Genomic DNA, 54,782 nt, shown 5'->3' on the forward strand with positions numbered 1-54,782 from the left:
TCTACAACCACCACTTGCCCCAATCAGCCCTGCAGAGCAAGACGCCTATGCAGGCTATACGTGGGTGGTACGATTCACACCCTCATTTGTTCCATCGGCGGCCTTATGATCGTCCGGGACTCGACACGTAAGCAAACGACCGGTCGTGGCCGATAGCAGACGTCTATATTTGGCATAGATAGCACAACTTATTTCCCTCACAGGCACCCGCGACCATGTCACAAAAATGACATCAACGATGTCATCAGGGTGTCATATCACGACATTACCATCGCTGCAATTCAGATTCGTAATCAGTTCATCATTTTTGATTACGAATTCAAATCTGCCGGAGGTGTCATGATCGAACTACAGAATGTCTCAGTCAGTTATGGTGATGCGATTGCACTGTATCCCACCACTCTCAAACTCCATCAGGGACAGTTCACCGTATTGCTCGGATCTTCCGGCGCTGGAAAATCCACGCTACTTCGCTGTATTAATTCGCTGCATGCGTCGCAGCGCGGCGCCACCATTGTCGCCGGCTTAGGAAATTTGGCGAACTCGCGTGCATTGCGCATGCATCGCCGACAGACTGGCATGGTGTTTCAACAGCATCAATTGATTGGCCGACTGACGGCTTTGCAAAACGTTTCGATGGGCCGAATGGGCTACCACACGGCATTACGCAGTCTATTCCCCCTCCCGGCGAAGGATCAATCCATATGCCTGCAAAGTCTGGACCGAGTCGGCTTATTGCACAAAGCCTTAAGCCGTGTCGACGCATTGAGCGGCGGCCAGCAGCAACGCATCGGTATTGCCCGGGCTCTGGCTCAGCAACCTAAACTGGTGTTGGCTGATGAACCGGTAGCCAGCCTCGATCCTGCTACTGCAGAGCGAGTGCTAAGTCTGCTGCACCGCATTTGTAAAGAGGACGGGATTTCGGCGGTCGTCAGCCTGCATCAGGTAGACCTCGCTCAACGTTATGCCGACCGTATTATTGGCCTGTCCCATGGCCGAGTCATTTTTGATGCCGCCCCGCAGACTTTGGATCAAGCCAGTTACGACACGCTGTATGAACAAGTACCCCGTTCTTCTTTGAGCGTTCCACAAGACGCTCGAGAGGAACGGCTTATCGATACTTCATTTCCCATGTAACTTGCTACCGTAAAGGATTGATTATGAAAAAACTCGCATCCGCATTAATGTCTGTCTTGCTTGCCGCCGTCTGCAGCATTGGCCATGCATCATCCAATCCCGATCCAGAAACGCTCAAAGTTGCGCTGCTGCCGGACGAAAACGCATCGACCGTAATTAAATACAACAAGCCGCTCGAAATCTATCTGGAAAAAGAGCTGGGAAAGAAAATTGAGCTGGTGGTTACCACTGATTACTCGTCAATGATCGAAGCCATGCGTCACGGCCGTATCGACATGGCATATTTTGGCCCCTTGTCGTATGTGCTGGCTAAGCAAAAGAGCGACATCGAGCCATTCGCAGCGATGAAGCAAAAGGGTAGCACTACCTACCAGTCCGTATTGATCGCCAATACTGGCGCCGGCATCGCCAAAATCAGTGATATCGTCAACAAGAATGTCGCTTACGGTGATAAGGCATCCACCTCCAGCCATTTGATTCCGAAGTCGATATTGGCGGAAAACGGTTTGAAAGCCGGCGAAAACTATCGCGAACACTTTGCCGGTGCGCATGACGCGGTGGCCATGGCCGTGCAAAACGGTCACGCGCAGGCTGGCGGCTTGAGTAAGCCGATTTTTGAATCCCTGGTTCAGCGCGGACTGGTCGATCCCAACAAAGTAAAAGTTCTTGCCGAATCGAAGCCATATCCGCAATACCCGTGGACCATGCGCAGCAATCTGAAGCCGGAACTGAAGGAAAAGATCCGTGCAGCCTTCTTGAATCTCAAAGATCCGGAAGTCCTGAAACCTTTCAAAGCCGATGGTTTCGGCCCGATCAGCGACAAAGACTATGACGTGGTGCGCAGCCTTGGCACACTGCTCAAGCTCGATCTGTCGAAGTTCTAAGTGAGCGACAGCATGCAAGCTGATTTTGGTTTGATTCTGGCCGAGCGCCAGCGCGTATGGAACCGCACGATACTGCAGTTTGCCGTTGTGCTGGCGATTGTGATCGGTTGCTGGTATTACGTCGGCCTATTTGATGCCGAGCGATTGAAGGATGGCATGCCAAGCCTGGTAAAAATTGCCGGCGAGATGTTCCCACCGAACTTCTCGCAGGCTGGCACCTGGGTCAAACCGGTACTGGATACCTTGGCCATGAGTATCGCCGGCACGGCAATCGCGGTATTGCTATCCATTCCCTTAGGAGTGCTCGCCGCGCGGAATACTAGCCCTCATCCACTCGTGTATCAAGCCACACGCGGCCTGTTAAACGCTTTGCGATCGATACCCGAACTGATCATGGGTATCCTGTTCGTGGCAGCCGTTGGCTTCGGCGCATTGCCGGGTGTTTTAGCCCTAGGCTTACATTCGGTTGGCATGATCGCCAAATTTTTTTCGGAATCGATCGAACATGCCGATCCGGCACCGGTAGAAGCCGCGCATGCAGCGGGCTGCACGCCATTGCAGGTGATTTTTCATGGGATCTTTCCCCAAGTGCTTCCGCAAATGGCCGATACCGCGATCTATCGATGGGAATACAACTTCCGTGCTTCGACCGTGATGGGCATGGTCGGCGCCGGTGGAATCGGGTTCGAGCTGATGGGCTCTCTGCGCATCATGCAATACCAGGATGTCTCGGCTATTTTGCTGGTTATTTTAGGCATGGTTACCCTCGTCGACGCCTTCAGCTCCTTCCTGCGTCGCAAGTTCAAATAACTCCCAAAGCTTACAAAGGTTTTTATGAAGCCCAAAGTCGTCCTCACCCACTGGGTGCACCCGGAAATCATCGAATTGTTGTCCGCTAGCGCCGATGTTATCCCCAACACCACACGGGAAACCTTGCCGCGTTCTGAGGTAATTGCGCGAGCCAAAGATGCGGATGCACTCATGGCTTTCATGCCGGACAGCATCGACAGCGCGTTTCTCGAGGAATGTCCAAAGCTGCGTGTCATCGGCGCCGCGCTTAAAGGCTATGATAACTTCGATGTCAACGCCTGCACACGCCACGGTGTATGGCTTACGATTGTGCCGGATTTGCTTACGATCCCGACCGCTGAACTGACTATCGGCCTTCTTCTCGGTTTGACAAGGCATATGCTGGAAGGCGATAGGCAAATCCGTAGCGGACACTTCCAAGGCTGGCGGCCGACACTATATGGCTCTGGTTTGACAGGAAAAACGCTTGGCATCATTGGTATGGGGGCGGTCGGCCGTGCAATCGCCCAGCGCTTGGCTGGCTTTGAAATGAATCTCTTGTATTGCGATCCGATTCCGCTCAATGCCGAACAAGAAAAGGCTTGGCACGTACAGCGCGTCACGCTCGATGAACTGCTCGAAAAATGTGATTATGTCGTGCCGATGGTTCCGATGGCCGCAGAGACACTGCATCTGATCGATGCCACCGCGTTGGCCAAGATGAAAACCGGTAGCTACCTGATCAATGCATGTCGCGGCTCGGTCGTGGATGAGAATGCGGTGATAGCAGCACTGGCGTCTGGAAAACTAGCTGGATATGCAGCCGATGTCTTCGAGATGGAAGAATGGATACGCGCTGATCGCCCGCAGGCTATCCCCAAGGCGCTGCTCGACAATACGGCACAAACGTTTTTTACGCCGCATTTGGGATCGGCGGTCAAGGAAGTTCGGCTTGAAATCGAGCGGCAGGCAGCGATGAACATCATCCAGGCACTCGCTGGTGAAAAACCGATGGGCGCGATTAATCAGCCGTATCCGGGAGTAAAGGCGGCGTGATAGATCTGGAGCGTGTGGCGACGTTCATTGCCGTCGTCAAATGCGGGGGCTTTCGCGAAGCGGCGAAGCAAACTGGATTGTCCCAGCCAACAGTAACGCACCATATCAAGCGGCTGGAGCAGTCTTTGCAGGCCCGGCTGATTGACCGCGCAACAATGCCGCAAAGCCTGACATTGGAGGGAAAGATTTTTTTCCCCTATGCGGAACAATTGCTCCGTACTAGCCATAAGGCTACGGCAGCCCTCCACAATAAAAGCCTGGTCGTTGGTGCAAGCTCCAATATCGGCATTTATCTTTTACAACCCTATATCAAGGCGCTCCAAGATAAATTAGCAAACAAGATCGATGTGAGGATCGGCAAAAATATCGAGATTGCCGCTTTGCTGGAAACGCTTGAAGTGGATGTAGCGGTAATGGAGTGGTGGGACTCACGTCCTGGGTTCGTCTCAACAGTATGGCGGCGCGAGAGGATGGTTGTCATTGTTCGCCCCGGCCATCCTTGGGCTGCCGAGTCGACCATTCCACTTAAGTGGTTAAAATCCCAGAACTTGCTTGGAGGCGAAGCGGCTACCGGAACTGGGCGCCTACTACAACAATATGCCGGTGCCGACTCGGCAGAGTTCACAGTGGGTATGCAGTTAGGTAGCACCGAGGCGGTCAAACACGCGGTCCACGCAGGGCTAGGAATCTCGCTTGTGATGGAAAGCGCGGTCAAGCATGAACAGGCAAGCGGATGGTTACATGCAATTCCGATTGAAGAAGATGTTTACAAAGATCTTTATCTCGTACATCGCTCAGAAACTTCGTTAAGCGGTCCGGTGGCAAGCCTTGCAGATTTGATTCTCCATTCTCCGGATTTAGGCTCAATAGAATATAAATAGCAAAACGAATGCCTGCTTCTGGCCGGGAGTAGCCTACCGCGTAGCGGTGCATATCGTCACCCTCAGTCGCCACCCCTACAGGAGTTGCCGACTACAACCGACCGCATCTAAACCCGCGCCAGCAAAGGAAATGACCTCGAGAACGCTCGCGTGGCCACCAGAGAAAACGGAGAACAGAGATGCGTCGGCGGGGGCGGAAAGGCCGCCTTTGCAGAGGTGGCGCTCGTGAGACCAGGCCTGGAAACCACGCCAACACTGGGGGGAACAGACGAAAAAAAACCAACCGAGAACGGTTGGTTTTTCAAATAGTGGGGCTGGCGTCTACTGAATGAACGCCGCAAGTAATTGATTTTCAATGAATTGGCTAATGCAGTTTTAAGATTTGTTCCCCGATTTGTTCCCCGGTGCCGGTCGTGATACCCCGATTTCTGGGGCCAAACTGTGCCATCAAAACCTGCTCATCCTTCGTTGCATATTTTCTCCTCTCTGTTGCATTTTCCCGACTCTGTGCCCCCCAGCCCCGCGCCATGTTTTTGATCCTCGCGCGCGCGAAGCGTCCGGCAAATTCAGGGTTTTTCAGGTTCTGGAACGGCTCGTCGCCTGCAATGCAGCCCCTGGGCAATCGGGGTCGGCTTCCAGCGCCAGCAACAAAAAAGCCCCACGGCGGGGGCTTGGGGTGGTGTGGGTTTTTTTGAAACCCGCACCTCATGCGTTTCGAATACCCGGAAACAGGGGGATTTGAGCGACTGACTCACGATGCTTCATCGCGTGCAGCGCCAGGGTGTAACCATCGCCGTAACCATGCCTCAGTCCTGTCGGTTCAGCAGCAACTCAAGCTGCGCAGTTGGGTCGGGCGGTTGCGGTACGTGCTGGGCATCATCCAGCCCCGGCCCCTTTGGCCTTCGCCTGGGTCTGGTGGGTCGCGGCGCTGCCTCGCCACCTCCAGCAGCAGGGCACGGGCGTGCATGGACAGGCGTAGATAGGCGGGCGAGTCCAGCACCGACCACGGCAGGGCCACGAACCCGCCAGCGTCCCGGCCCGCATCGCCCCGGCGTAGCTTGTTGCGTCCGTTCGCCATGGCTCAGGCGTTCGCAGGCAGCACCACGCGGCGGGCAGCGGCGCTGTGTGCATCGGCCCGGCCATCCATCGCAGCTCGGGCCTCGGCCATCGCTTCGCGGTTTGTCGGGTGCAGGCCCAGCAGCATTTCATTGACGCCAGCGTTACCAGATAGCGGGTCTTGGGTGTAAACGACTGCCTGCCACATCACTACCTTGTCCATCATGCGCCCCCGTGGTGTGTTGCTCTCGTTGGTCAGGGCGTCATGGGCCAGGGCGCAAATGCCGCCAAAAGTCCGGGTGTCGCCGTCAATGGTCATCCGGTCGTGCGTCTCGATGGCGCAGCCGTCATCAAGGGCCTTCTCCAGCGCGGCCAGTGCCAGGCGCAGGGCCTCGCGCAATGCGGCGGCCTCGCCCTGGGGGTGGACGGTGTGGTGGGTGCTGCTCATGGTCAGCCCCCCGCTTGCAGTTGGCCGATGGACGCCAGCGCCTGCACCAGCTTGCGGCGGGCAGCGGCGAAGTTGCCGCGCTCGATGTAGTTGGATGCCAGGTTTGCCGCGTTGAAGGCGGCCAGAACGGCGGTCAGGTTGGCGGTGGGGATGGTGTCCGGTGTGGACGTGCTGGGCGCGGGTTTGCGCTCAGTGATTGCGATCATGGTCTTGGCTCCTGCTGGAGAAACAAGGAATCCACCGTTTGCGTTTTCAAGCGCAGCGGGTGGGCGGGATGTTGAAAACACGCCAGCAGACGTGCGGCCATCCTTGCGGGTAGGCCCATCCCGCCCGAAACCTTGGGGGCGTGCTCGCGCACTGCTCCCGGAATTTGGGCGTGACAAAACCCCGCTTGTCGGTGGGGGCTGCAACCGCTGCTGGATGTGGTGTTTTCAAGCACCGGGCCTTTCGGCTTGAGCGAACTGTAGCACGGCAAGTTGTGTCGGCCAATATCGAACCTCGTAAACTGCTGGCCGTGCCGAACCGGCGAGTTGTGTCACCCGGTTCACATACTTGGCGGTGTTCATCGTCGCGCCAGGGGCACACCACATTGCTTTGCCGGTCAGGCGAATCCTGTCCATATACCGAGTGGTGCCAGTCGTCGCACTAGGGGCAAATTAACCAGCCTCACGCACGCTTCCAACGAAACACATCTCTCAGTCGGGCCAGGAGGCCACGCTTTCGCGGCTTCTGCTTGTACCAATCCGGGTCGTACCGGGTGTCGTTTGGCGGAACGTCAGACTTGCGACTCGCAGGGCCGTAATTCCAGTGAGTCACTGCCTCTGCGGGCTGAGGGAAACGGCCTTCGCTGGTTGGTTCGAGTGGCATAAAAGCTAAGGAAAACTGAGCGTCACAGGCACTGTAACGCAGCACCCGCAAGCATCGCGCTTTTCAGTGGTAACCGGCCTGGTAACCAACACTGCGATGCAAATACCGATTTCATGGATACCTGCTCGAATACCAGCCTCGCGCGCGTGCGCGTACTGTTCGGAAAACTCGCCCGCCCGCGATTAGCCCCGCGCCATGTTGTTGATCCTGCGCATTTCGGCCAGCTCGGCATTCAGCGTCTTGGTCAGCTCTCTCAGTTGCGCACGGTGCCCGCCCTGCCAGGCGTTACGTGACGCCGTCGCCTTACCCTCGGGTGTTCGTGGGCCGGTGCTTTGCTTCCACGGTTGCCATTGCCGGATCAGCTCGGCCTGCCGCTGCCGCCGCTCCAATGTCCAGGGTGTTGCCATGCTGGTGCTCCAATAGTTCGTTTGGTGGACTTTGAGTTTTCCCCGCGCTCGAAGATGTGCCGTTGTTGACCTGCTGGGGGCCGTTGGCAATGTTGGCCTGTTTGATGTAGGGCATGGGGTTCTTCATCAGTGCCAGAGTTTCCGCCGTTGCCCGCGCCTGGGACTGCGCCTTGAGGGCCAGCCGCATCAGCACCTCGATGCCCTTGAACGAATCCTGCCGCCCTGAGCGTTGCGCCAGGTTGTTGAATAGTGCATCCAAGGTCAGAAACTGGTTGGTCAGTACGCGCTCAAAGCGCCCCATGTCTCCGGCTACGGTTTCATCACCAGCCTTGCGCATTGCGGCCAGTAGCTCCGTCACTCCCAGCTCTTTGCCACCGCCTGCATAGGCTTGCAGCGTGATGGCCGTGAGTGCGCCGTCGGTTGCCAGCGCGGCCAGCTTTTCTGAGCGGTTGTCATCCGGCTGCACTTCAACCCGCAATGCATTGGGATCAGGCGGGGTTTTGCCCTTGCCCTTGGTGTTTTTGGTGGTTGCCATGGTCTATCCCTTCAAGTCTGAATTCATGCTGCTGTAGGCTGTCCAAAGTTCAAAGCCTGCCCCCGTATCGGCATTCTGCCGCCCTGGATAGACTCCGAGAGCTATGAGGGCAAGTTCATGAGCCACAACACCATCCAAGTCCCCAGCGACGACTATGATCGTTTCGTAGATGCTGCACGGGCAGCAGCCAAGCCCGAACTCGGAAAATTGGTGCAAGCCACCATCGCCGCGCTACGTGAGATGGATGCCGTGGGTATGTTTGGCGACGTTGCCGCCCGCCATCTGTGGGACGAATACTGTTGGCAGTTGCAGGAAGGCCCGTATGACGACGATGACATGGGCTTTGGCTCCACCAGCAGTAACTTTGAACAAGTGCTGGACACAGTGATTGCGGAGGCATTGGATGCGCTGCCCCGGCACGCCCTGCTGTTCCTGAGCATCTACACGCGAGACGACATAGGCAATGACCCCGACAGCATTGGCAGCATCAGCCGCGACGCCATTGCCTCTGCCGTACTTGAGCGCGTCAACCAAATCGCTTCGCGGCGCAATCTAGACTTCATAGGGCCCGATCGTGGCAATGTCATCCCCATGGAAATCAGCTTGGCCGGCCTAGCTGGCGAAGCCCTTTCTGATGCAGGTGAAAGCAGTGACTTCCTGTCGGAATATGTGGACCAATTGCTGGCGGGCGATGCCGACGACATTGCCCATGTCAGCCATGCACTGCTGGAGCGCTACATGGAATTGCTGCGCGAAGATGAAGACGGCTTGCTGCTGTCCTCCCTGCATGACCGATTCGAGAACGACATCAGAACGTTGGTGCTGGAAAAGGATATTCGCCCAGCAGTGGAGGACGCGGTGGGGCAGTTGCAGTGCACATTGGATGAGGAATCCTGATACCCGACAGTGCACGCCCACCATGAAGGCTTACGACAGCCGTATATCGCTGACGACTATAGTCCAGTTAGGAATGCAATGACCTTGCTTCTCGGCTCTTCTGCTACTCCACACAAATAGTCCTGACAAGTCCCATCAGGTTGGCGAGCAGTTTTTTTTTATCTCCTATGCCTACTTGCCGCATTTGTCAGCACACCTTCAAGTCCCTCAAGTTCCAGACCGAACATATCGATATCTGTACTCGATGTGTCGGTAGCCTCAATCGCTCACCTGTACCAGCGAAGAATGCAGAGGCTGAATTGGCCGAAATGCTGGCACGGGGCATGCAGCGCAATGCTGAGCGCGACTTGTTATCCGATGAGGAATGGAAACGCCGGAAGGCTCAGCGGATTCTGGCGGACTTGGACTCGGCAGTGGCAGATGCACTGCATGACTGGATCACATATTTACTGAAGAAGCCTGAGAACAGCACGCGCAACTTTAAGATCATGCGCGCCCATAGGCGCGGCCTGCTGCGCATGGATGGATCAGCCGATTACCCAGGGGACTGGATCGATGTAGCCCGCCGCATTCGTCGCCGCGATGGCTACAAATGCGTGACATGCGGTGCGGCTGACACCATATTGGATGTGCATCACATCATCTACTTGTCGCACCACGGTACCAATCAGCAAAGCAATTTAGTCACGCTGTGCAGAAAATGCCACGAGGCCGAACACGAGCGTGAGTTCGATTGGATGGAGGCGACAGACCCGGAGTCAGCCTCTCCGATACGCCCCCCGCCAGGCTCTTGCGCTCCTGTATCGCCCCCCGCCACAACACCGGTAACTCCGCCTGAACCTGCTACGCCCACCTGGACACAACCCGGCACCCAGAACCCTTCTTCAATCCTGCGAGAAACACCCCCCCTTGACCTAGCCTGCCCCAGGTGTAGTACCCAACTGACGGCCAAGCTCACGACGGCCGTTCTTGAAAGCCAAAGGGTGCGCTGCCCTTCTTGCACTCTGGTATTCAACGCATCAGACGGACTTGACTTCTGGGTCACCCGGCATGATTCCAGAAAAAGAGCGTCTGAAGAGCAATGGTTGGCGGCTCGGGAAGAACTATCGCAAGTTCAGTCAATCGTTACACCAGCACCAGCACCAGCACCAGCACCAGCACCAGCACCGCCGCCTACTTCTACCACAGCAATTCCCAGAGAATCCACCAAACCGCAACAACAAAAAAACCGTACGCCTGCTCACCTATGGAAGACAGACCTGCTGGTGTTTGCGGTAATTCTGGCCCTCGTCATCTTCATCGGCATCAGGAATTGGTTTGGGCCGTGAGAGATATTTGTGTCAGGCCTGCGCCAACGATAAAGACCAACTTGAAGCCCTTTGAAATTTTGATCTAACCGTTACCGGGAGACACGTCTATGAGCAATACGAGCAACTACTGGATTCCAGCGGGCGACCTGTCAGAAGGGCAGGCGTTGCTGCTGGCTGTCCCGTCGAAGGCCAAGCCAGACCCGCAGGTGTATCCGATGCTTCTGGCGGAGAAGCTGCAAGACCTGATCGACCAGGACGAAAAGGAGGCGCAATCAGCACTGGAAATGTCGCAGGAGCATCTGCCGGAGCTGTATCAGATCGCGCAGGATCAACCGCCGAAGTGGTGGGGCACGAGCCTAACGAACAGCGACTCAATGCACAGTCTTTTGTCCCACCTCGATTGGTCGAAGCCGGGCAAGGTGCAACCTCTCCCGCAGCAAGACAGCCTGCGAAGCCTGCTGGAACAACTGCCGTAGCAGATCAGCCAGCAACGGCGGGCAACGAGTTTCAGGCGATCTACGACTCGCGCATTTCGCGCAAGGATCACAGTGGTATCGAATGCGCTCCCGGGCAGCGCTGCAACAGCATAACCATGTCACGAGCCAGGCCCGCATCGCCGGAACGAACAGCAACGCCAGCCATGAACCAGTTGCCACAGCGCCAGGGGGTAGCGCCTTGCAAGTGGCGGCACTCCAAGCACAGCCGACGGTCGTCGTCCTCACGGTCACGGGTCACCAGCCTATCGGCCAGCTTCTCAGCTTGGGCTTCGTCGGCACCACGCCGCACGAACAGCGCAGCGCGTCGGTTGAACAGCTCTATCTCGCAGGTGTTCCATGCGCTGCTGTGTGGCCAGCAATAGCGGTCGGGGTTGAGGGCTGTATCTTTCGCGGCAGGCTGCGACTTTTGCGACTCTGCGACTTTTGTCCCTGCCTGCACCTCGAAAGTCGCAGAAGTCGCAGGGGGGTAAGAGCGCGCCAGCAGGGTTTGAGGGTCAAACCACATGGTGATGCACCTCCCACGCCTTGCGCGCCTTCACGCCGTCAATCTCCGTCCCTGCCGGGCATGCGGTGATGTACCCGGCCTCGACAAGCTGCTCTATCGCCGCCATCAGTCGCGCCTTGTTGCGCAGTTGCGCAGGGCCAGCGTTGAGAACATCGCGGGTTCGGAATTTGCGCATGCCTCGCGCGTGTAGCCAGTTCGACAGCGCCTCCGCATCCTGCACAGACTGCGGTACAGCAGCTGCGCCACGAATACGCAGCGCCTCGGCCAGATACCACTGGATCAGCACGAGGGCGCGCGCCAGGTGGTCAGCAGTAATTTCGCTGGTGCCCATGCCGCCCTCAATTGCAGCCAGTACGCCAGCAATGCGGCAGGCGTTTTCTACCGCCTTCGCGGTGCGGTCGCGCAGCTCGCTCAGGTCGTTCCCAGCCGCCATCAATGTTTCGAACTGGTTTCCCGCTTGCAGCGCCAATTGACCGGCCTCAGCCGACAGCGGCAGTTCCAGGGGATCAAGTTCTTGCGGGTTTTTCTCCGACGTGCGCGGCTCAGTCTCCAGCAGGCCAGACAGCACGGCAAACATGCGTTTGAGCTCGGGCCGGGCCCCTGCCCACTCGAATGCATCAGCGTGCCGCGTGCCGATAGTGGACGCGGGCCATGCCACCAGACAGCGCGCCAGCAGCCCCTGTCCATTGGCCAGCCGGTCGGACAAGAGTTTGACCATCACGTCCCCTTGCGCCAGCTGGTGCAAGGCCATGCGTCGCCCGTACAGGATGCCCACGCCATCGCCAGCGCGCACGCGGTCGAAAGGCGCTCCGTCCCACATCTTTGACCAGCGCGTGATGGTCTTGAGGAAGTTGTCGCCGTTGAGTGCATGCCCGCCAATCAGCAGGCCGCCTTCGTCGCTGAAAAGCGCCACGCTCGGCTGCGCCATGGCCAGCAGCTTGTAGAGCCCTTCCGCCGTCGGGTCGGTCACAAACCGCAATGGCGCAATGGGTGCAACAGGCTTGTCTCCGACGGCTGCAACCGCATCGCGTATCTGCTCGGCGGTGGCCGTGCCTTTCTTGCCCTGGGTGGCAGCGGTACGCGCCGCCTCGGTGGCCTTGCTCCATGCAGCCATATCCGCTTCATGCCGTTCCATATCCTCCTGATAGGCGGCCATGGCGGTTTTTTCATGGGCCTTTGCCGCTCCGAGAACTACATCATCAACCGCGCTCTTGCGCTCGCCAGACTCGCCCACGGTCAGCAGGAAGAGCGATAGCGGCTTGCGCTGGCCCCATGGCAGTTGCACATCAAAATGCGCTTGCGCGGCCAGACTGGCAGCGGCCAGCACAGACTGGCAGCACAGCGCCAGGGGTGCTTTGACCACTTCGTGAAGAGCTCGCGCAGCGCCACCCAGCACGTCGCCCAGCGCATAAACGGGGTACGCCTCGCCAGGTGGCAATGGCGCGCGCAGCGGCTCGGGTGCGGTGGTGGCCGGGTCTATGTCGATACCGTGGGCCACGTCCTCCAATGGTGGAAAGACGGGATCAGCCACCACGGCCACAGCCGCATCAAAGCACGCCTGCACAGCCCCCAGGCCGGCCCGCTGGTGCAGGTCGTTGAAGTCGGTTTCTGCCTCGTTGCGCTGCTCGCCAAAGTTAGGTTTTGTCAGGTAGCCACCTACGGCCCTTGCCGCCTCGGTGGCCTTGGTGATGCCCGGATTCTCGTCGGTAAACGCATCATCGTCAGCCGCCAGGATCAGGCGCAGCTTGGGGTATTTGCTGTGCAATGCCTGGGCCACTTCCAGCAGGTTGCCCGCGTTCATTGCGCACGCTACGGCATGGCCGGTGGCCTCATGGATGCTGGCCCCGGTGGCAAAGCCCTCGCATACGATCAGCACGCCCTTAGGCTTACCGATGCCAAAGTAGCAGCCCTTGATGCGCCCGCCCGGCTGAAAGCGCTTGTCCCCCTCCGGGCCGATGGCTTGCAGGCTGTGCAAAGTGGTTGACGCATCGCGCAGCGGGATAAGAAGCGCCTCGCCCTCGGCCTTGATGCCGTGGGGTTGAATACCCTTGCGCACCAGGTAGGGATGATCTGCCGGGGCCGGTAGCGCGGCTTCCCAGCGCTGCGCCGCCGCCGTCGCTGCATCGTGCTGGCGCTGGGTCTTGTCGGCTTCGCGCTGCTGGGCAATGGCCTGCATGCGCTGGTGGTGGGCGCTGCGTTCGGCCTGGGTCATGGCCTGGGTGTCCTTGCTGCACCAGGTCTGCGATAGACCGCTGCGCCAGCAGCCAAAAGCGCCCGCCGGAACGTCGCCATCGTCGTGCAAGACATACCAGCCCGATTGATCCATGCGCTTGCCGTTGGTGCTGAATCGGTACAGCGTGCCGTCGCCGTGGATCACCTCGGGCACGGGCAGGCCAGCACCTGCAATGGCTTGTTGGAATTGTTCGGATGCGATCACAGCCGCCCCCCAATCTGCGCCAGAAACAGCGCGGCATCGTGCAAGCTGGGCAGGTAGCGCACCAGCCCCCAGCGCTCGGCCCAATAGGTGGTTGTGCCGTCCTTGGACGTGACGCTGTGCAGGTGGTGGCCTTGCTGCGCGTAGGCGCTGCGAAGGGCGTGAAAATCCGTGTCCCTAGCGGTAGACTGTGCGGTGTTTGGGGCGCTCGATTCTGCTATGGTGGGGTCGGGCGTTTTCTTTGTGGTCATTGCACGCCCTCCCACTGCTTTGCCAGCGCCAGCAGCTTTTGCTGTGAACGTCGCTCGCGGCTTTTGGCATTGCGCAGGTGCTGGTATTCGCCAGCCGTTGCGGCCATCATGGCTTTCCAGTTGGCATCGCCCCGCGCAAGGTCGGTGTGCTGGTGGCCGGTGGAATTGCGCCAGGTGGTGTACCCGCCGCGCAGCAGCTCTTTGCAGTGCTGGGTGTGGGCTACGGCCTGGGTGTAGTGGATGGCGGCTTGCGCAAGTGCGAGAAGGTCTTGGGGCTTGGTCATGGTCGCCCTCTCAAACCGTCGCAAGTTGATCTACCCGCTTGGCATGCAGGCGGTTCACCAGCTCGCGGATTTCCTCATCAGACTGGCCTGCGATGCGGGCCCGGACAATGGCCTTCACTTCGTAATCAGGCCACGCCTTGGCGCGCTGCCCAATGGCTACGGGTTTTGTCCAAAGCCCGTCCCGGATGCGGTTGTAAATGCTGGTGTTGCTGCGGTCGCCTGATTCAGCTTTGCAGGCGTCGATTCTCCAAAGTGCCATTGCTGCCCATCCTTTCACGGCATTGGTTGCCGGTGTTTCGATGGGTGGCAGTTTGGTTTTTTTGGCTTGATGTTTGAAGCCTGTCAGGCGGTATGGTGCAGGCTCTGCCGGTAGACCCTACACCCTACCGGCAGAACCTACGCTTTGCCGGTAGAGCGTAATTTTTTCCACTCACCCACCCATTTCCGAATGGTGCGCCATGACATCGGAACAAGCTTTAATTCATGGATGGTGTCAGCAGCCACGTCTAGTATCTTCGGCGGGTTCTTGTCCAGCCAAGCAAATACGTCTTGCTGCATGGCGCGGTTTTCCGCGTGGGCAGCACTCGCTCCTGCCTTGGCCAAGGTTTTTTTCCCTTCCTCAAATGCTTTAGGAATCAGGTCAGCCAGCACCGACGATTGTTCTCGTCTGAGTTCCATCACGGACTTGGCCATCTGTGAAAAAACCCTCGATTCTGCAAGTCTGAGCGCAAGTTCTGAACGACTTAGGTTGCTCGCGTTGATTGCTGCAAGCTCCTTAGCCAGTCTTTTTTCAACGGCTTCTTTGAGTTCTTCTGCCGTCACCTCGTCAAAGTCTTCGTCTTCCTGAGTCATTGCTTCCCTGTCTCGCTGCCCCGAAAAGAGGCCAGCGCCGCCGGGTCAGGGTGCCCCGGTTGTCCCCCGTCGGGTAAGGCGTGGCGTCAAACTGTTGTCTATGCCCGCTTGAGTTGCACCACGTCAGCACCTGCGGCCAGCTTGTCCAGGTAGTCCGCCCAGCGCTGCATCATGGTCTGGCGCTGCTTCAGGTAGGTGGTGCGGTTGTAGGCGCGCCCGTTGGCATCGCGCACGGCATGGGCCAATTGCGCCTCAATCACCAGCGGATCACATTCCAGCCGCTCGGCCAGCATGGTGCGTGCCGTCGCCCGGAAACCGTGCCAAGTCTGAATGTCGGGCGTGTAGCCCATGGATATCAGCGCTGTGCGCACCGAGTTTTCAGATATGGGCTTGCTGCGCTGGCGCTCTCCGGGGAACACCAGTCCGGTTGATTCCGTGTAGGGCTTCAGGACTTCCAGTATCTGCACGGCCTGGGTGGGCAGGGGGACAAGGTGAGGCTGTCCGTTTTCCTTGCCGTCCTTGGTGCGCTTCATGCGCGCAGCGGGGATCGTCCACAGCGCTGCCTCCAGGTCGATTTCTGCCCAGCTCGCGCCGCGCAGTTCGCCGGGGCGCTGGAACAACAGTGGAGCAAGTTTCAACGCCGCCCGAACCACAGGCCCACCCTTGTAACCCTTGATGGCGCGCAGCAGTTCGCCCAGCCGCTCGGGGTCGGTGATAGCAGCAAAGTGCGTTCCCCGGTAGGGGGCCAATGCGCCTTTCAGGTCGCCGGTAATGTCCCTGTTCACTCTGCCCGTGGCTACCCCGTAGCGCCACACTTGCCGCGCCAGCATCAGGCCACGGTCAGCAGTTTCTACAGCGCCGCGTTCCTCGATCTTGCGCAGCGTTGCCAGCAGCTCCACGGGTTCGATATCGGCCAGCCGCCGATCCCCCAGCCACGGGAACAGGTCACGCTCAAACTGGCGCTTTGCCCGCACTGCATGGGCTTCGCTCCATTGGGGTTCCTGCTTTTCGTACCACTCCAGGGCCACCACTTTGAAGCTGTCGCCTGCCGGGTTCATTGCTTTGAGCCTCTCTACCTTCCGGGCTTGAATGGGGTCTTGTCCCTCGGCTTTTTGCAACTTGGCAGCATCCCGCGCCCGTCGCGCCGCAGTCAGCCCCACAGCCGGATAGCTGCCCAGCGCCAGCCGGGTTTCCTTGCCGTCACGGTAGATTTTCTGGAACCAGCGCTTGGAACCCGCCGGACTGATCTCCAGATACAGCCCTGCGCTATCGGTCAGGCGCTCCCGCTTCTTGTCGGGTGGGCAGGTGGCATTGCGGCACTGGGCGTCGGTCAGCATGGGGCGTTTCCTGGGGTGTTCCCCGCTCTTGGCAGGGCAGTTGTTCCCCGCCTACCGGGGTAAAACAGGTTTTGTTCCCCGATATGTTCCCCGCTCACGGTTTGGCTGTCAATGGTTACCGCTGTCTGTCCCTGCTGCGTAAGTACCTGATTTACCAATGAAAAAGGCCGCCAGGTGGTGTTCCTTGGCGGCCTTTGTTTTGGTGGATGGTGGAGCTGGCGGGAGTTGAACCCGCGTCCGCAAGCCTTCTTCGAGCAGATCTACATGTTTAGCGCGCTGTTTTGATTCTCGCCGCCGGTATCGCGCAGGCGCACGCTGCACCGGTTGCCAGTACCCTTGAATCTCGTTGCGGCCCAAGGTACCCGGGGCGCAACCAGCCTATGTGAATGCCCTTGCAGCCTGGAGGCTCTGAATTTTCAGAGCCCCCTTGCCCAGCCCATAGGCCAACTGTTGCAAGGCTCGCTAGCAATTAAGCAGCGAGTGCGAAACGTTCGTCGTTTGCAGTTACTTTGTTGAATCGAGATTTACGAGCGTGACTCAAGCTCGACATGCACCGCACCGATTCCGAACCCGCGTCGAAACCAGGACAGCCCCTAGGCACGCTATTTTAGGCTGTTGCCAGCAATTGCAAGAGCTCGGTGGGCAAATTTATCTGCGCCTGCGCGCCCCATTGTTGCAGGTCTGTCTGGGGGCCGAGGTAGCCGTAACAGGCCGCGACGGTGCCCATGCCGGCGGCGCGGCCGGCGGCGATGTCGCGTGCGTCGTCGCCCACATAGATGCACTGCGCTGGCGCGATCTGCAGCCTGGTGGCGGCTTCTAGCAGCGGTGCGGGGTGCGGCTTGGCGTGGGGAGTGGTGTCGCCGCTGACGATGGCGCCGGCGCTCGCGAACAAGGGCAGGGCGCGGGTCAGCGGCTCCGTGAAGCGCGCGATCTTGTTCGTGACCACACCCCAGGCGAGGCCGCGTTGCTGCAGTTGGTGGATCAATTCGGGTACGCCGGCAAAGACTTCGGTGTGGTGGTTCAGGCAGGCTTCGTAGGCACAGAAGAATTCTTCGCGCAGCTTGTCGAAGTCCGGGTGTTCTGGGCCTATGCCGAAGGCCTCGCCGAGCATGCCGCGCGCGCCTGCGCCCGCCAGGGGGCGGTAGCGTGCGAGCGCCAGCGCGGGCAGGCCGCGCCGGGTGCGCATCTGGTTGGCGGCGGCGCCGAGGTCCGGGGCGCTGTCGATCAGGGTGCCGTCGAGGTCGAACAGGACGGCGCGGACGTTGCAGAACATGAGCGTGGGCGGTGCGAGGGCGGGCAAGAGCGCATCAAGTGCTCAAGCACCAAGACTGCGCCGCGTGGCCATGAGGTAGTTGACGCTGGTGTCGTGGCTCAGACAGTAGCGGCGTGTGAGCGGGTTGTATTCGAGCCCGCGCTCCTGCACGACCTCGAGGCCGGCGGCGCGAGCGAAGGCGGCGAGCTCGCTCGGGCGGATGAAGCGCGCGTATTCGTGGGTGCCGCGTGGCAGCAGCTTGAGCAGGTATTCGGCACCCACGATGGCGAACAAGAATGCCTTGGGATTGCGGTGGATGGTGGAAAAGAACACCCAGCCGCCCGGGCGCACGAGCGTGGCGCAGGCGCGCACGACCGAGGCTGGGTCGGGCACGTGCTCGAGCATTTCCATGCAGGTCACGATGTCGAAGCTCTCGGGCTGCTCTTGCGCGAGCGCCTCGGCGCTGACTTCGCGGTAGCGGATGTGGGGTGTGCTGGCTTCGAGTGCGTGCAGCTGCGCCACGCGCAGGGCCTTGGTGGACAGGTCTATGCCCGTGACCTGCGCGCCCTTGCGCGCCATGGCATCGGCCAGGATGCCGCCGCCGCAGCCGACGTCGAGCACATGCTGGTCTTGCAAGCGGGCCAGGCCGTCTATCCACCCGAGGCGCAGGGGGTTGATCTGGTGCAGCGGGCGAAACTCGCTCTCAGGGTCCCACCAGCGGTGGGCCAGCTCGGAAAACTTGGCCAATTCGGCCGGGTCGGCGTTCACGGTGGTGTTCATGGGGCAAAAGACAAAAACTGCGAAACAATGCCGCGAATGGTAGCCGCTCGCGGCCGCCAGTGTGCCCCAGGCGGAGCAGCGCTTGTGCCGCGCCAGGCAAGCCACGGGTAGATCGCGGCAGATCAGCGTGGCTCTGCGGCTTTGGCGCGCGCGGCGCGTCTGCGCCAGGCTTTTTCCGCTTCCACCACGGCATAGACGAGCAGGGCGGCGCCGAAGCACAGGGTCAGTTCATCCCAGCGCAGGGGCTGGGTCTTGAAGATGGGGTTGAGTACGGGCACGTAAATGGTGGCCAGTTGCAGGGCCAGGGTGAGCAGTACGGCGCCTAGCAGTGGCCGGTTGCTGCGCAGGCCCAGGCGCCACAGGGCTTGGGTTTCGGAGCGGATCGCGAGGATGTGTGCCATCTGCGTGAGCGTGAGCACAGTGAACACCATGGTCTGCCAGTGCGCATGGCCGGTGTGCAAGGCCCAGGCCTGCACGGCCAGGCACAGGCCGCCGATCAGCAGGCCCACGGCCAGGATGTGTTGCCACATGCCGTGCGCAAACAGGCTCTCGCGCGGCGGGCGGGGAGGGCGACGCATGATGCCTTCCTCGGCGGGCTCGGAGGCCAGTGCCAGGCCGGGCAGGCCGTCGGTCACGAGGTTGACCCATAGGATGTGGATGGGCTGCAGCGGGATGGGTAGCAGCAGGAAGGGGGCGAGGAAAATGGTCCAGATTTCGCCCGAGTTGCCCGTCATGGCGTAGCGCACGAACTTGCGGATGTTGTCGTAGATGCGCCGGCCTTCGCGCACGGCCGCGACGATGGTGGCAAAGTTGTCGTCGAGCAGCACCAGGCTGGCGGCTTCGCGCGCCACGTCGGTGCCGCCGCGGCCCATGGCCACGCCGATGTCGGCGCGCTTGAGCGCAGGCGCGTCGTTGACGCCGTCGCCCGTCATGGCCACGAAGTGGCCCAGCGCCTGTAGGGCTTCGACGATGCGGATTTTTTGCGCCGGATCGACACGCGCATAGACGCGCACCTGCTCGACACGCGCGCGCAGCTCGTCGGCGTCGAGTTCGGCGAGCTCCTTGCCCGTGAGCACGGGCGCGTCGGCGCGGGCAACTATGCCCAGGCGCAGGGCGATGGCGCGCGCCGTGGCCGGGTGGTCGCCCGTGATCATCACGGGCACGATGCCGGCGCTCTGGCAGTCGTGCACGGCGGCGGCGGCCTCAGGGCGCGGCGGGTCGATCAGCGCCACGAGGCCGAGGAACTGCAGTGCGTTTTCCACGCCCTCGAGGTCGTTGGTGTCGGGCAGGCGCGCGTGCTCGCGCCGCGCGAGGGCGAGCACGCGCAAGCCTTGCGCGGCCAGGGCGCTCGCCGCCGCGAGCATGGCCGAGGTGTCGAGGGGGACGTCGCCCGCAGGCGTCCACTGGCTGCGGCAGCGCGGCAGCACGGATTCGGGCGCACCCTTGGTGTAGGCGACGTAGCCTGCGCCCTCAGCACCCGCGGGCAGGCGATGGAAGGTGGTCATGCGTTTGCGGCCCGAGTCGAAAGGCTGCTCCTGCGCGCGCGGCAGGGCTGCGTCCAGGGCTGCTTTGTCCAGCCCCGCGGACAGCGCCGCGAGCACCAGTGCGGTTTCGGTCGGGTCGCCTAGCCAGACCTCATCTTCTTTATTTTCCGTGTCGCCGTTGTCGCCGTTGTCGCCGTTTTCGGCGTCTTTTTGCCGCACGGCGTCGTTGCACAGCGCGGCGGCGCGCAGCGCCTCGATGTGCACGGGGCTTGCGGGCTCGCCGGGAGTCCAGCGTTCGCCGCAGGCCAGCAGCAGTTCGGCGTGCATGCGGTTTTGCGTGAGCGTGCCGGTTTTGTCCGAGCAGATCACGGTGACCGAGCCCAGCGTCTCGACCGCCGGCAGCCGGCGCACGAGTGCATGAAAGGCCACCATGCGCCGCGCGCCCAGCGCCAGCAGCACGGTGACCACGGCGGGCAGCGCCTCGGGGATCGCGGCCACGGCCAGGCTGATGGCCGTGAGCGCCATGCGCAGCGGGTCTTCGCCGCGCAGCACGCCGGCGATGAAGATCACCAGGCAGATGCCGAGCACCACCAGGGCCAGCCGGCGGCCAAAAGCGGCCAGGCGGCGCTGCAGCGGCGTGCTGCGGTCTTCGGTGTCTAGCAACTGCGCGATCTTGCCGAGCTCGGTGTGCATGCCCGTGGCCACGACGAGGCCGCGCGCTCTGCCCAGCGTCGCCGTGGTGCCTTTGTAGGCCATGTTGCTGCGGTCGCCCAGGGCGCTGCCCGTCTGCGGCGGCAGTGGGGCGCTTTGTTTGGCCACGGGCACAGATTCGCCCGTGAGCGCCGATTCGTCCACCTGGAACTGCGCGATCTGCAGTAGGCGCAAATCTGCCGGGATCTGGTTGCCGGCTTCGAGCAGCACGACGTCACCCGGCACCAGCGTGTGCGCGGGCACCGTTTGCACTTGGCCGCCGCGCAGCACGGTAGCCTGCGCTGCGGCGAGCTGGCGCAGCGCCGCGAGCGCCTGGTCGGCGCGCCAGGCCTGCACGAAGCCGATGATGGCGTTGAGCACCACGATGACCAGGATGACCAATGTGTCGGTAACCTCGCCCACCAGGCCCGACACCACCGCAGCCGCGAGCAGCACCAGCACCATGAAGTCCTGGAACTGCTCGGCCAGCAGGACGAGCGCGCTGCGGCGGCGCACCTGGGCCAGGCTGTTGGGGCCGTATTGCGCGGCGCGGCGTGCGGCCTCTTGCGGGCTCAGGCCCGTGTGCAGATCGACGTCCAAGGCGCGCGCGAGCGCCTCGACGTCGTGCAGGTGGGCGCTTGCGGCCCATTGTGCGGCGGTTTGCGCGGTGCTTTGCGCGGCGGGCGCGGTCGGGGAATCTGGCGCCGAGGAAATGGACTTTGGGTTGTGCGCCATGCTTTCCTCGCTTGTCGTCTGGTCCGTCGGGCTCAGCGGCCTTGTTGCGGGCGTGTGGTGTAAAAGTGCAGCGGCGCCTCGTGCTGGCGGGCGCGCGCCTGCTGCAGCACCGGACGCTTGATTTTGCCCACCACGTGCATTTCGCAGGGCTTGCAGTCGAAGCGCAGCGTGAGCTTTTCGCTGCCGTTGACGAGCGTCAGCGGCTCGGCGCGGATCGTGCCCTGCACGCCCGTGACGCCCTTGGCCTGTTTGGGGCACAGGCTCAGCGCATAGCGCACGCAGTGCTTGGTGATCATGAGGCTGACTGCGCCCGCCTCCTCGTGGCTTTCGTAGGCCGCGGCGATGACTTTGACGCCATGCTTGGCGTAAAAGTCGCGCGCCTTGTGGTTGAACACGTTGGCCAGGTAGCTCAGCGTGTCTTCAGGGTAGGGTGCGGGCGGCTGCACGGCCTGCGCGCGCGGCAGGCGCTGCCAGGCGGCGCGGCGCGTGGCTTCGAGTGCGGCGATGGTGTCGCGCCGCAGCTGCTTGGCCAGGCTCGCGGGCACGAACCAGGGGCGCGGCAGGTCGAGCGCCACGTCGAGCGCGCTGAAGAGGGTGTCGCCGAGCGCGCCCAGAGCCTCGCGCAGGCGCTGCGCCGCGCTTGCTTCGTCTTTGGGAGCTGCATGCGCAAGCTGCACCTGCGCTGAGGCCGTATTTCCGTCTTCATCGGTGGCGTGCAGACGCAGCCCATCCGCGGCTTCCTGCAGGCGCAGCCAGATGGCGATGCGGCGCTCGCTCGATTTTTTCTCGAGCATGCGCACCCAGTCCATGTCGCGGTTGCGGTGCAGCGTCGTGCCCTTGCGCAGGTCTTTGCAGCCGGCGATGGCGTCTTTGGGGAACACGCGCCAGGCATTCGTGCCGCGCTCTGCGAGGCGCTCGGCGCGGTTGATGGCCAGGCCCATGAGCTCTTGTTGCAGGTCGAAGTAGCACAGACCGTCGCCGTTGTGCAGCACGGTGGTGGCGTCTTCGGTTTCGAGTTCGACGAAGTTCGCGCCGACCTTCGTCACCCAGCCTATGGGCTGGCCGGGGTTCTTGGGCGTGTCGAACGCGCCTATGTCTTGCTGGCGACCGTGCGTGAAGTAGTCGGTGAAGCCGCGCTGGAAGTTTTGCAGCGGATCGGGCGTGAAGAAAAAGCGCGTGCGGCCGCTCGAAGCGCGCGCAAGCGGTTGGGCGGATGTTTCGCTGTCTTCGATGAGAACGTCTAGCAACTGGCGGTAGTGCGCCGTGATGTTTTTCACGTAGCCCAGGTCTTTGTAGCGCCCCTCGATCTTGAAGCTGCGCACGCCCGCATCGATGAGCGCGCGCAGGTTGGCGCTCTGGTTGTTGTCCTTCATCGAGAGCACGTGCTTGTCGTGCGCGATGAAGCGCCCTTGCGCGTCCAGCACCTGGTAGGGCAGGCGGCAGGCCTGGCTGCAGTCGCCGCGGTTGGCGCTGCGCCCGGTGTGCGCGTGGCTGATGTAGCACTGCCCGCTGTAGGCCACGCACAGCGCGCCGTGCACGAAGTATTCGAGCGTGCAGCGCTGCGCGTCGGTGGCGGCGCGGATCGCGGCGATCTGCTGCAAGTCGAGCTCGCGCGCGAGCACGATCTGCGACAGGCCCACGTCCTGCAAGAAACGGGCTTTCTCGGGCGTGCGGATGTCGGTCTGCGTGCTCGCGTGCAGCTGGATGGGCGGCAGGTCGAGCTCGAGCAGCCCCATGTCCTGGATGATGAGCGCGTCGGCCCCGGCCTCATAGACCTGCCAGACCATGCGCCGCGCGGCTTCGAGCTCGTCGTCGCGCAAAATGGTGTTGAGCGTGATGAAAATGCGCGCGTTGAAGCGGTGCGCGTGGCGGATCAGGCGCTCCAGGTCGGCAATGGGGTTGCCGGCGTTGGCGCGCGCACTGAAGGCCGGGCCGCCGATATACACGGCGTCGGCGCCGTGGTCTATGGCCGCGATGCCTATGTCGGCGTCGCGCGCGGGGCTCAGGAGTTCAAGGAACCTGTCGGGCTTTGGAGTCGTCGGCTGCGAATGCGCCGCAGCGGCCCATTTTTTATCGGCTTCTTGCCTCATAGTCCCGCTATGAGGCGGCGAATCCGGAAAAAACTGGCCTCGCTGGGGCACATTCTCGCTATCGACGCCCAAAGTCCGACAGGTTCCTGGCTGGTGTGAAGGCAAAGACATGGCGCGGATCGTAAACAGCTTTGAATACCTGAATGCGACGTGCCCCCGCCGACTTGCCGGGCATTTGCGCGGGCAGGTTTGGTGCTTGCTTTTTTGCGCGCTGCGCCGCCGTGCCGTGTGGGTGTGCGGTGGCGGTGCGCGTACCATGATTGTTTCATTCACGTCCGTTTCGCAAGGAGGTCTCTCATGCACCGTCGTACCTGGATTGCCCTGGCGCTGGCCGCCGCGGCAGGGTCTGCCGCCGCGCAGGGCTACCCGAACAAGGTCATCAAGCTGCAAGTGCCCTTCGCCCCCGGCGGCACGACCGACATCATTGCGCGCGTGATCGCCGATCCGCTCGGGCGTGCGCTGGGGCAGAGCGTGATCGTCGAGAACAAGAGCGGCGGGGGTGGCATCGTGGGCGCCAATGAAACGGCCAAGTCTGCGCCCGACGGCTACACGCTGGGCATCGCCACGGTCTCGACCACGGCGGCAAACCCGGCCATCAACCCCAAGACGCCGTACCGCCCGCTGACCGACTTCACGCCCATCACCAACATCGCGGCCACGCCCAACATCATCGCGGTGCACCCGAGCTTTCCGGCCAAGGATTACCCGTCCTTCGTCGCGGCGCTCAAGGCGGCGCCGGGCAAATATTCGTATGCGTCCTCGGGCACGGGTGGCATAGGCCATTTGCAGATGGAGCTGTATAAAAACCTCAGCCACACCTTCGTCACGCACATTCCGTACCGCGGCGCGGGGCCGGCGCTCAATGACGTGGTGGCCGGGCAGGTGCCCATCATCTTCGACAACCTGCCTTCGGCGCTGCCCTTCATCAAGGAAAAGCGCCTCGTGCCCATCGTCGTCGCCGCGCCGCAGCGCCTGGCCGCGCTGCCAGACGTGCCCACGTTCAAGGAAGTGGGCCTGGAGCCCGTGAACCGCATGGCCTTTTACGGCATCGTCGGCCCCAAGGGCTTGCCCAAAGACGTGGTGGACAAAATCCATGCCGCCACGCGCAAGGCGCTCGAAGACCCGGCCGTGCGCAAGCGCATCGAAGACACGGGCTCCATCATCGTCGGCAACACGCCCGAGCAGTTCGCCGAGCAGATCCGCGCCGAGTACGAGGTCTATAAGCGCGTGGTGGCGCAGCAAAAGCTCTCGCTCGAATAGCGAAAGAGCAAAGAAATATGAGCAAAATACGGCTTTTGTGCAGTATCCATAAGCATAAGCAGCTCCTGAAATGATTGCGCAAAGCCACAGCGCCATAGACGCCTTCATCGACGCCCTGTGGCTCGAAGACGGCCTGGCGCGCAACACGCTCGAGGCCTACCGGCGCGACCTGCGCCTGTACGCCGAGTGGCTCGCGCGCCAGGAGCCGCCGCGCGCGCTCGACGCCACGGCCGAGCAGCACCTGCAGGCCTACTTTGCCGAGCGCCACGCGCAAACCCGCGCCACCTCGGCGAACCGGCGCCTGTCGGCGCTGCGGCGCTACTTTCGCTGGGCGCTGCGCGAGCGGCGCATCACAGCCGACCCCACGGCACGGCTCGACGCCGCGCGCCAGCCGCTGCGCACCCCGCGCACGCTGACGCAGGCGCAGGTCGAGGCATTGCTGCAGGCGCCCGACGTGGCGAGCGCGCTGGGCCTGCGCGACCGTGCCATGCTTGAGCTGATGTATGCGAGCGGCCTGCGCGTGAGCGAGCTCGTGGGCCTCAAGACCTTCCAGATTGCGCTCAGCGACGGCGTGCTGCGCACCATGGGTAAAGGCGCGAAGGAGCGCATGCTGCCCTTCGGCGACGAAGCCGCGGAATGGCTGCTGCGCTACGTGCAGGACGCGCGCGCGGCGATCCTCGCAGGCCAGCAAAGCGAGGACTTGTTCGTCACGCGCCGCGGCGCCGGCATGACGCGCGTGATGTTCTGGATGCTGGTCAAAAAATACGCCGTGCAGGCCGGCATCACCGCGCCGCTTTCGCCCCACACGCTGCGCCACGCCTTTGCCACGCACCTGCTCAACCACGGCGCCGACCTGCGCGCCGTGCAGCTGCTGCTGGGCCACGCGGACATCTCCACCACAACCATCTACACCCACGTGGCGCGCGAGCGCCTCAAGACGCTGCACGCCCAGCACCACCCGCGCGGGTGAACGCTTGTTGCACTCAGGCGTTGAGGGATGAGGGGCGCGGATTTGGGCACTATGGAATTGAAGATCAAATCGCCCTTAAGCGAAGACCCATCAAGCGCAAGGCGCTCTTTTTTTGGATGAAGGATCCACCATGAAAAAACTCACCGCCGGGGCCGTGCTGGCCGCTGCCATGGCCGTGCCTGCATGGGCGCAGGCGCAAGCGGCTTATCTGACGGCCAACGTCAACCTGCGCGCGGGGCCGGGGCAGGTGTATCCCGTCGTCGTCGTGCTGGGCAGGGGATTGGCCATCGACGTGCAGGGGTGTCTGAGCGATTACAGCTGGTGCGACGTGATCGCCGGCCCCTACCGGGGCTGGGTGTACGCGGGCTACATCAACTACCCCTACCAGGGGGCTTACGTGCCGGTACCCGACTATGGCCCGGTCATAGGCATAGGCATCATCAGCTTCAGCTTGGGCGTCTATTGGCACGACCACTACCGCGACCGCCCCTGGTACCACGAGCGCGATCGTTGGGAGCATCGCTCTTTTGACGACCACTCTGGCTATTACCGCCGTCCACCTGGCGACTACCGCACCGATCACTCCGTCCCGCCCGGCTACCGCCCTGCGCCTCCCGGTTACCGCCCGCCGCGCACAGACGTGCGCCCAGACCACGTGCGCCCAGACCACGTGCGCCCAGACCACGTGCGCCCAGACCACGTGCGCCCAGACCACGTGCGCCCCCCGCAGCCAGTGCCTGGAATGCAGCCGCCGCAATACCCGCAGCACCGCGAGCCCCCAGGACGGGGCCAGTACCGCACCGCCCCCGACGCTCCCGACGCCCGCCCGCAAGACCGCGGCTACCGTCCCGCGCCGCCCACGGGCCCGCGCGGCCCCGAAGGCGCGCGCCCCATGCCGCCCGGCCACGAAGGCCGCGGGCCGGAGCGTGCAAACCCTGGTCAAGGCCGCGGACCGGAACGCGCAAGCCCTGGGCCCGAGCGCGGCAACCCTGGCGCAGAACGCGAGAGCCCCGGCTTCGGAAACCGTGGGCATTGAGGGCGCCGTTGGTCGCTGATACGCACCATTGCGGCCCGCGCGTCGCTGCGGCTTGCCCTGCAGCGTATCTGCAGCCGGCGACGCCACGGCTGTGCAGGCAGCGGTTCTACACTGCGCGGTGTCTTCGCCGTTGTGCACGTTTTCACTTTTGCATCCATGTCCGCCTCTTTTCCTCCTTCCGCATCATCCCAGTCGCCTGCGCCTTTGCCTTCCCCCCACGACACCCTGGCCCAGCGCAGCCTGCAGTACGTCTGGCACCCCTGCACGCAGATGAAGCAGCACGCCGGCCCGCATGCGGTGCCGCTGGTGTCGATCCAGCGCGCTGCCGGCGTGTGGCTTTATGACTACCAGGGCCGGCGCATCCTGGATGCGCTGAGCTCCTGGTGGGTCAACCTGTTCGGGCATAGCCATCCGCACATCCAGGCGGCGCTGCGCGAGCAGCTTGCGCAGCTCGACCACGTGATGCTCGCGGGCTTCACGCACGCGCCCGTGGTGGAGCTGTCGCAGCGCCTGCACGAGCTGACCGGGCTGGGCCACGCCTTTTACGGCAGCGACGGTGCCTCGGCGACCGAGATCGCGCTCAAGATGAGCGCGCATTACTGGCGCAACGCCGGCCGGCCCGAAAAATGCCGCTTTGTCGGCCTTGCGGGCGGCTACCACGGCGAAACCGTGGGCGCGCTGGCGGTGACCGACATAGACATCTTCCGCACTGCCTACGCCCCGCTCGTGCGCCTGGGCGCCACCGTGCCCAGCCCGGACGCGCGCCAAGCGCAGCCCGGCGAGAGCGCGGCTGATGTGGCGCGGCGCTGCGCGCGCACGCTCGAGGCGTGGCTGCAAGCGCACCATGCCGAAACCGCCGCGCTGATCCTCGAGCCGCTGGTGCAGTGCGCTGCCGGCATGGCGATGTACGACCCGCTGTACCTGCGCGAAGCGCGCGCGCTGTGCGAACGCTACGAGGTGCACCTGGTGGTCGATGAGATCGCCACGGGCTTCGGGCGCACGGGCAGCCTGTTTGCGCACCAGCAGGCGGGCATACGGCCGGATTTTCTGTGCCTCTCCAAAGGGATCACGGGCGGCACGCTGCCGCTGTCGGTGGTGCTCACGACCGATGCGGTGTACGAGGCGTTCTACGACGACGAGGTGGCGCGCGGCTTTTTGCATTCGCACTCGTACACCGGCAACCCGCTCGCGTGCCGCGCGGCGCTCGCGACGCTGGAGCTTTTTGGGCAAATGCACGCCATAGCGAGCAACCAGGCGCTCGCGCAGCAGATCAGCACGGCGCTCGCGCCGCTTTCCGCGCATCCGCGTGTGCGCCATGCGCGCCACCAAGGCATGATCTGGGCCTGGGACGTGCAAACGCGCCTGAGCGACTTCAGCCAGCGCCTGCACCACCACGCGCTCGCGCACGGCGTGCTGCTGCGCCCCATAGGGCACGCGCTCTACATCATGCCGCCCTACGTGATGGACGAGGAGGCGATCGACTGGCTCGCGCGCGGCGCGCTCGGTGCGCTCGAAGCCACGCTGGCCGAGGAGGGCCAGGCATGAGCGGCGCCTCGCACACGACCACGGCGCATCGCGTGCAGCCCGTGCCCTCACCTGCGTTCGCCTGCTTCGTCACCGGCACCGACACCGGCGTGGGCAAATCGCTGGTCAGCGCGGCGCTGCTGCGCGCGCTCGCGCGCCACTACCCGCGCGTGGTCGGCATGAAGCCCGTGGCCGCCGGCACCATTCCTACGCCGCAAGGCCCCGCGAGCGAAGACGCGCTGCAGCTACGCGCCGCCTCCACCGTGGCCGTGCCGCCCGCGCTCGACAACCCCGTGCTGCTGCCCGACCCGCTCTCGCCGCACCTGGCCGCGGAGCGCGCGGGCGTGCGCATCAGCGTACCCGCGCTGCAGGCCAGCTACGCGGCGCTGTGCGCGCACGCCGACGCCGTGGTCGTGGAAGGCGCGGGCGGATTTCTGGTGCCGCTGGCCGAGGACTGCACCATCGCCGACCTGGCGCAGGCGCTCGCCCTTCCCGTGGTGCTCGTGGTCGGGTTGCGCCTGGGTTGCCTGAACCATGCGCTGCTCACGGCGCAGGCGATCCGCGCGTGCGGCCTGCCGCTCGCGGGCTGGGTGGGCAACCAGATCGACCCCGACATGGCCGCCGTGGAAGACAACGTCGCCTACTTGCGCCGCCACCTGAACGCGCCCCTACTGGGCCGCATAGACTACCTGGCGCAGCCGCAAAACGCCGCCGTAGAACTTGCACTTCCGGCAGAGTGGCTGCGCTGATTGCTATTGTTTTGATATTAAAAACTATCTGAAAAAACGTCTGCTAGTGCTTATCCAATAAGCGCAAGCAGCTATGCTTAAAGAAGCAAAAAGCCAAAATTCCATGCCTTTTTCGCAAACGCCGCCCGCCGCCGAAGAGCCTTCTACGCCCACTTCCTGGATCGATGAAATCCCCGCGCGCCTGGCCGAGATCGAGCGCGCGCAGCTGCGCCGCCAGCGCCGCGTCACCATGCCCGGGCAGGGCGCGCAGCTGTGGGTCGATGGCACGCTCATGCTGGCCTTTTGCAGCAACGACTACCTGGGCCTGGCCACGCACCCCGCGCTCGCGCAGGCCGCGCGCGATGCGAGCTGGACCTATGGTGTGGGCGCGGGCGGCTCGCCCATGGTCAGCGGCCACAGCGTCGCCAACGCCGCGCTCGAGCAAGAGCTCGCTGCGTTCGTGCAGCTCCCACGCGCGCTCTATTTCTATGCGGGTTACGCCACCAACACGGGCATCATCCCGGCGCTGGTCGGCCCCGGCGACGCCTTGTTTTCTGACGCGCTCAACCACGCCTGCCTGATCGACGGCGCACGCCTGTCGGGCGCGCAGATCTACCGCTACGCGCATGCCGACCTCGCGGCGCTCGAACAGGCGCTGGCGCAAAGCACGCAGCGGCGCAAGCTCGTCATCAGCGACGCCGTGTTCAGCATGGACGGCGACGTGGCCGACATCCGCGCGCTGCTCGCGCTGTGCGAGCGCTACGACGCGCTGCTGCTGCTCGACGATGCGCACGGCTTCGGCGTGCTCGGGCCGCAGGGGCGCGGCAGCCTGGCCGAGGCCGGACTCACGGGCGCGCAGGCGGCGCGCCGCGTGCTCTACATGGCCACGCTGAGCAAGGCTGCGGGCGTGGCCGGCGCCTTCGTGGCCGGTGATGCGACGCTGATCGAATGGCTGCTGCAAAAAGCGCGCACCTACACCTTTGCCACCGCGGCGCCCGCGCTGCTGGCCAACGCCTTGCGCACCAGCGTGCGCCTGATCGAACAAGGCGACGCGCTGCGCGCGCAGCTGCAGGCGCGCGTGGCGCAGTTGCGCGCGGGTCTGCTGCCGCTGTGCAACGCCGCCACGGGCTGGCGCCTGCTCGATGCGCGCACGCCCGTGCAGGCCCTGGTGATCGGCGACAACGCACGCGCCCTGGCCGCGATGGAAAGCCTGCGCCAGCAAGGCCTGTGGGTACCCGCGATCCGCCCGCCCACGGTGCCCGCGGGCACCGCGCGCCTGCGCATCGCGCTCTCGGCCGCTCACACGGCGCACGACGTGCAGCGGCTGGTCGATGCCTTGGAGGGCATTGCGCGGGCGGCAGGATAACGGGTGCCGGCAAGGAGTTTGCCCCGCAGCACCGCGCGGCACCCTGCTGGCGCAGGCCTTGGTGGAAAACGAGCCGAATGGCTTCTCACGGCGTGCATACACGCGGTGAGATGGGCAGGAGGCGCAGCGGGGGAGCTGCTCAGCGGTTGCGACCGCCACCGGGCCCCATGCCTCCACCGGGCCCCATACCGGCGCCCGGCCCCATGCCACCACCGCCGGGGCCCATGCCGGCGCCACGCGCGGGCGGCTCGTCGGGAAGCGTCACGCCTTGGGCTTTGGCGCGCTCCTGCATGCGTTCATGGTGTTCCTGGCGCAGTTGTTCTCTTTCCTCCGCGGTCTTGGCGGCCCGCATCTGGGTGCGGTAGGCATCGCGCTCCTGCTGCGTCATGAGCTGGCTGCCGTAGATGACAGGCTGCGGATCGGCCGCGGCAGCCAGTCCGGCGGCCAAGGACAGGGCAGCAGTCAAGGAACGGGCGGCGGTCAGGGCGCCGGTAATCCATGCTTTCTTGTGCATCACAAACTCCTGAAGGCTTTGGGTTGTTTCGTGGTGGGCTACAGTCGCCGCAACCCATTCGGCGAGGGCGCCCGGCTTCTTTCTGCTTGTCACGGCATGCACCGGAATCCGGGCTGGTGGCGACCGGTCTGGGCATCCCGGCCCAATGGTAGTCCTTCTTCCGCTGGGCAAGACCATTTGCTGCCCCGTATGAGGCCCGCATGGCAGGTTCGGTAGGGCCAGCTTGGCGTATCGATAAGACAAGGCCGCCGATACCTGTATGTGTGTGCCGTGTGCCCCCGGCTTGTTCCGGTCAGGTGAAGCTGCGCCCTTCGCCGACTTCTTCGTGGGTCACGCCGTCGCGGATGTGGTAAATGCGCTTGAAAGTCGGGATGATCTTTTCGTCGTGGGTGACGACGACGATGGAGGTCTCGAACCGCTGGGCCATGTCGTTCAGGATGCGGATCACGGCCATGGCGCGATGTGAGTCCAGTGGCGCGGTCGGTTCGTCGGCCAGGATCACCGGCGGCCGGTTGACCAGGCCGCGGGCGATGGCTACGCGCTGTTGTTCGCCGCCCGACAACTGCGCGGGCATGGCGCGGGCGCGGTGCTGCACATCCAGCGCCGTCAGCAGTTCCAGCGCGCGCTGGCGCGCTTGGTCATTGGGCACGCCAGCGAGCATCGGCAGCAATGCCACGTTGTCGCTGGCGTCCAGAAACGGGATGAGGTAAGGCGCCTGGAATACGAAACCGATCTTGTCCCGGCGCAAGGCGCGCAGGTCGCGCACCTTCCAGCCATCGTCGTAGATCACCGTGTCGTCCAGGGTCATGCGGCCGGATGTCGGGTCGATCACCGCGCCCAGGCACTTGAGCAGGGTGCTCTTGCCCGAACCGGAAGGGCCGATCAGGCCGACCACTTCGCCCGGCGCGACCTGCATGTTCACGTCTTTCAAGGCGAGGACGGCAGTGTCGCCTTTGCCGAAGCGCTTGCTCAGATTCTCAATGCGGATGCCTCTTGTGCGCATGCTCTCATCCAATGGCTTCAGCCGGATCGACCTTGAGCGCCATGCGAATGGCAACGATGCTGGACAACACGCAGATTGCGAGCACGATGAAGAAACCCACGACCGAATCGATCGGCACCAGCAACACGTACTTCGGGAACAGAGGCGCAGCGAATGTGGCCGCGACCTTGCCCACGGCGAAGCCGAGCACGCCAAGCACCAGCGCCTGCTGCATGATCATGGCGGCGATGGTGCGGTTGCGCGTGCCGATGAGTTTGAGCACGGCTATTTCGCGGATCTTGTTCATGGTCAGCGTGTAGATGATGAAGGCCACGATGGTCGCGCTGACCAGGGCCAGGATCGCCAAGAACATGCCGATCTGCCGCGCCGATGTGGCGATCAGCTTGCCGATCAGGATGTCTGCCATCTGCGCGCGGTCGTACACCGTGAGGCGTTTCCAACGGCGGATCGGTTCAGCCACTTCCTGCGACGTGAAGCCGGGCCGGATGCGCACCAGCACGGCGTTGACGGAGTTGTTGCTGGTTTGCGATTGCACCACCGCGTCCAGCAGATCCGGTACGCCGGGGCGGTTGAAGGCCGGGTTGGCACTGGTGCGGCGGCGCTGCATCAGGATGGCGTCATTGTCCTTGAGGAACTGTGCCTCCTGCGCGTCCTTGAGGGGAATGAACACCATCGGGTCGCCGTTTGACGACACCATGCGGCGCGTCAGGCCGACCACGGTGTAGCGGTTGCGGCGGATGCGCAGCACGTCACCAAGGTGGAAGCCGGTGGCGAGGTCTGCCACGGCCTCGTAATGCCCGCGGGTGATCTGGCGCCCGGCGACGAGATAGGGCGGCCAGCCCGGAATGCCGGGTTCGCCCGCGGTGATGCCCACCACCATGGCCCTGACGTCCTCATCGTCCTTGCCCACTTGCATGGTCAGATAAGTGACGTTGGCTGCCTGCGCTACGCCGGGAATGGCGCGGATGCTGCGCCATAGATCGTCGGGGATGCTGGAGGATTCGGCGTAGGGGCCGAGGGTGTCTTTTTGCACCACCCAGAGGTCGGCACCGCTGTTGTCCAGCAAGACCTTGCCGTCCTCCACCATGCCGCGGTACACGCCAGCCATGGTCAGCGTTACACCAATCAATAGCCCCAGGCCGATGCCGGTGAAAACGAATTTGCCCCAGGCATGCAGAATGTCGCGTCCGGCCAGGCTGATCACGGCGCCACCCCAGGAAGGCGATCGACCACATGGATTCGGCTGCGCGCGGTGAGGGCCTTTTCGCTGTATACGACCAACTGGTCGCCGGCAGCTAGGCCCTTTTCCACTTGCACCAGGCCATCGAGATCGGAGCGGCCGAAGGCGATCGGCATGAATGCGAGCTTCCCGTCGCTGAGCTTCCATACGCCGCGCTTGCCGTCGAGCGTGCGGATGGCGGCGTTGGGAATCGTCGCCGCGGCGGGCAGTTCGGACAGCTGCACGGTGACCTCGGCCAGTTCCCCCACCGGCGGCAGTGGTGAAAGCGGCGAGTCAAAGACAATCTTGGCCAGCGTTTCTTCCGTCACCACGTCGGCTTGAGGCTCGATTCGCAGCACGCGGCCTGGCTGCGTCTGGCCGCGCCGCGAGCGCAGCACGATGCGGGCAGGCAAGCCGGCGGCCAGGCCCTCGGCGTTGACCTGGTCGAAGCGCGTATCGACCCACAGGCTCGCAGTGTCGATGAGCTCCACGACCGCCTGGCCCGCCACCACCGTCGTACCAGGGTCCGCATGGCGTGCAGTCACCAGTCCGGCAGCAGGAGCCATGAGCCGGAGATTGCTGCGCTGCGCGCGCAAGGCTTGCAATTCGGCGCGCGTGCGGCTGGCATCCTCGCGCGCCGCTGCAAGCGCTGCATCGGCCACCGCCAGCTCTTGCCGCTTGATGGCGGTACTTTCTTCGCTGGTGCCACGCAGGGCCCAAAGTTGCTCGTAGCGCCTTGCCTGCGTTTGCGCAAAAGTTTGCTTGGCTTCGGCTTGTCGCAAGGCGGCCTGGGCGCTCTTGATCGCGGCCTGCTGTGCGCCAATGCGCTCGTCCAGGTCCACCGGGTCCATTTCGCCCAGCACTTGACCCGTCTTGACCGCGTCACCCACATGCACGTCCAGCCGCTTGATTCGTCCAGCGTAGGTCGGGCCGATCTTGTACGTATAGCGTGCCTGCACCGTGCCTATGCCCGCCAAAGCGGGTGCAATGGTCCGCTGCTGCACGGTGGTCACCGTCACCGCCACTGGCGCCAGTGGGCCCGAGCGCAGGGCGACGTAGATGAACAACAGCGCGAGTGGCGCCATGCTCGCAGCCAGTGCAAGCGTGCGGCGCTGCAAGCGGGGGAATCTCATTGGATGCTCCCTATCCCGCGGCGATAGATGGCGAACACGCCCGGCGCGTCACGGCGGATGCGCGCCACATCGCCCGCCAGCAGCGACTGCATCACCAAGCCCTGAATGGTGCCAATGAACAGAGTGGCGGCAGCATCCACATCCAGTCCTGCATCCAGTTCACCCAGCGCCTTGCCGGCTTCGATCTGGCGGCGCAGCCGCTCGCCATAGCAGCGAATCAAGGACTGCACCATTTGCTTGGGAGGGGTCTCTCCCGGCCGCTGCAGCTCGCCGAAGATGATCCTTGGCACGCCGGGGTGCTCGGTCACGAAGTCGACATGCGTCATGAAGACCGCCTCGAGGACTGCGACCGGGGACGCCGCGCCTTCTGCCGCCTTGTCCACTCGCGCCAGCAGGCGCTCCGTGACCCAGGACATCACCGCCAGCAAGATGGCCTCCTTGGTCGGGAAATGGCGAAACAGCGCCCCCTGGGTCAAACCCATGCGTTGCGCGATGGCTGTGGTCGTGATGTCGCTGGGGTTGCGCTCGGCGGCCAGGTCCACCACTGCCTGGACTGTGGCTGCGCGCCGCTCGTCGGCCGTTAGATACTGGGGGCGTACGCTCATTGTTTGCGGGTGCAAAAGTGAGTAAGTTATTGCTATCTTATCACGAGGCAGGATTGCCGAGAGGGCACTTTGGGGCGTTCTTTCAGGCAGCGCAAAGATGAGACAAAGCCGCGCCCCGATAATTCGCCCCATGTCCAGCCCCAAAGTCCTGTTCGGCTTCCATGCCGTGGGCGTGCGTCTCAAGACCGCGCCCGAGTCCATCGTCGAGGTGTTTTACGAGGCCACGCGCCGCGATGCGCGCATGCGCCAGTTTCTGGAGCGCGCGCGTGCCGCCGGCGTGCGGCTGATCGAGGCCGATGGTTTGCGCATCGCGCGGCTCGCGGGCACGCAAGGCCACCAGGGCGTGGCGGCGCGCGTGCAGCCGCTCGCGCAGGCGCGCTCGCTCGACGATCTGCTCGACGGCCTCGAAGCCGCGGGCGGCGCGCCGCCGCTCTTGCTCGTGCTCGACGGCGTGACGGATCCGCACAACCTCGGCGCCTGCCTGCGCGTGGCCGATGGCGCGGGCGCGCACGCCGTGATTGCGCCCAAAGACCACGCCGTGGGCATCAACGCCACCGTGGCCAAGGTCGCGAGCGGCGCGGCCGAGACCGTGCCTTATTTCATGGTCACCAACCTTGCGCGCACGCTGGGTGAGCTCAAGGAGCGCGCGATCTGGGTGCTGGGCACGAGCGACGACGCGCCGCAGTCGCTCTACCAGGCCGACCTGCGCGGCCCCACGGCGCTGGTGCTCGGGGCCGAAGGGCAGGGCATGCGCCAGCTCACGCGCAAGACCTGTGACGCGCTCGTGCACATCCCCATGCGCGGCGCGGTCGAGAGTCTCAACGTCTCGGTCGCGAGCGGCGTGTGCCTGTACGAGGCGCTGCGCCAGCGCTCGGCGTGAGTTGCGCCAGCGCTTCGTGGGCGCGGCCCCCGGCGGCTTGTGTTCACACGCCTTCGGCGCTGTCCAGCGTGAGGTCTTCGAGCGCGTCGGGGTCGAGTTGCAGCTGCGCGGCGCCCACCAGTTCCTGCAATTGGGCAAGCGAGGTCGCGCTCACGATCGGCGCCGTGATGGCGGGTTGTGCCAGCTGCCAGGCCAGCGCGACCTGGGCCGGCGTGGCCTGGTAGCGTTCCGCCACTTCGTCGAGCGTGGCCAGGATGCGCAGGCCGCGCGGGTTCAGGTACTGCGCCACGACGCCCGCGCCGCGCGGGCTTTTGGCCGCGTCTTCGGCGCTGCGGTACTTGCCGCTCAGAAAGCCCGAGGCGAGGGCGTAGTAGTTGATCACGCCGATTTCATGGGCGAGGCAGATCGGGCGCAGCGCGTCTTCGAACACCGCGCGGTCGTAGAGGTTGTAGAGCGGCTGCAGGCTTTCATAGCGCGGCAGGCCCAGCGCGACGCTGGTCTCGAGCGCTTCGGCAAAGCGCGGTGCGCTGTAGTTCGAGGCGCCGATCGCGCGCACCTTGCCCTCTTTGATGAGCGCGGCAAAGGCTTCGAGCGTTTCGGCCAGCGGCGTGTCGGGGTCGTCTTCGTGCGCCTGGTACAGGTCTATGTAGTCGGTCTGCAGGCGGCGCAGCGAATCTTCGACGGCGGCGCGGATGTACGCGGACCGCAGGCCTTTTTTGCCCTCGCCCATCTCTTTGCCGACTTTGGTGGCAAGCACGATGCGGTCGCGCTTGCCGCTTTTGCGCAGCCACTTGCCGATGATGGTCTCGGACTCGCCGCCCTGGTGACCCGGCACCCAGCTTGAATACATGTCTGCGGTATCAACGAAGTTGAAGCCCGCATCGACCCAGGCGTCGAGCAGCGAGAACGAGGTGGCTTCGTCGGCCGTCCAGCCAAACACGTTGCCGCCGAAGCACAGCGGCGAAACCTGCAGGCCGGAGCGACCCAGCGGGCGCAAAGGGGGTGTGGTCATGGCGATCTCCTTGGTAAGTAGTGAAAACTACGGTGCACCATCGTGGCCGCACATTGTTGCAGCAGATGCGGCCGGCGTGCACCGATTTGTATCAAACCCAGCCCAGCGCGCCGAGCACAGCACCCGCGCCCAGCAGCCACAGCAAATGTAGCCGCGTGCGCCACACGAGCAGGGTGGCCAGCGCGGTCAGCAGCCACAGCGGCCAGGCGCGGGCGATGGAGCCGTGCGCGCTGCCAAGCAGCCAGGTCGTCGCAAGCAGCAGCCCGATCACGACCGGCGCGAGCCCCTGTTTGAACGCGCGCACGCTGCGCCGTGTGTGGTTGCGCTGCGCCCAGCGCGTGGCCAGCCAGGTCAGCGTGGTGCTGGGCAGCAGCGTGCCCAGCATGGCCAGCAGCAGCCCCAAGGTGGCCAGGGCCCAGCGCTGCGCGCCCGCGCCGCCCGCATTCAGGCCCACGTTCCAGCCGAGCAGGGCGATGAACAGCACATTGGGCCCCGGCGCGGCCTGCGCGATCGCGATCGAGGCGCTGAACTGCGCGTCGCTGAGCCAGCCTTGGCGCACGACCAGAAAACGGTGCATGTCGGGCGCCGTGCCGATCGCGCCGCCCACGGCGAGCAGCGACACCGAGGCGTAGTAGAGGAAAAGCTGCAGCCAGTCGGCGGGCTGCAGGTGCAGCAGCGGGGCACTCATGGCAGCACTTTCGCGTCCGCTTCTTCTTGCGGCGCTGGCAGCTTGCGCCAGGTCAGCACGCAGGCCAGGCCGCCGAGCGTGGGCAGCAGCCAGACGAGCGGCCAATGCAGCCAGACCATGGCGACGAAGGTGGCCGCCACGAACACCCCGCACCACCTCGGGCCCAGCGGATGCGCGCGCAAGCTGCGCGCGAGCTTGAGCCCCGTGCCCGCGATCAGTCCTGCCGACACCGCGCCCATGCCGCGCAGCGCGCCTGCGACGGCGGGGTGCGCGGCAAAGTGCGCATACAGCACGGCCAGCGCCAGCACGAGCAGCAGCGGAAACAGCAGCATCCCCGCCATCGCCGCGAACGCGCCGCGCAGCCCGAAGTAGCGGTCGCCCACCATGAGCGCGAGGTTGACCACGTTCGGCCCCGGCATGATCTGCGCCACGGCCCAGCTCTCGACGAACTCCTCGGCGCTGAGCCAGCGCTTTTTTTCGACCAGTTCACGCTGCACCACGGCCACCACGCCGCCAAAGCCTTGCAGGGCCAGCCAGGTGAACGACCAGAACAGATCGGCAGGGTCGCGCGGGCGCGCGGGCGCCGCGTCGGGCGCTTGTGCTGGGGGTGGATGGGGATTCATTTGTTGGTAATGAAATAAGCCATTTACAGAGAGCCATCAAGCGCTAGCAGCTACCAAAAAAGGACTACATGAAGCAGTGCCGCAGCAAGCGCGCGTGAATGGTAAGCTGCAGCGGCGGCACGGCTTTGTGCCGTGATTTTTTGCGCGCCGTGACGGCTGCAATCACGGCGCGCTGCATCTGGAGGAGACCGAACGATGAAGCTGATCCGTTACGGTGCGCCCGGCGCAGAGCGCCCGGGCCTGGTCGATGCGCAGGGCGTGCTGCGTGACTTGTCCATGCTGCTGCCTGACCTCGGGCCGGCGCAGCTCAGCCCGCGCACGCTCGCCGCGCTGGCCGCGCTCGACGCAAGCCGTCTGCCGCCCGTGGAGGGCGAGCCGCGCCTGGGCTGCCCCGTGGGCGGGGTGGGCAAGATCGTCTGCGTGGGCCTGAACTACGCCGACCACGCCAGGGAGGCCGGCATGCCCATTCCGGCCGAGCCCGTGCTGTTCATGAAGGCCATCACCGCACTGAGCGGCCCGAACGACCCGGTGCGCATCCCGCCCGGCGCGCAAAAGACCGACTGGGAGGTGGAGCTGGGCGTGGTCATAGGCACGCGCGCGAACCACGTGCGCAAAGACACCGCGCTGCAGCACGTGGCCGGCTACGTGCTTGCCAACGACGTGTCCGAGCGCGCCTACCAGAGCGAGCGCGGCGGCCAGTGGGACAAGGGCAAGAGCTACGACAGCTTCGCCCCCATAGGCCCGTGGCTCGTGACCAGCGACGAGCTGCCCGACCCGCACGCGGTCGGCCTGTGGCTCGAAGTCAACGGTCAGCGCGTGCAGGACGGTAACACGCGCAACTTCATCTTCGACCTGCCCACGGTGCTGGCCTACATCACGCAGTTCATGTCGCTCGAACCCGGCGACATCGTGCTCACGGGCACGCCGCACGGCGTAGGCCTGGGGCAAAAGCCCACGCCGTGGTTCCTCAAGCCCGGCGACGTGATGCGCCTGGGCGCCGACGGGCTGGGCGAGCAGACGCAGATCTGCATCGCCGATTGACGCTGCCTGCTTGCATGCCCGCGCAGTGCGCGGTTTTCAGAACTCGAACGCCACGGGCTCGGGAAAGCCGAGCAGGCGCGGCGCGTTGCAGTCCCAGGGCTGGCTGGCTTCGAAGCGGTTTTCGACCTGGCGCACGAGCGTGAAGCGCATGATGGGCTCGTCGCCCACGATCGCACCCAGGCGCCCGCCGGGGCGCAGCTGGTCGAGCAGCCGCGCCGGGATTTCGCCCACCGAACCGCTCAGCACGATGATGTCGAACGGGCCTTCGGGCAGGGCGTCGTGCGCACCGTCGGCCACGCGCACGTGGGCGTTGGCGATGCCGGCGCGCTGCAGGTTGCGGCGCGCGAACTCGGCGAGCTCGGGCACGATTTCGAGCGACACCACCTGCTGCGTGCAGCTGGCCAGCAGCGCCGCCATGTAGCCCGAGCCTGCGCCGACCTCGAGCACGCGGTCACCGGGCTGGGGGCGCAGGTCTTGCAGCATGCGCGCCTCCACGCGCGGCGGCAGCATGCAGCGGCCCAGGCGCAGGGCCTGCTCGGGCTCGCCGAACAGCGGGATTTCGGTGTCCATGAACGCCATGGCGCGGTACGCCGGCGGCACGAAGTCTTCACGGCGCACCTGCTCGAGCAGCGCGAGCACCTGCTCGTCGAGCACGTTCCAGGGGCGGATTTGCTGCTCGATCATGTTGAAGCGGGCGCGGACGATGGGGTCATTCGCGTCGACGGTGGTGTTCAGGGGCAGGGTCATGGGTGGATACCAGGGTGGATTCCGAAGAAGGGGTGGCGGTTTGCGCGCATGCAGCCGCATGCCATGCCGTGATTCTAAAAGCGGCGCATGCGATGCTCGAAGAAGGGCCTGCACCAAGGTGGGTGGTGATAATCGAGCGCTGGTGGTGCTCCCCAGGAGCCTGTCGGACTTTGGGCGTCGAAAGCGAGAATGTCCTATAGATCCGGCCCTGTGAAGTCATAAGTTTTTCAGCGTTTTCTCAAGGGGAAATCGTAGGATTCCTTCAAACTTCAGAGGGCCGGAGCAATAGATAAAGCCAAAGCCGCCGTAGCCATGGGATTTTCCTTGGGCGCCAAGGGTGGCCTGGAGGGTTTGATTCATGACGACGACAGAAACGATCACATTGGCTGGAGGTTGCTTTTGGTGCACCGAGGCCGTTTTTCAGCGTGTACGTGGCGTAGTCGCCGTGCAAAGCGGCTATTGCAACGGCCACGTGCCGCAGCCGAGCTACGAGCAGGTCTGCACGGGTACGACGGGGCATGCCGAGGCCGTGCGTGTCACGTTCGATGCGGCGCAGATCGACGTGCGTGACATTTTGCAAATCTTTTTCGCCACCCATGACCCCACCACGCCCAACCGCCAGGGCAACGACGTGGGGCCGCAGTACCGCAGCGGCATCTATTACGAACGCCCCGAGCACGGCGAGGCCGCGCGCGCCCTGGTCCGTGAACTCGAGGCGCAGCGCGTGTTCGCTGCGCCCATCGTCACCGAGGTTGAGCCTATGACTGTTTTCTGGCCCGCCGAGGATTACCATCGCGACTATTTCGCGCGCCATCCGCAGCAGGGTTATTGCGCCTTCGTCATCGCGCCCAAGCTGGAAAAGTTCCGCAAAACCTTTGCGCGCTACCTGAAACCTTGAGACCAAGGGCTGGCCCAGCGCTCAGACGCCGCCATGCGGTGGCGCCCCAGCCAAAAAGAGGAGACAAACATGCATGAAGTGATGGAGCAAACCGTGGACACCATACGCTGGAGCGTCGCGCAGGGCATAGGGCGCATCGTGTTCGACCGCAGCGACGGCCCGCACACGCTCGCGCTCGCGTCCACGGCAGCGCTCGCGCGGGCGGTGGACGAGGTGGCCGCGGCGCACCCGCGCGTGGTCTTGCTCAGCGGCAGCGGCGGCCTGTTCAGCGCCGGCGGCAACATCGCCGAGATGCGCGCGCATGTCGAGACCTTGGAGTCGTATCTGCGCGCGCTCGTGGACATCGCGCACCCGGCGCTCATGCGCCTGTCGCAGCTGCCTGCGCCCGTGGTCACGGCGATCAACGGCCCGGTCGGCGGCGGCGGCGTGGGCTGGGCGCTGTGCGGCGATTTTGCGCTGGCCGCGGCGTCGATGAAGCTGCGCACGGGCTATGTAGCGCTGGGCCTGTCGCCGGACATGGGGGCTTCGTATTTCGTCACGCGCCGCGTGGGTTCGATGCGCGCACGCCAGCTGTTCATGCTCAGCGATGCGATGGATGCGCGCCAATGCCTCGCCATGGGGCTGGTCGATGAGGTCGTGCCCGACGCCGAGCTGGCGCAGCGCGCCGAGGCCCTGTGCGCGCACCTTGCGCTTGCGCCCAGGGGGTCGCTGGCCAAGATCAAGCACCTGTGCGAAGGCGCCACGCAGCGCGGCCTGCAGGCGCAGATGGCGCTCGAGCAGGCGCTGCTGCAGGAGTGCACGCGCAGCCAGGATGCGCGCGAGGGCCTGCACGCCTTTCTCGAAAAGCGCGCGCCGCGCTTTCATTGACGCGAAATACGTAGCTTGGGCGAAGCCGTGGCCTTGATGCACCCAACTCAGCAGCCGAGGGCCGCGCAGCGCGGGGCGGGGCGCGTGCGCCATGCTGCGCTCGCATGGCTGCTGTTGGCCCTGGTGCTCGTGTCCACCGTGGGCCAGCTGCACAGGGTGCTGCACTTCGCGCCGCACGCCGGGCCAGCGGACCTGGTGGCAGCGCAGCACGCGCACGCGCCCGATGCGCGCGGCGCTGGCGCAGCGCTTGGGGCTGAGGCGGCGACTGCGATCTCGCCTGGCGCAGCCGTCGCCGAAGAAGACTTTTCTCAAGCACTGCGGCGCCTGCTGCCGCAGCACACGACGGCCGACTGCCAGCTGCTCGACCAGCTCGCGCTCGGGCAGGCGCTGCACGCAGCTGCGCTCGTCCTGCCAGCGGCGCTGCCGCCGGGCGCTCCCGCGCTGCCCTGCCGCGTCGCGCCTGTGGCGCGCCATGCCGCAGCGTTCCACGCGCGCGGCCCGCCGGCGCGCTGAATACTCCATTTGCTCCATTTGTAATAGCTTCTAGCGCTTGGTACATAAGCGCTAGGAGCCTGTCGGACTTTGGGCGTCGATAGCGAGAATGTGCCCCGGCGAGGCCAGTTTTTGCCGGATTCGCCGCCCCATAGCGGGACTATGGGGCAAGAAGCCGGTGAAAAGTGGGCCGCTGCGGCGCATTCGCAGCCGACGATTCCAAAGTCCGACAGGCTCCTAGAGGCATATTTCATTCATATTTTCGGAACGCTGTCTGCGCGGGCCATGGCCTGCGTGGTCTGGCGGCTGCGTGCCGCCTCGGCGTTCCTCGTTCTCAAAGTTTGCTTTCATGAAGTCTTCTCAAAAAACCTCTGTCGCTTTGGCGCGGCGTCCTGTGGCTCTGGCGGCAGGGCTGCTGCTGACGAGCCTCGGTCTGGCCCACGCGCAAAGCGTTCCGTCCGACGCAGCGCCTACTTCCCTGCCAGCGGCTGCGCCTGCGACTCCCCCGGCGACCAGCTCTACGGCCACACCTGCCGCGGCCCCCGCCACCGAGGCGCCCACGCTCGCCACCGTCACCGTGTCGGCCAGCGGCCTGCAGCTGGGCAGCAGCGAGCTGGCCACGCCCGTGACCGTGCTCGAAGGCGACGAGCTCGTGCAGCGGCGCGCCGCGACGCTGGGCGACACGCTGGACGGCATGCCGGGCATCAGCGCGAGCCACTTCGGCGCGGGCGCGAGCCGCCCCATCATCCGCGGCATGGACGGCCCGCGCGTGAAAATCTTGAGCGACGGCTCCGAGCTGCATGACGCCTCCACCGTGAGCCCCGACCACGCGGTCGCATCCACCCCTTTGCTCGCGCGCCAGATCGAGGTACTGCGCGGCCCTTCGGCGCTGCTCTACGGCGGCGGCGCCGTGGGCGGCGTGGTCAACGTGCTCGACGACAAGGTGCCCACGGCCATCCCCGAGAAAGGCTACACGGGCAGCGCCGAGCTGCGCGCGGGCAGCAACGCGCGCGAAAAAGCCGGCGCATTCGCGCTCACCGGTGGCGCGGGGCAGCTCGCGCTGCATGTCGAAGGCGCGGCCAACGACGCCCAAAGCTACCGCGCCGGCAGCGGCTGGCCGCAAGGTGCGCGCGTGCCCGGCAGCTACCAGCGCGGCGACACGGGCAGCGTGGGACTGTCGTGGATCGACACCGACGGCTACCTCGGCGCGGCCTACACGCGCCAGACCGCGAAATACGGCCTGCCGGGCGACGACGCGGCGCATGCGGACTGCGGCGCCGAGGGCAACCGCCTGGTCTGCCCCGCCGACGCAGAGCCGGCAGAAGCTGCCACCGACGCCACCGCGCCCATGGTCGATCTGCTCAGCGAACGCTGGGACCTGCGCGGCGAGCTGCGCAACCCGTTTGCCGGCGTCGCCGCCGTGCGCCTGCGCAGCGGGCTCACACACTACCGGCACAACGAGATCGAGGACGGCGCCATCGGCACCACGTTCAACAACCGGGCCTACGACAGCCGCATCGAGCTCGAACACCTGCCGATCGCGGGCTGGCGCGGCCTCGTGGGCCTGCAGCTCGGGCAGCGCGATTTTCGTGCCGACGGTGAGGAGTCGTACATCGAGCCCACGGCCACCCACAAAATCGGCCTCTTCGCGCTCGAAGAGTACCGCTGGCGCGACTGGCGCTTCGAAGCCGCGCTGCGCCACGACCGCCAGAGCGTGGAGGCGCAAAGCAGCGGCATCGAACGCGAGCACCACGGCACCTCGGCTTCGCTCGGCGCGGTGTGGAAGTTCACGCCCGGCTACGCGCTGGGCGCCTCGCTCACGCGCGCCGTGCGCCTGCCCACGGCCGAGGAGCTCTACGCCCAGGGCCTGCACTTGGCGACGCGCACCTATGAACGCGGCAACGCCGATCTGCGCGCCGAGACCGCGCAAAACATCGACCTGAGCCTGCGCAAGATGGCCGGCGACACCACCTTCGAGCTCAGCGCGTTCCGCAACCACATCGCCAACTACATCTACGGCCGCACCGTCGATGAGCTCGGCGGCTTGCAACTGCTGCAATACAGCCAGCAAGACGCGACCTTCACCGGCTTTGAAGGCCAGGTGCGCCAGCGCCTCACGCGCCACCTGGGCCTTACGCTGCGCGGCGACGCGGTGCGCGCATCCCTCGACGACGGCAGCCGCGTGCCGCGCGTGCCCGCCGCGCGCGCGGGGCTGCGCCTGGACGGCAACTGGGGCCCTTGGCAGGGCTACACCGAGTGGCTGCAGGTGGCGCGCCAGGATCGCACCGCCGCCTTCGAGACGTCCACGCCGGGCTACGGCATGCTCAACGTGGGCCTGAGCTACGGCGGCATGTCGAGCGGCGCGTTCGGGCAGCGCTGGCAGCTCTACCTCAAGGCCAACAACCTGAACAACCGCCTGGCCTACGCGAGCACCTCGTTCATCAAGACCGCCGCGCCACTCATGGGGCGCGACATCACGCTGGGCTTGCGCGTGGAGTTTTGAGGCCGCCACCAGGGCTTGACTTCGGGCCTTCGCACCGCCGCGCAAGCCCTCTATACTGGCGCGCCATGAAACACATTTGGTCAACCACAAGGGGACCGCTTGCATTGCTGCTGCTGGCGCTGTGCGCGGCTTGCGGCAGCCGGCCGATCTATGAAGATGAGGAGTTCAAAAAGGACTCCCCGTACCAGCGCACCTACGCCTCCGGCGAGCAAGAGGCTTGCGACGCGGCGCAGCGCGCCCTTTTGAGCCAGGGCTACCGCATCGATGAGGCCAAGGACACGAACATCCATGCGCACAAGGAGTTCCAGCCCGAGGAGGAACTCAACGCCGTGCTCGACTTCCACGTGATCTGCAAGTCATCGAGCAAAGGTGCGACGGTGTTCGTGAACGCCATCGAAACCCGCTACAAGCTCAAGAAAGTCTCGGGCGGCGCCAGCGTGAGCGTGGCCGGCGGCGGCATCTCGCTGCCCTGGAGCAAGAGCGCCGACTCGCTCGTCAAGGTCTCGAGCACCACGGTGACCGAGAAGAAGTTCTACAAGCAGTTTTTCGACCTGGTCTGGACCTTCATCGACAAGTGAGCGTCAGCGTTCGCGCCATGCTGCTCTTGGCGGCCCCGCCAGCTGGCGTGGCGCAGTAGAAACCGGAGGCCGTTCCTCAAGGCGCCAGGCGCTCGCGCACCCAGGCGCCAGCCTCCTGTCTGTAGCGCAGCCGGTCGTGCAGGCGGCTCTTGCGGCCTTGCCAAAATTCCCATTGCTCGGGTTTCAGGCGGTAGCCGCCCCAATGCGGCGGGCGCGGCGGGCGCAGCAGGAACTGCGCGCCGTAGCGCGCGGCATTGGCCAGCAGCACATTGCGGCCCGGGATCACCTGGCTTTGCGGACTCGCCCAGGCACCTATGCGCGAGTCCAGCGGGCGGCTGTGGAAGTAGGCATCGCTTTCTTCCTCGCTGACCTTCTCGACCACGCCCTCGATGCGCACCACGCGCTCGAGCTCGACCCAATGAAACTGCAGCGCCGCGTACGGGTTGCCCGCAAGTTCACGGCCCTTGCGGCTTTCATAGTTGGTGAACCATACGATGCCGCGCGCGTCGTAGCCCTTGATCAGCACCACGCGCGTGCTCGGGCGCAAATCGCTGCCCACAGTGGCCACCGTCATGGCGTTGGGCTCGGGCAACTGGGCGTTGAGCGCCTCCTTGATCCATTGGTCGAACTGCAGCAGCGGATCGGCATGCGAGGCATCTTCACTAAGCTCTGCGCGCTCGTAGCTTTTGCGCAGATCTGCAAGAGAGGCGGGGGTGTGGGTCATGCCGGGCATTGTGCCTCGTTCGGGTGGGAGCAGAAAAATCGGGGTCAGATTCCAATTACGTCCAACTACCCCATCCGATCCACCCGCTGCCCCTGCACCGCGCGCAGTTGTTCGGGCGTGACGCGCTCGGGGGCGATTTCGGCCAGGGGGACGAGCACGAAGGCGCGCTCGTGCATGCATGGGTGCGGCAGGGTCAGGGTGGGGGTGTGCAGGTGCAGGTCGCCCCACCAGAGGATGTCCAGGTCCAGCGTGCGCGGGGCGTTGCGGTAGGGGCGTTCGCGGCCGGCGGCGTGCTCCAGGTTTTGTAGGGCTTGCAGCAGCGCTTGTGGGCTCAACGTGGTGAGAATTTCGGCCACCGCGTTGACGTAGTCCGGCCCGGTGGCAGCGATGGGGGCGCTGCGGTAGAGCGACGAATGGCGCAGCAGGCGCGTGCCGGGCAGGGCGGCGATGGCTTGCAGGGCCTGGCGCAGCGTGGCGGCGCAGTCGCCGAGGTTGGCACCTAGGGCTATGCCGGCAGACACGGCCTCCACGATCTCCGTCGCTGCCGCTGCGGGTGATGGCGCTGCGGCGTCCATGGCGGCGTTATCAGTGTTGTCGGTGGGTGGCGGGCTGGGCATGCCGGCGGAAATTGCTCAGCGGGCATCGATCAGCGGGCATCGGGCGCAGCGTTCGGCGCGGGGTCGGACGCAGCCGCGCTCGCGCTGCCGGGGACGTTGGCGCCAGCGTCTGAGCCAGCGTCTGCGTCGATTGCCGCATCCGCCCCGGCCTCTGCGCCTGTACCTTGCGCGGGGGACTTGCGGCGGCGGCGCCGGCGTTTTTTCGGGGCTTGGTCTGCGTCTGCGGCTTCGTCGGCGGTAGGCGCAGTCGCCGCTTCCGCGCCCGTGGGTGCGCCGTCCGCGCTCAGTGCATCGTCTGCGCCTAGGAGCCTGTCGGACTTTGGAATCGTCGGCTGCGAATGCGCCGCAGCGGCCCATTTTTTACCGTCTTCTTGCCCCATAGCACCACTATGGGGCAGCGAATCCGGCAAAAACTGGTCTCGCTGGGGCGCATTCTCGCTTTCGACGCCCAAAGTCCGACAGGCTCCTGGGGCGACGGCTGCGGGCGCTGCAGGTGCGGCGCGCCGGGGTTTGGCAGGGCGTTTGCGTGCTTTTTCCTGGCCTTTTTGCTCTTCGCGCGCCTGCGCGATCAGGTCGGCGCGGCGCTCGTCGTCGGCGGTTTGGAAGTCCTGCCACCATTCGGCCAGGGCTTCATCGACTTCGCCCACGTCGGCGCGCAGGCGCAAGAAGTCGAAGCCGGCGCGAAAGCGCGGCTGCTCGACGAGGCCCAAGGGCGTGTTGCCGGTGCGCTTTTCGAAGCGCGGCTGCATGACCCAGATTTCGCGCATGTCGGCCGCGAGTTTGCCGCGCCCGGACACGTCGCCGATGCGCCGCTCGAACACTTCGTCGATGGCCTCGTGCAGCGCGGGCAGGGGGTGCTGCGTGTGCAGGCGCTGCTGCCAGGCCGCACGCACGTCGTCCCAGAGCACGCAGGCGAGCAGAAAGCTCGGCACCACGGACTTGCCTTCGGCCACGCGGCGGTCGGTGTCGAGCAGCGCGGCGCGCACGAAGGGGGTGTCGGCGCGCTCCACCACCATGTCGAGCAGCGGGTAGATGCCGCGCGCGAGCCCGAGTTTGCGCAGTTGTTCGACCGAAGCGATGGCGTGGCCCGTTTGCAGCAGCTTGAGCATTTCGTCGAACATGCGGCTGGGCGGCACGTCGGCGAGCAAGGGCAGCGAGGCTGCGAGCGGTGCGGCGGTCTGCGGCGCGAGCGTAAAGCCCAGTGCGCTGAGCTTGGCGGCAAAGCGCACGGCGCGCAGGATGCGCACGGGGTCTTCGCGGTAGCGCGTGGCGGGGTCGCCGATCATGCGCAGGAGTTTTTTCTTCGCGTCCTGGATGCCCTGGTGGTAATCGACGACGATCTGTGTCTCGGGGTCGTAGTACATCGCGTTGATCGTGAAGTCGCGCCGCGCCGCGTCTTCTTCCTGCGGGCCCCAGACGTTGTCGCGCAGCACGCGCCCCGAGACATCGACGGCGTGCTGCACGCCCGCGAGCGCCTGGCGCGAGCTTTTTTCGTTGCCGCTGACCTGCTCGGCCGCGGCGCTGTCGAGGTAGGCGCGGAAGGTCGAGACTTCGATCACTTCGTGCTCGCGCCCGCGCCCGAACACCACGTGCACGATGCGAAAGCGCCGCCCGATGATGAAGGCGCGCCGAAACAGCTGCTTGACCTGCTCGGGCGTGGCGTTGGTGGCCACGTCGAAGTCCTTGGGGCGCAGGCCCAGCAGCAGATCGCGCACCGCGCCGCCCACGATGTAGGCCTCGAAGCCCGCCTGCTTGAGCGTGTGCACCACCTCGGCGGCGCGGCGATCGACCAGGCTCGGGTCTATGCCGTGCACGCTCGCGGGCACTTCGGCGCGGCGGCCGAAGGAGGGCTTTTTCTTGGCTTTGGCGCTGCCAGCGGGGGCTTTGCCGAGCAGCTTGTCGATGAAGTTTTTGATCATGAGGCGAACAGGTCCAGAATGCGCCAGCCGCGCTCTTGCGCGATGGCCCGCAGGCGCGGGTCGGGGTTGGTGGCCACGGGGTGGGCGACTTTTTCGAGCAGCGGCAAGTCGTTCATCGAGTCACTGTAAAACGTGCTTTCGATGTCACTCCAGCCCCAGCCGCGCGCGGCCAGCCATTGTTCCATGCGCTGCACCTTGCCTGCGCGCAGGCAGGGCACGCCCTCGATCTCGCCGGTGATCCAGCCGCTGGCGTCGCGCGCCAGGCGCGTGGCGAGCAACTCGGGCACACCCAGCGCGTCGGCGATCGGGCGCGTGACGAATTCGTTGGTCGCGGTGATGATGAGCACGTGCTCGTCCGCCGCCTGGTGCTGGCGCAGCAGCGCGAGCGCCTCGGGCCGGATGGCGGGCGCTATCACCTCGCGCATGAAGCGGGCCTGCGCGGCGGCGGCCTCCTGCGGGCCGCGCTCGCGCAGCGCGGCGGTGGCAAAGCGCACGTAGTCGTGGATGTCCAGCGTGCCGGCCTGGTAGTCGGCATAAAAGGCGTCGTTGCGGCGCAAAAATTCGTCGCGGTCGTGCCAGCCGATGCGCACGGTGAATTCGCCCCAGGAATGGTCGGAGTCTATGGGCAGCAGTGTATGGTCCAGGTCGAACAGCGTGACGCGGGGGCGGGACGGGGGTGTCATGCGCGGGTCAAAGTTGGTATGAAAAGAAGAGCTGCTTGCGCTGTATCAGAGCGCCTCCAGCATGGTTTTGAGCAATGGAATCGTGACGGCGCGCTGGGTGCGCAGGGCAAAGGCGTCGAGCGCGTCCAGCAGCTGCATCAGGCTGCCCAGGTCGCGCGAAAAGCGCTGCAGCATGAAGTCCAGCACCTCGTCGCTCAGGCGAATGCCGCGCGCCGCGGCCTGCGCGCGCAGCACGGCGCGGCAGTCGGCCTCGCCCAGCGGCTGCAGCTGGAATACATGGCCCCAGCCCAGGCGGCTGCGCAGGTCCTCGCGCAGCGGCAGGTCGGCGGGCGGCAGCGCACCCGCCGCGAGCACCCAGCGCGGGCTGCCGCTCGCGGGATGCAAGGCGTTGATGAACCAGTTGAAGGCCACCGCCTGCTGGGCGCTGTCGTAGGAGTGCACGTCGTCGAGCAGCACGGCCGTCCAGCGCGCGTCGAAGTCAGGCGCAGTGGCGCTGTCCGCAGCCAGCCAGCCCACGCTCGCGCCGCGCTCTTGCAACTCGGCGCGCACAGCTTGCAGCAGATGCGTTTTGCCGCTGCCGGCCTCACCCCACAGGTAGGTGGGCACGGGCGCTGCAGATGCAAGCATCAGGCGCAAATGCTGCAGCGCCGCTGCGTTCGGGCCGGCGTGAAACTGCGCGAGCGAGGGCGACGGGGCCAGGCCCAGGTCCAGTGCCAGTTGCTTCATGGGGAGCTTCATCGTGCAGGCAGCGAAGGGGAGGGGGCGATGGCCGATGGCATGCGGGCTTGGGACGGGGCTGGCTTGGGGGCGGAGGTGGCGAAAGTGGCTGTGGCGAGCAACAGGCCCGCTGAAGGGAAAAGCGGCCGGGTGGCCTGACCGGCACCGTAGAATCGGCGCGAATTTTAGTCTGCTGTGCACGTTCGCCCGTGCTGCCCTGCCATGAGTGCTGTTGATCCTACTGCCACCCCCCTGTCGTACAAAGACGCCGGCGTCGATATCGCCGCCGGCGATGCCCTCGTCGAGCGCATCAAACCCCTGGCGCGCAAGACGCTGCGCGAGGGCGTGCTCGCCGGCATAGGCGGCTTTGGCGCATTGTTCGAGCTGCCCAAGCGTTACCGCGAGCCCGTGCTCGTGAGCGGCACCGACGGCGTGGGCACCAAGCTCAAGCTGGCCTTCGAGTGGAATATGCACGACACCGTGGGCATAGACCTGGTGGCCATGAGCGCCAACGACGTGTTGGTGCAGGGCGCCGAGCCGCTGTTTTTCCTCGACTACTTCGCCTGCGGCAAGCTCGACGTCGATACCGCAGCGGCCGTGGTGGGCGGCATCGCGCGCGGCTGCGAGCTTGCGGGCTGCGCGCTCATCGGCGGCGAGACGGCCGAGATGCCCGGCATGTACCCGCCCGGTGAATACGATCTGGCCGGCTTTGCCGTGGGCGCGGTCGAAAAATCGCAAATCCTCACGGGCCAGAACGTGCAGGCGGGCGACGTGGTGCTGGGGCTGGCCTCCAGCGGCGTGCACTCCAACGGCTTCAGCCTGGTGCGCAAGTGCCTGGAGCGCGCCGCCGGGCGGCTGCCCGCAAGCCTGGACGGCAAGCCTCTGCGCGCCGCCCTCATGGAGCCTACGCGGCTGTACGTGAAAAGCGTGCTCGCTGCGCTCGCGCAGCACCCGGCGCAGGGCAGCCGTGGTATCAAGGCGCTCGCGCATATCACGGGCGGTGGCCTGCTCGAAAACATCCCGCGCGCGCTGCCCGACGGGCTCGCGGCGCATCTTGAGAAGGGCAGCTGGCCGCAAACCGAGCTCTTTGCCTGGTTGCAACAGACTGCGGGCATTGACGACGTGGAGATGAACCGCACCTTCAACAACGGCATAGGCATGGTCGTGATCGTGGCCGAGGCCGACGCCGATGCCGCCAGCAGCACGCTGCGCGCCGCAGGCGAGCAGGTGTACCGCATAGGCCGCATCGCAGCGCGTGGCGCGGGTGCGGCGGTGGTGGTGGTTTGAGGGCCATGGCCCACACCAGCGGCCTGGTGCGGGCAGCGCGCATGGCCGTGCGCTTTTGACGCTTTTGCATCACCGTGGCCGATTCCGCCCCCCGCGCCGTCCGGATCGCCAGTTACGTGCTGATGGCGGGTGCGCTGCTGCTCATCATGCTGAGCCACCTGCTGCCGGGCCTGCTTTGCGTGTGCCTGGGTTTTTTGGGTACGCGCTGGCTCAGTGCGCGCCTCGGTCGGCTCATGCGTTCGGGCACGGCGCCGCGCCTTGCGGCCGCCGTGGTCGTGCTGCTGCCGCTGGCGCTGCTGGGCGTGGCTTTCCCGTACACGCGCGGCATGCTGCTGGATGCACCCGCGCAATACCGTGAGCTGCTGGCCTTTTTGGCGCGCACCGTGCTCGAGCTGCGCGAGCGGCTGCCGGCCGACATCGCGAGCCAACTGCCTGAAGGCGCGGCAGAGATACAGCGCATCCTGGCCAACTACCTGGGCAGCAGGGCGGGGAGCCTCGCTATTACCGGGCGGGCCTGGCTCGCGGGCCTGGTGCACGCCATCGTCGGGCTGATCGTCGGCGCGCTCGCCGCAAGCCGCCCGCCGGTGGCCGCGCTCAAGCCGCTGACGGCGCAATTGCACTTGCGCGTGCAACTGTTTGGCGACACGTTTCGGCGCATCGTGGTCGCGCAGTTCTGGATCGCGCTGGTCAATACCGGCCTGCTGGCCTTGTTTCTTTTTCTCGTGCTGCCACTGTGGGGATACCACCTGCCGTATGCGATGGTGTTGATTTTGCTGAGCTTCGTGCTCGGGTTGATCCCCATCGTGGGCAACCTGCTCTACAACGCCGTTTTGACCTTGGTGGGCCTGTCGGTTTCGCCCATCGTGGCGCTGGCCTGCCTGGTGTTTCTGGTGGTCATCCACAAGGCCGAATACTTCATCAACGCCAAGGTCGTGGGCCAGCGCACGCAGCTCACCGTGTGGGAGCTGCTTGCCACCATGTTCGTGCTCGAGGCCTTGTTCGGCCCTGCGGGTCTGGTGGCGGCGCCGCTGTTTTATGCCTACTTGAAGCGCGAGTTGCAGGCGGAGGATTTGGTATGAAATATGCTGCGAATGCCCATCCACAAAGCATAGGAAGCTATCAATTTGATACTTTTGCAGCTGGCGCCTGCGGCATCGCGGTGAGCATCTCGCGGGCGTGCGCGAGCGTGGTTTCGGTCAACTGCGCGCCGCCCAGCATGCGCGCGATCTCGGCTACGCGCGCGCTGCCCTGCACCTCGGCCACGCTGCTGTAGCTGCCGTCTGCGGCGCGCTGTTTGACCACGACGAGGTGGTGGTCGGCGCAGGCTGCCACCTGCGCGAGGTGCGTCACGGCCAGCACCTGGCGCGCGCGCCCCAGCTGCTGCATGAGCTGCCCCACGGTCTGCGCCACGGCCCCTCCGATGCCGGCATCGACCTCATCGAATATCAAGGTGCCGGCAGAGCCGAGCGCACTCGTGGTGACTGCGATCGCGAGCGAAATGCGCGACAGCTCCCCGCCCGAGGCCACCTTGCCCAAGGGCCGCGGCGTGGCGCCCGGGTGCCCCGCGACGAGGAATTCCACCTCGTCGATGCCGTGCGCCGTGGCCTGGGCCGCGGGTTGTACGCGCACTTCGAACAAGCCGCCGGCCATGCCCAGCCCCTGCATGGCCTGTGTGATGGCGGCCGACAGGCGCGGCGCGGCCTCGTGGCGGGCGGCCGAGAGCGCCTGCGCCGCCGCGCGGTAGGCTTGCGCGCTGCGCGCTTCGGCGGCCTCGAGCGCGGCGAGGTCGGCAGCGGCATCGAGCCGCTGCAGCTCATGCTGCCACGATTGCAGCAGTGCCGGCAGCTCCGCGGGCGGGCGCCGGTAGCGCCGCGCGAGCGCCAGCCACTGTGCGAGGCGCTCGTCGAGTTCGGCCAGGCGCTGCGGTTCGAGCTCGGTGCGGCCCAGATAGGTCTGTAGCGAATGTTGCACGTCCGCGGCGAGCGCGAGGCAGGACGCCAGGATTTCTGCGAGGTTGGCAAATTCCGGTTCGAGCTCGGCCAGCGCCTGCAGGCGCGTCTGCGCTTGCGCGAGCCGCCTCTGCGCGCCGGCGTCCTCGTGCTCGAGCTGTGCGAGCGCCGCACCCGCCGCATCGATCAGCGCCTGCGCGTGCGACAAGCGCCGGTGCTGCGCCTCCAGCGTTTCCCATTCGCCCTCTTGCGGCGCGAGCTTTTCGAGCTCGTCGATCTGCCACTGCAGCCGCTCGCGCTCCGCATGCAGGCTCTGCTGCGCCGCAACTGCGGCCTCCAGCGCCTGCACGTCGGCGCGCCAGCGCGTCCAGAGCGCGGCGACCTCGTGCGCGCAGGCGCCCGCATAGGCGTCGAGCAGACCGCGCACCGCATCGGGCCGCATCAGGCTTTGCCAGGCGTGCTGGCCGTGGATGTCGAGCAATTGCTCGCCGAGCTGGCGCAGCTGCGTGGCCGTGGCGGGTGTGGCGTTGATCCAGGCGCGGCTCTTGCCCTGCGCGTCTATGCTGCGGCGCAGCAGCAGCGTGTCTTCGGCGTCGAAGCCGGCCTCGTCGAGCCAGGGGCGAAGTGCTGCGGGGCAGTCGAATTCGGCGCAAATCTCGGCCTTGGCCGCGCCCTCGCGCACCACGCCCGCGTCGGCGCGCGCACCCAGCGCGAGCTGCAGCGCATCGATCAAAATGGACTTGCCCGCGCCCGTTTCGCCCGTGAGCGCGGTGAAGCCGGGCTGCAACTCGAGCTCTAACGCGGGCACGATCACGAAGTCCCGCAGGGTGATCCGCTTGAGCGCCATGGTCAGGAGGCTCCTTCGTTCCAGCGCAGCTTTTTGCGCAGCGTGGCAAAGTAGTTCCAGCCCAGCGGGTGCAAAAAGCGCACGCAGTATTGCGCGCGGCGCACGAGGATGCGGTCGCCATGCAGCAGCGAGGCGAGCGACTGCATGTCGAAATTCGCGCTCGCGTCGCGCCCGTTGACGAGTTCGATGGCGATTTCGGCATCGTCGGGCAGCACGATGGGCCGGTTCGACAGCGTGTGCGGTGCGATCGGCACCAGCACCCAGCCCGGAATCGCCGGGTGCAGCATGGGGCCGCCGGCCGAAAGCGCGTAAGCCGTCGAGCCCGTGGGCGTCGCCACGATGAGGCCGTCGGCGCGCTGATTGGCCACCAGATGGCCGCCCACTTCCACGCGCAGCTCCACCATGCCCGAGGTTGCGCCGCGGTTCACCACCACGTCGTTGAGCGCGAGCGCCTCGAACACGGTGCCGCCATCGCGCTGCACACGCGCATGGATCAGCGCGCGCCGGTCTTCCTCGTATTCGCCGCGCAGCATGGGCGTGAGCGCAGCCTGGTAGTCGCCAAAGGGAATGTCGGTGATGAAGCCCAACCGACCCTGGTTGATGCCTATCAAGGGCGTGCCGTAGCGCGCCATCTGGCGCCCTATGCCCAGCATGGTGCCATCGCCGCCCACCACCAGCCCCAGGTCGCACTGCGCGCCGATTTCGGGCACCGTGAGCTTGGGGTACTGGACGAGGCCGGTGTTGGCCGCCGTTTCGGCCTCCAGCACCACCTCGCAGCCGCGGCGTGCGAGAAATTCGGCGATGTCTTCGAGTGCCGCGCGTGCGTTTTCCGGTTTGCCCGCGGCTGGCGCGGTCTGGTATTTGCCAAACAGCGCAACATGGTGAAAATTGGAC

53 protein-coding genes, 1 other RNA gene and 2 pseudogenes (1 of these 56 running past the window's edge) are annotated in these 54,782 nt (G+C 65.0%); 25 read left to right on the plus strand and 31 right to left on the minus strand.

Going from position 1 to position 54,782, the window contains the following annotated elements:
* From FK527_RS07795 to FK527_RS07820, 6 genes and pseudogenes are all read left to right on the plus strand, one after another.
* Positions 1–131 (plus strand): annotated as a pseudogene (locus FK527_RS07795) (IS481 family transposase); the annotation flags it as partial.
* 208 nt (positions 132–339) lie between these two features.
* Complete coding sequence (phnC, locus tag FK527_RS07800) at positions 340–1,137, plus strand: phosphonate ABC transporter ATP-binding protein (RefSeq protein WP_013722037.1); 798 nt, start codon at positions 340–342, stop codon at positions 1,135–1,137.
* Positions 1,138–1,160: 23 nt separating this feature from the next.
* Positions 1,161–2,021 carry a phosphate/phosphite/phosphonate ABC transporter substrate-binding protein gene (gene phnD, locus FK527_RS07805; protein WP_144732082.1) on the plus strand — a complete coding sequence of 287 codons (861 nt, stop codon included), beginning with the start codon at positions 1,161–1,163 and terminating at the stop codon, positions 2,019–2,021.
* Between the two features lie 12 nt (positions 2,022–2,033).
* The gene (phnE, locus tag FK527_RS07810; RefSeq protein ID WP_009238668.1) at positions 2,034–2,831 is read left to right on the plus strand and encodes a phosphonate ABC transporter, permease protein PhnE; all 798 of its coding nucleotides are present in this window, start codon (positions 2,034–2,036) and stop codon (positions 2,829–2,831) included.
* A 24-nt stretch (positions 2,832–2,855) separates the two neighbouring features.
* On the plus strand, positions 2,856–3,866 hold the full coding sequence (locus FK527_RS07815; RefSeq protein ID WP_009238667.1) for a phosphonate dehydrogenase: 1,011 nt from the start codon (positions 2,856–2,858) through the stop codon (positions 3,864–3,866).
* Entirely contained in the window at positions 3,863–4,747 is an 885-nt protein-coding gene (locus tag FK527_RS07820; protein ID WP_144732085.1) for a LysR family transcriptional regulator, read from the plus strand. The genes FK527_RS07815 and FK527_RS07820 overlap by 4 nt, the downstream gene beginning before the upstream one ends.
* Before the next feature lie 1,081 nt (positions 4,748–5,828).
* Here FK527_RS07820 and FK527_RS07830 read toward each other — a convergent pair.
* Together FK527_RS07830 and FK527_RS07835 are read right to left on the minus strand one after the other, a co-directional pair.
* On the minus strand, positions 5,829–6,251 hold the full coding sequence (locus FK527_RS07830) for a hypothetical protein (protein WP_144732091.1): 423 nt from the start codon (positions 6,249–6,251) through the stop codon (positions 5,829–5,831).
* Between the two features lie 2 nt (positions 6,252–6,253).
* On the minus strand, positions 6,254–6,457 hold the full coding sequence (locus FK527_RS07835; protein WP_144732094.1) for a hypothetical protein: 204 nt from the start codon (positions 6,455–6,457) through the stop codon (positions 6,254–6,256).
* A 774-nt stretch (positions 6,458–7,231) separates the two neighbouring features.
* Here FK527_RS07835 and FK527_RS17240 point away from each other — a divergent pair.
* Entirely contained in the window at positions 7,232–7,411 is a 180-nt protein-coding gene (locus FK527_RS17240) for a hypothetical protein (RefSeq protein ID WP_186298409.1), read from the plus strand.
* Between the two features lie 10 nt (positions 7,412–7,421).
* Here the strand turns inward: FK527_RS17240 and FK527_RS07845 are convergent, their stop codons facing one another.
* Positions 7,422–8,060, minus strand: coding sequence for a hypothetical protein (locus FK527_RS07845; protein WP_144732099.1), 639 nt, complete (start codon positions 8,058–8,060; stop codon positions 7,422–7,424).
* Between the two features lie 117 nt (positions 8,061–8,177).
* Between FK527_RS07845 and FK527_RS07850 the strand changes: the two genes are divergently transcribed.
* From FK527_RS07850 to FK527_RS07860, 3 genes are all read left to right on the plus strand, one after another.
* Entirely contained in the window at positions 8,178–8,957 is a 780-nt protein-coding gene (locus FK527_RS07850) for a hypothetical protein (protein ID WP_144732102.1), read from the plus strand.
* Between the two features lie 308 nt (positions 8,958–9,265).
* Positions 9,266–10,285 (plus strand): HNH endonuclease, encoded by a 1,020-nt coding sequence (locus FK527_RS07855; protein ID WP_246072732.1) that lies wholly within the window; start codon positions 9,266–9,268, stop codon positions 10,283–10,285.
* Between the two features lie 89 nt (positions 10,286–10,374).
* The gene (locus tag FK527_RS07860) at positions 10,375–10,743 is read left to right on the plus strand and encodes a hypothetical protein (RefSeq protein ID WP_144732108.1); all 369 of its coding nucleotides are present in this window, start codon (positions 10,375–10,377) and stop codon (positions 10,741–10,743) included.
* A gap of 67 nt (positions 10,744–10,810) precedes the next feature.
* On the opposite strand, the gene FK527_RS07865 is transcribed toward FK527_RS07860, so the two are convergent.
* The 12 genes from FK527_RS07865 to FK527_RS07920 form a co-directional block, all read right to left on the minus strand.
* Complete coding sequence (locus FK527_RS07865; protein ID WP_144732111.1) at positions 10,811–11,269, minus strand: hypothetical protein; 459 nt, start codon at positions 11,267–11,269, stop codon at positions 10,811–10,813.
* Positions 11,259–13,481, minus strand: coding sequence for a DUF3987 domain-containing protein (locus FK527_RS07870; RefSeq protein WP_246072720.1), 2,223 nt, complete (start codon positions 13,479–13,481; stop codon positions 11,259–11,261). The genes FK527_RS07865 and FK527_RS07870 overlap by 11 nt, the downstream gene beginning before the upstream one ends.
* Before the next feature lie 221 nt (positions 13,482–13,702).
* On the minus strand, positions 13,703–13,954 hold the full coding sequence (locus tag FK527_RS07875; RefSeq protein ID WP_144732117.1) for a hypothetical protein: 252 nt from the start codon (positions 13,952–13,954) through the stop codon (positions 13,703–13,705).
* Positions 13,951–14,238, minus strand: a complete 288-nt coding sequence (locus tag FK527_RS07880; protein WP_144732119.1) for a hypothetical protein — start codon at positions 14,236–14,238, stop codon at positions 13,951–13,953. Before FK527_RS07880 ends, FK527_RS07875 begins: the two co-directional genes overlap by 4 nt.
* A gap of 10 nt (positions 14,239–14,248) precedes the next feature.
* Positions 14,249–14,497, minus strand: coding sequence for a helix-turn-helix transcriptional regulator (locus tag FK527_RS07885; RefSeq protein WP_144732122.1), 249 nt, complete (start codon positions 14,495–14,497; stop codon positions 14,249–14,251).
* 137 nt (positions 14,498–14,634) lie between these two features.
* Entirely contained in the window at positions 14,635–15,090 is a 456-nt protein-coding gene (locus FK527_RS07890; RefSeq protein WP_144732125.1) for a hypothetical protein, read from the minus strand.
* 98 nt (positions 15,091–15,188) lie between these two features.
* Positions 15,189–16,427: a tyrosine-type recombinase/integrase gene (locus tag FK527_RS07895; RefSeq protein WP_144732128.1), complete on the minus strand. Its 1,239-nt coding sequence runs from the start codon at positions 16,425–16,427 to the stop codon at positions 15,189–15,191.
* A gap of 207 nt (positions 16,428–16,634) precedes the next feature.
* Positions 16,635–17,021, minus strand: a transfer-messenger RNA (tmRNA) gene (ssrA, locus tag FK527_RS07900).
* Between the two features lie 13 nt (positions 17,022–17,034).
* The gene (locus FK527_RS07905; RefSeq protein WP_144732444.1) at positions 17,035–17,700 is read right to left on the minus strand and encodes an HAD family hydrolase; all 666 of its coding nucleotides are present in this window, start codon (positions 17,698–17,700) and stop codon (positions 17,035–17,037) included.
* A 42-nt stretch (positions 17,701–17,742) separates the two neighbouring features.
* Positions 17,743–18,459: a bifunctional 2-polyprenyl-6-hydroxyphenol methylase/3-demethylubiquinol 3-O-methyltransferase UbiG gene (gene ubiG, locus FK527_RS07910; RefSeq protein ID WP_144732130.1), complete on the minus strand. Its 717-nt coding sequence runs from the start codon at positions 18,457–18,459 to the stop codon at positions 17,743–17,745.
* A 122-nt stretch (positions 18,460–18,581) separates the two neighbouring features.
* A complete protein-coding gene (locus tag FK527_RS07915; RefSeq protein WP_144732133.1) occupies positions 18,582–21,368 on the minus strand; it encodes a cation-translocating P-type ATPase in 2,787 nt (928 codons plus the stop codon).
* A 32-nt stretch (positions 21,369–21,400) separates the two neighbouring features.
* The gene (locus FK527_RS07920; protein WP_246072721.1) at positions 21,401–23,569 is read right to left on the minus strand and encodes a peptidase U32 family protein; all 2,169 of its coding nucleotides are present in this window, start codon (positions 23,567–23,569) and stop codon (positions 21,401–21,403) included.
* 186 nt (positions 23,570–23,755) lie between these two features.
* On the opposite strand from FK527_RS07920, the gene FK527_RS07925 reads away from it, so the two are divergent.
* From FK527_RS07925 to bioF, 6 genes are all read left to right on the plus strand, one after another.
* Positions 23,756–24,718, plus strand: a complete 963-nt coding sequence (locus FK527_RS07925) for a tripartite tricarboxylate transporter substrate binding protein BugE (RefSeq protein ID WP_144732136.1) — start codon at positions 23,756–23,758, stop codon at positions 24,716–24,718.
* A gap of 70 nt (positions 24,719–24,788) precedes the next feature.
* Complete coding sequence (gene xerD, locus FK527_RS07930; RefSeq protein ID WP_144732137.1) at positions 24,789–25,688, plus strand: site-specific tyrosine recombinase XerD; 900 nt, start codon at positions 24,789–24,791, stop codon at positions 25,686–25,688.
* Positions 25,689–25,818: 130 nt separating this feature from the next.
* Entirely contained in the window at positions 25,819–26,724 is a 906-nt protein-coding gene (locus FK527_RS07935) for an SH3 domain-containing protein (protein WP_144732140.1), read from the plus strand.
* A 204-nt stretch (positions 26,725–26,928) separates the two neighbouring features.
* Complete coding sequence (gene bioA, locus FK527_RS07940; protein ID WP_484083222.1) at positions 26,929–28,269, plus strand: adenosylmethionine--8-amino-7-oxononanoate transaminase; 1,341 nt, start codon at positions 26,929–26,931, stop codon at positions 28,267–28,269.
* Positions 28,266–28,997, plus strand: coding sequence for a dethiobiotin synthase (gene bioD / locus FK527_RS07945; protein WP_144732146.1), 732 nt, complete (start codon positions 28,266–28,268; stop codon positions 28,995–28,997). The genes bioA and bioD overlap by 4 nt, the downstream gene beginning before the upstream one ends.
* A 103-nt stretch (positions 28,998–29,100) precedes the next feature.
* Positions 29,101–30,342 (plus strand): 8-amino-7-oxononanoate synthase, encoded by a 1,242-nt coding sequence (gene bioF / locus FK527_RS07950; protein WP_144732149.1) that lies wholly within the window; start codon positions 29,101–29,103, stop codon positions 30,340–30,342.
* A gap of 139 nt (positions 30,343–30,481) precedes the next feature.
* On the opposite strand, the gene FK527_RS07955 is transcribed toward bioF, so the two are convergent.
* From FK527_RS07955 to FK527_RS07975, 5 genes are all read right to left on the minus strand, one after another.
* Positions 30,482–30,856 carry a hypothetical protein gene (locus FK527_RS07955; protein WP_144732152.1) on the minus strand — a complete coding sequence of 125 codons (375 nt, stop codon included), beginning with the start codon at positions 30,854–30,856 and terminating at the stop codon, positions 30,482–30,484.
* Between the two features lie 292 nt (positions 30,857–31,148).
* The gene (locus tag FK527_RS07960; protein ID WP_144732155.1) at positions 31,149–31,859 is read right to left on the minus strand and encodes an ABC transporter ATP-binding protein; all 711 of its coding nucleotides are present in this window, start codon (positions 31,857–31,859) and stop codon (positions 31,149–31,151) included.
* A gap of 4 nt (positions 31,860–31,863) precedes the next feature.
* The gene (locus FK527_RS07965) at positions 31,864–33,063 is read right to left on the minus strand and encodes an ABC transporter permease (RefSeq protein ID WP_144732158.1); all 1,200 of its coding nucleotides are present in this window, start codon (positions 33,061–33,063) and stop codon (positions 31,864–31,866) included.
* Positions 33,060–34,211 carry an efflux RND transporter periplasmic adaptor subunit gene (locus FK527_RS07970; RefSeq protein WP_144732161.1) on the minus strand — a complete coding sequence of 384 codons (1,152 nt, stop codon included), beginning with the start codon at positions 34,209–34,211 and terminating at the stop codon, positions 33,060–33,062. Before FK527_RS07970 ends, FK527_RS07965 begins: the two co-directional genes overlap by 4 nt.
* Positions 34,208–34,816: a TetR/AcrR family transcriptional regulator gene (locus FK527_RS07975; protein WP_144732164.1), complete on the minus strand. Its 609-nt coding sequence runs from the start codon at positions 34,814–34,816 to the stop codon at positions 34,208–34,210. The genes FK527_RS07970 and FK527_RS07975 overlap by 4 nt, the downstream gene beginning before the upstream one ends.
* Positions 34,817–34,946: 130 nt before the next feature.
* On the opposite strand from FK527_RS07975, the gene rlmB reads away from it, so the two are divergent.
* Entirely contained in the window at positions 34,947–35,696 is a 750-nt protein-coding gene (gene rlmB, locus FK527_RS07980) for a 23S rRNA (guanosine(2251)-2'-O)-methyltransferase RlmB (RefSeq protein ID WP_144732167.1), read from the plus strand.
* 43 nt (positions 35,697–35,739) lie between these two features.
* On the opposite strand, the gene FK527_RS07985 is transcribed toward rlmB, so the two are convergent.
* From FK527_RS07985 to FK527_RS07995, 3 genes are all read right to left on the minus strand, one after another.
* Complete coding sequence (locus FK527_RS07985; protein ID WP_144732170.1) at positions 35,740–36,708, minus strand: aldo/keto reductase; 969 nt, start codon at positions 36,706–36,708, stop codon at positions 35,740–35,742.
* 91 nt (positions 36,709–36,799) lie between these two features.
* Complete coding sequence (locus FK527_RS07990) at positions 36,800–37,396, minus strand: chromate transporter (protein WP_144732173.1); 597 nt, start codon at positions 37,394–37,396, stop codon at positions 36,800–36,802.
* Entirely contained in the window at positions 37,393–38,019 is a 627-nt protein-coding gene (locus FK527_RS07995) for a chromate transporter (protein WP_144732176.1), read from the minus strand. The genes FK527_RS07990 and FK527_RS07995 overlap by 4 nt, the downstream gene beginning before the upstream one ends.
* Before the next feature lie 195 nt (positions 38,020–38,214).
* On the opposite strand from FK527_RS07995, the gene FK527_RS08000 reads away from it, so the two are divergent.
* Positions 38,215–39,060 carry a fumarylacetoacetate hydrolase family protein gene (locus FK527_RS08000; protein ID WP_144732179.1) on the plus strand — a complete coding sequence of 282 codons (846 nt, stop codon included), beginning with the start codon at positions 38,215–38,217 and terminating at the stop codon, positions 39,058–39,060.
* A 36-nt stretch (positions 39,061–39,096) separates the two neighbouring features.
* On the opposite strand, the gene FK527_RS08005 is transcribed toward FK527_RS08000, so the two are convergent.
* The gene (locus tag FK527_RS08005) at positions 39,097–39,807 is read right to left on the minus strand and encodes a protein-L-isoaspartate O-methyltransferase family protein (RefSeq protein ID WP_144732181.1); all 711 of its coding nucleotides are present in this window, start codon (positions 39,805–39,807) and stop codon (positions 39,097–39,099) included.
* A 358-nt stretch (positions 39,808–40,165) separates the two neighbouring features.
* On the opposite strand from FK527_RS08005, the gene msrA reads away from it, so the two are divergent.
* The 5 genes from msrA (at position 40,166) to FK527_RS08030 (ending at position 45,145) form a co-directional block, all read left to right on the plus strand.
* On the plus strand, positions 40,166–40,705 hold the full coding sequence (gene msrA / locus FK527_RS08010) for a peptide-methionine (S)-S-oxide reductase MsrA (protein ID WP_144732184.1): 540 nt from the start codon (positions 40,166–40,168) through the stop codon (positions 40,703–40,705).
* A gap of 69 nt (positions 40,706–40,774) precedes the next feature.
* Positions 40,775–41,572, plus strand: coding sequence for an enoyl-CoA hydratase-related protein (locus FK527_RS08015; protein ID WP_246072722.1), 798 nt, complete (start codon positions 40,775–40,777; stop codon positions 41,570–41,572).
* 36 nt (positions 41,573–41,608) lie between these two features.
* Positions 41,609–42,085 (plus strand): hypothetical protein, encoded by a 477-nt coding sequence (locus FK527_RS08020; protein ID WP_425460427.1) that lies wholly within the window; start codon positions 41,609–41,611, stop codon positions 42,083–42,085.
* Positions 42,086–42,413: 328 nt separating this feature from the next.
* Positions 42,414–44,567, plus strand: a complete 2,154-nt coding sequence (locus FK527_RS08025) for a TonB-dependent receptor (RefSeq protein WP_144732190.1) — start codon at positions 42,414–42,416, stop codon at positions 44,565–44,567.
* A 65-nt stretch (positions 44,568–44,632) separates the two neighbouring features.
* Positions 44,633–45,145 (plus strand): DUF2242 domain-containing protein, encoded by a 513-nt coding sequence (locus tag FK527_RS08030; protein ID WP_144732193.1) that lies wholly within the window; start codon positions 44,633–44,635, stop codon positions 45,143–45,145.
* Between the two features lie 76 nt (positions 45,146–45,221).
* Here FK527_RS08030 and pdxH read toward each other — a convergent pair whose 3' ends face one another.
* The 5 genes and pseudogenes from pdxH to hda form a co-directional block, all read right to left on the minus strand.
* The gene (gene pdxH / locus FK527_RS08035) at positions 45,222–45,869 is read right to left on the minus strand and encodes a pyridoxamine 5'-phosphate oxidase (RefSeq protein WP_144732196.1); all 648 of its coding nucleotides are present in this window, start codon (positions 45,867–45,869) and stop codon (positions 45,222–45,224) included.
* Positions 45,870–45,934: 65 nt separating this feature from the next.
* Complete coding sequence (gene folK, locus FK527_RS08040; RefSeq protein ID WP_144732453.1) at positions 45,935–46,444, minus strand: 2-amino-4-hydroxy-6-hydroxymethyldihydropteridine diphosphokinase; 510 nt, start codon at positions 46,442–46,444, stop codon at positions 45,935–45,937.
* Between the two features lie 503 nt (positions 46,445–46,947).
* Positions 46,948–48,405: pseudogene (gene pcnB, locus FK527_RS08045) on the minus strand (polynucleotide adenylyltransferase PcnB); the annotation flags it as partial.
* Complete coding sequence (locus FK527_RS08050; protein WP_144732198.1) at positions 48,402–49,088, minus strand: histidinol-phosphatase; 687 nt, start codon at positions 49,086–49,088, stop codon at positions 48,402–48,404. The pseudogene pcnB and the gene FK527_RS08050, both read right to left, overlap by 4 nt.
* Positions 49,089–49,133: 45 nt before the next feature.
* Positions 49,134–49,814, minus strand: a complete 681-nt coding sequence (gene hda / locus FK527_RS08055; RefSeq protein ID WP_144732201.1) for a DnaA regulatory inactivator Hda — start codon at positions 49,812–49,814, stop codon at positions 49,134–49,136.
* Positions 49,815–50,027: 213 nt separating this feature from the next.
* Here hda and purM point away from each other — a divergent pair, with 213 nt between their 5' ends.
* Together purM and FK527_RS08065 are read left to right on the plus strand one after the other, a co-directional pair.
* Complete coding sequence (gene purM / locus FK527_RS08060; protein ID WP_144732204.1) at positions 50,028–51,092, plus strand: phosphoribosylformylglycinamidine cyclo-ligase; 1,065 nt, start codon at positions 50,028–50,030, stop codon at positions 51,090–51,092.
* Positions 51,093–51,214: 122 nt separating this feature from the next.
* Positions 51,215–52,171 (plus strand): AI-2E family transporter, encoded by a 957-nt coding sequence (locus FK527_RS08065; RefSeq protein WP_144732456.1) that lies wholly within the window; start codon positions 51,215–51,217, stop codon positions 52,169–52,171.
* Positions 52,172–52,211: 40 nt separating this feature from the next.
* On the opposite strand, the gene recN is transcribed toward FK527_RS08065, so the two are convergent.
* Together recN and FK527_RS08075 are read right to left on the minus strand one after the other, a co-directional pair.
* Positions 52,212–53,888, minus strand: coding sequence for a DNA repair protein RecN (gene recN / locus FK527_RS08070; protein WP_144732207.1), 1,677 nt, complete (start codon positions 53,886–53,888; stop codon positions 52,212–52,214).
* A 2-nt stretch (positions 53,889–53,890) separates the two neighbouring features.
* Positions 53,891–54,782: the 3' portion of an NAD kinase gene (locus tag FK527_RS08075; RefSeq protein WP_144732210.1), read on the minus strand. 5 nt of this gene lie beyond the right edge of the window; 892 of the gene's 897 nt are visible here — the last part of the coding sequence; its start codon lies off the right edge, out of view — the gene reads right to left on this strand; its stop codon occupies positions 53,891–53,893.

This window comes from Extensimonas perlucida (assembly GCF_007655255.1).
Taxonomy (GTDB): Bacteria; Pseudomonadota; Gammaproteobacteria; order Burkholderiales; family Burkholderiaceae_C; genus Extensimonas; species Extensimonas perlucida.

What these genes read in the sequence shown, in the direction of transcription:
- phnC (WP_013722037.1), top strand. Translation starts at nt 340, where the DNA reads ATGATCGAACTACAGAATGTCTCAGTCAGTTATGGTGATGCGATTGCA.
- phnD (WP_144732082.1), top strand. Translation starts at nt 1,161, where the DNA reads ATGAAAAAACTCGCATCCGCATTAATGTCTGTCTTGCTTGCCGCCGTC.
- phnE (WP_009238668.1), top strand. Translation starts at nt 2,034, where the DNA reads ATGCAAGCTGATTTTGGTTTGATTCTGGCCGAGCGCCAGCGCGTATGG.
- FK527_RS07815 (WP_009238667.1), top strand. Translation starts at nt 2,856, where the DNA reads ATGAAGCCCAAAGTCGTCCTCACCCACTGGGTGCACCCGGAAATCATC.
- FK527_RS07830 (WP_144732091.1), bottom strand. Translation starts at nt 6,251, where the DNA reads ATGAGCAGCACCCACCACACCGTCCACCCCCAGGGCGAGGCCGCCGCA.
- FK527_RS07835 (WP_144732094.1), bottom strand. Translation starts at nt 6,457, where the DNA reads ATGATCGCAATCACTGAGCGCAAACCCGCGCCCAGCACGTCCACACCG.
- FK527_RS17240 (WP_186298409.1), top strand. Translation starts at nt 7,232, where the DNA reads ATGGATACCTGCTCGAATACCAGCCTCGCGCGCGTGCGCGTACTGTTC.
- FK527_RS07845 (WP_144732099.1), bottom strand. Translation starts at nt 8,060, where the DNA reads ATGGCAACCACCAAAAACACCAAGGGCAAGGGCAAAACCCCGCCTGAT.
- FK527_RS07850 (WP_144732102.1), top strand. Translation starts at nt 8,178, where the DNA reads ATGAGCCACAACACCATCCAAGTCCCCAGCGACGACTATGATCGTTTC.
- FK527_RS07855 (WP_246072732.1), top strand. Translation starts at nt 9,266, where the DNA reads ATGCTGGCACGGGGCATGCAGCGCAATGCTGAGCGCGACTTGTTATCC.
- FK527_RS07860 (WP_144732108.1), top strand. Translation starts at nt 10,375, where the DNA reads ATGAGCAATACGAGCAACTACTGGATTCCAGCGGGCGACCTGTCAGAA.
- FK527_RS07865 (WP_144732111.1), bottom strand. Translation starts at nt 11,269, where the DNA reads ATGTGGTTTGACCCTCAAACCCTGCTGGCGCGCTCTTACCCCCCTGCG.
- FK527_RS07870 (WP_246072720.1), bottom strand. Translation starts at nt 13,481, where the DNA reads ATGACCCAGGCCGAACGCAGCGCCCACCACCAGCGCATGCAGGCCATT.
- FK527_RS07875 (WP_144732117.1), bottom strand. Translation starts at nt 13,954, where the DNA reads ATGACCACAAAGAAAACGCCCGACCCCACCATAGCAGAATCGAGCGCC.
- FK527_RS07880 (WP_144732119.1), bottom strand. Translation starts at nt 14,238, where the DNA reads ATGACCAAGCCCCAAGACCTTCTCGCACTTGCGCAAGCCGCCATCCAC.
- FK527_RS07885 (WP_144732122.1), bottom strand. Translation starts at nt 14,497, where the DNA reads ATGGCACTTTGGAGAATCGACGCCTGCAAAGCTGAATCAGGCGACCGC.
- FK527_RS07890 (WP_144732125.1), bottom strand. Translation starts at nt 15,090, where the DNA reads ATGACTCAGGAAGACGAAGACTTTGACGAGGTGACGGCAGAAGAACTC.
- FK527_RS07895 (WP_144732128.1), bottom strand. Translation starts at nt 16,427, where the DNA reads ATGCTGACCGACGCCCAGTGCCGCAATGCCACCTGCCCACCCGACAAG.
- FK527_RS07905 (WP_144732444.1), bottom strand. Translation starts at nt 17,700, where the DNA reads ATGTTCTGCAACGTCCGCGCCGTCCTGTTCGACCTCGACGGCACCCTG.
- ubiG (WP_144732130.1), bottom strand. Translation starts at nt 18,459, where the DNA reads ATGAACACCACCGTGAACGCCGACCCGGCCGAATTGGCCAAGTTTTCC.
- FK527_RS07915 (WP_144732133.1), bottom strand. Translation starts at nt 21,368, where the DNA reads ATGGCGCACAACCCAAAGTCCATTTCCTCGGCGCCAGATTCCCCGACC.
- FK527_RS07920 (WP_246072721.1), bottom strand. Translation starts at nt 23,569, where the DNA reads ATGTCTTTGCCTTCACACCAGCCAGGAACCTGTCGGACTTTGGGCGTC.
- FK527_RS07925 (WP_144732136.1), top strand. Translation starts at nt 23,756, where the DNA reads ATGCACCGTCGTACCTGGATTGCCCTGGCGCTGGCCGCCGCGGCAGGG.
- xerD (WP_144732137.1), top strand. Translation starts at nt 24,789, where the DNA reads ATGATTGCGCAAAGCCACAGCGCCATAGACGCCTTCATCGACGCCCTG.
- FK527_RS07935 (WP_144732140.1), top strand. Translation starts at nt 25,819, where the DNA reads ATGAAAAAACTCACCGCCGGGGCCGTGCTGGCCGCTGCCATGGCCGTG.
- bioD (WP_144732146.1), top strand. Translation starts at nt 28,266, where the DNA reads ATGAGCGGCGCCTCGCACACGACCACGGCGCATCGCGTGCAGCCCGTG.
- bioF (WP_144732149.1), top strand. Translation starts at nt 29,101, where the DNA reads ATGCCTTTTTCGCAAACGCCGCCCGCCGCCGAAGAGCCTTCTACGCCC.
- FK527_RS07955 (WP_144732152.1), bottom strand. Translation starts at nt 30,856, where the DNA reads ATGCACAAGAAAGCATGGATTACCGGCGCCCTGACCGCCGCCCGTTCC.
- FK527_RS07960 (WP_144732155.1), bottom strand. Translation starts at nt 31,859, where the DNA reads ATGCGCACAAGAGGCATCCGCATTGAGAATCTGAGCAAGCGCTTCGGC.
- FK527_RS07970 (WP_144732161.1), bottom strand. Translation starts at nt 34,211, where the DNA reads ATGAGATTCCCCCGCTTGCAGCGCCGCACGCTTGCACTGGCTGCGAGC.
- FK527_RS07975 (WP_144732164.1), bottom strand. Translation starts at nt 34,816, where the DNA reads ATGAGCGTACGCCCCCAGTATCTAACGGCCGACGAGCGGCGCGCAGCC.
- rlmB (WP_144732167.1), top strand. Translation starts at nt 34,947, where the DNA reads ATGTCCAGCCCCAAAGTCCTGTTCGGCTTCCATGCCGTGGGCGTGCGT.
- FK527_RS07985 (WP_144732170.1), bottom strand. Translation starts at nt 36,708, where the DNA reads ATGACCACACCCCCTTTGCGCCCGCTGGGTCGCTCCGGCCTGCAGGTT.
- FK527_RS07990 (WP_144732173.1), bottom strand. Translation starts at nt 37,396, where the DNA reads ATGAGTGCCCCGCTGCTGCACCTGCAGCCCGCCGACTGGCTGCAGCTT.
- FK527_RS07995 (WP_144732176.1), bottom strand. Translation starts at nt 38,019, where the DNA reads ATGAATCCCCATCCACCCCCAGCACAAGCGCCCGACGCGGCGCCCGCG.
- FK527_RS08000 (WP_144732179.1), top strand. Translation starts at nt 38,215, where the DNA reads ATGAAGCTGATCCGTTACGGTGCGCCCGGCGCAGAGCGCCCGGGCCTG.
- FK527_RS08005 (WP_144732181.1), bottom strand. Translation starts at nt 39,807, where the DNA reads ATGACCCTGCCCCTGAACACCACCGTCGACGCGAATGACCCCATCGTC.
- msrA (WP_144732184.1), top strand. Translation starts at nt 40,166, where the DNA reads ATGACGACGACAGAAACGATCACATTGGCTGGAGGTTGCTTTTGGTGC.
- FK527_RS08015 (WP_246072722.1), top strand. Translation starts at nt 40,775, where the DNA reads ATGCATGAAGTGATGGAGCAAACCGTGGACACCATACGCTGGAGCGTC.
- FK527_RS08020 (WP_425460427.1), top strand. Translation starts at nt 41,609, where the DNA reads ATGCACCCAACTCAGCAGCCGAGGGCCGCGCAGCGCGGGGCGGGGCGC.
- FK527_RS08025 (WP_144732190.1), top strand. Translation starts at nt 42,414, where the DNA reads ATGAAGTCTTCTCAAAAAACCTCTGTCGCTTTGGCGCGGCGTCCTGTG.
- FK527_RS08030 (WP_144732193.1), top strand. Translation starts at nt 44,633, where the DNA reads ATGAAACACATTTGGTCAACCACAAGGGGACCGCTTGCATTGCTGCTG.
- pdxH (WP_144732196.1), bottom strand. Translation starts at nt 45,869, where the DNA reads ATGACCCACACCCCCGCCTCTCTTGCAGATCTGCGCAAAAGCTACGAG.
- folK (WP_144732453.1), bottom strand. Translation starts at nt 46,444, where the DNA reads ATGGACGCCGCAGCGCCATCACCCGCAGCGGCAGCGACGGAGATCGTG.
- FK527_RS08050 (WP_144732198.1), bottom strand. Translation starts at nt 49,088, where the DNA reads ATGACACCCCCGTCCCGCCCCCGCGTCACGCTGTTCGACCTGGACCAT.
- hda (WP_144732201.1), bottom strand. Translation starts at nt 49,814, where the DNA reads ATGAAGCAACTGGCACTGGACCTGGGCCTGGCCCCGTCGCCCTCGCTC.
- purM (WP_144732204.1), top strand. Translation starts at nt 50,028, where the DNA reads ATGAGTGCTGTTGATCCTACTGCCACCCCCCTGTCGTACAAAGACGCC.
- FK527_RS08065 (WP_144732456.1), top strand. Translation starts at nt 51,215, where the DNA reads ATGGCGGGTGCGCTGCTGCTCATCATGCTGAGCCACCTGCTGCCGGGC.
- recN (WP_144732207.1), bottom strand. Translation starts at nt 53,888, where the DNA reads ATGGCGCTCAAGCGGATCACCCTGCGGGACTTCGTGATCGTGCCCGCG.